Here is a 53,815-nt window from a genome sequence, read left to right on the forward strand (position 1 = left end):
CCGAGTTTCCTTGCCGCCCTCTTCACTTGGGTCCGCCCCGGTTCCGGATGAATGTACGGTCACTCTCAAGGAAGGTGCTCAGCATCGATGGTATGAGGTCCACGACTGCCTCTTCGGCGCCGTAGGTCTCTTTATATAGAGCCGCGTACCGCGAGAGATCCGCATGCAATTGTGGCGTGATCTGAACTGTCAGTTTGACTGGGACACGGTTCGGCAGCCGAGGTAATTTGAGTTCAGTCATCGCGACGCACCCATGGCTTGAGAATCAGATCGTGGTGGACAAGAAGTCGGATCGGCGCGCCGGGTCGAATCGTGATCGTTGGCTGCACCTGCAGATTTCGTGATGTGATTTGATCGCCGGCACGCGAAACATTCTGCTGCGTCGATTGCCGTACGGCCTGGACGAGGTCGCTCTCCCCGCTGAATTGTAGCTCGCTGCCGACGCCAAGGAGCGTCGAGAGCACGACGCCTTTCAGCAGCGACCATGTATGGAAATCCACTTTGTCTGCGACGCCGGCATAGCCGGATGGATCGCTCGCCGGCGCGTTGTCGAGCCGCAGCGAGCTGCCATCGGGAAAAATGATCCGCTGCCAGACGAGCAGGGCTCGACTCTGGCCGAACGCGACGACGCTGTCGTAAATGCCGACCAGTTTCGCACCTTGCGGGATGAGCAGGATTTGGCCGGTCGCGCTGTCGAAAATGCGCTCGGTGACCTGGGCCACGACGAGACCTGGCAGATCCGAACGGAGCCCAGTGATCAGGCTTGCGGCGATCACGCTGCCTGCTGACAGCGTATTCGGGGAGGGTATAGTGACCACCGCATATGGGTTGGTGTCGCTGGCCTTGTCGGTCGTTCGCAAGAAATCGGCCTTGCGCTGTTGACCGTTCGGATCGCGCTCGGGATCGAGCGCGACCTTGCCCACCTGATTGGCTTCATCGGCAGCCGAAGGCACTATTGACGCGGATGCTGCAGCGGGTTGCCCGCCACCGTTACTGTTCTGGACGAGAAGACCGGATTGCCGCGCCGCTTTTAGCTCGGTCAGTGCGCGCTGCCGTTCCTCGGCAGCGTTCTGGACGGCAACATTCTGTCCGTTAGAGGGCACCGTGTTGGGAGCCATTTCCGTCGCGAGCTGGTGTTGCCGGTCGAGGATCGGACGACCGAGATCGCCGGGAAGTGGTGGCCCGAGCTTCGGGACCGCACCGTAGCCAGTAGGCAGTGCGCTGAGCGTGTCGCTCGGCGGTTTCGCCGCGATGCTCTTGTCGTCGCTCTCAGTGACGAGATGCAGAGCGTGAGGCTCGAGCGCAAACCATGCCGTGGCGACGATCGCCACTGCAGCGGTACCGCCCAGCGCCGCGATTACGCCACGCTTGAAGCGGATCGCGCGGGTCGGCCGCGCGCGCAGGACCAGCGTTTCTGGATCGACCTTCGGCGGCGCAATAGGAGCCGCCTCCCTTGCTACGTCGGGCATGGTCTCGCTCATGACGCCCTCCGTTTTCCATGCCCGCGCGTGTCGTCGATCCGGGTCAGCCGGACGACGTCCTGATGCTTGGTGCCGATCCGTAGTTCGGCGACGTCAAAGATGCGATCGACGACATAGTAGCGACCGCGCAGTCGGTAATTGACCAGCTGCGCCTCACCCTTGCGACCGACCAGGAACAGCGGCGGTGCTTCGCCGACGGCCAAGGCCGCCGGAAACTCGATATAGGTCTGCCGCCCGTCATCAAACGCCCGCAGCGGCCGCCACGCCGGTTGATCGCCGCTCACGGCATAGTTGAAATGGAGCTGATCAACATCGAGACCGGCCGCGACCGGCGCTGTCGCAGCCGCCGCGTCCTGCGCGCGCTTGTAGGCGATCAGCATATCCTGCGGGTAGGTCCACGCCAGCGACGACATCGCCGCACCGGGGCCGCTGGTCAGCGACAGATGATAGGTCCGCCTGTCGGTCGTGATGACCAGATTGGTCGCGAGCCGGACGGCGAACGGCTTCACCAAAACATGGACGCGCTTGTCCGCCCCCGTGCCGCTCGTCGTGTCGCCGATCACCCAGCGCGCGGTATCGCCGCTCGCGACCGCCCCGAGTGTCTCGCCCGGTTGCAACATGATGTCGGTGACACGCTCCGGCGCGGCGTAGACGTGATAGATCGCGCCATCGATATACGGCAGGATCGCCGCTGCATTGACGAAGGCGGGCGCGACCGGTTCGATCGTCCCCGCGCGATTGGCCGCCGCCACGGTCGAGGGGATGGTCCTGACAATGGGCGGCGGCGCGCTTTGCGCGAGCGCGAAAGCTGGGATAGCGACGATCGCGATGGGGACCGAGATCGCCGACAGGGTGCATCGGAACCGATTCATTTCTGCTTCTCCTCGTTGGCAAGATCGGGCGACGGGATGGCGGCACCTGCCGGGATCGGTGTCGGGTTAGGTGGCAAGACCGCAGGCTGCGTCAGCGGCGCCGGCGTGGGCGGCGCGGATGCCGGTTCGAGCTCCCGGCTCCAGTCGATGGCGTCGACGTAGAGACCGAGCGGATTCTTGCGCAGGACATCGGCCGAGGTCGGCGGCCTGAGCTTGACAGTGAGAATGCCCGTCCAGTGTGAGACACCGGTCTGCGCGCCGCGATCGAAGGCCGTCTCGGTCCATTTGACCTGGAATGACTGGTCCGACGCGCGCACCACGCTGGTGACCTGCACCGACAGGGTCTTGTCGCCGACACTCCCGAACGGGTTCGCCGCGCGGGCGTATTCTCCGAGCGCGAGCGCGCCGCGCTGCGTCACGAATTCATATGCCGAGAGCCATTCGGCCCGCATCAGCACGGGATCGAGCGAGACCGAGCGGACATGCTCAATGAAGCGCGCGAGATGCCAAGCGATCTGCGGATCGGTCGGCCGGAAGGCTGCTTCGGCCGGCGTGACCGCCCGCGCCTCGCCCAACCGGTCGACCTCCACGACATAGGGTGTCACCCGGCTCTGCAGCGACTGCCACACCAGCGCTCCCGACATCGCGGTCGAAAGCCCGAGACCACCGAATGCCATCAGCCGCCAATTGCGCGCCTGCACGCGCGCCGATCCGATCCGCTCATCCCAGACCTGGCCGGCGCGTTGGTACGGCGTCTCAGGCAGCGGCGACTTTCCATAGCGCTGCGCGCCGCGTTTGAAGATCATATCCTCAGTCCTCCTTCTCGGAAATGTCGGGGTGGGCGCCCGCGCCGCCGGAACCGCCCTCGCGGATCGCGTGCGCAACGGCCTGGCGATGATGGCGGGCATCCTGTTGGCGGCGGAGCGCCTGAGCCCATGCCGGTGCTTGCTCGGCGCCCTCGGCTGCGGCCTGCGGGGTCGACGCGCCTCGATTGACGGTGGCTTTGAATGCAGCCTCGCGACCCGAAGCCGCCGCCTCGCTCAATCCGAACATGCTGGCGGCGTGGGTGCGGAGCGCATTGCCGGCCGCGCTCGCCACACCGCTCAGGCCGGCGCCGACGCTGGTCGAACCGGCGGCTTCCTGACCGAGTTTGTAGGCGGTCGATGCAGCCGATCCCATCGATGTGCCGGCACGGACCGCGCCGAGCGCCGCGCCGCCGCCGGCCCCAGCCCCCGCCGCTGCGGCTCCGGCGCCGACCGCGACGACACCGGCCGCCCCGAGCGCCGTGCCGACCGCGGCACCGGCCCCGAGCTGGGGGGCGCCGGACACGAGTCCGGTCGCAATGCCGGGACCAAAAATGCCGAGACCGAACATCGTCAGCGCGGCGAGCGTGAGGCTCAGCGCCTTGACGATGTCGGGCTCTGACCCCTGCAGGCTATCGACGAACTCGCTGAAGAAGCTCGAGCCAATACCGACGATCACAGCAAGCACCATGACCTTGATGCCGGCACTGACCACACCGCCCAGCACGCGCTCGGCGAGGAAAGCGGACCTGTTCCAGAACGCGAACGGCACCAGCACGAAGCCGGCGAGCGTCGTCAGCTTGAACTCGATGATCGTGACGAACAGCTGGATGGCGAGAATGAAGAACGCGAGGATCACCAGTATCCAGGCGAACAGCAGAACGGCGATCGTCAGGAAATTGTCGAAGAAGGTCGCGAAGGTGGTGAGCTGCGAGATCTGCTGGAGCAGCGGCCACGCCGCGGAGAAGCCGGTGCTCGCGAGCGTGCCGGGCTTGAGCAGGTCGTCGGCGGACATGGTGCCGCCGCCTGCGGTGAGCCCCGCCATCGCGAAGGATTTGAAGATGATGCCCGCGAGCGTCGAGAAGCTGTTCAGGATGAACGCGAACGCACCGACATAGAGCACTTTCTTGATAAGGCGGCCGAGCACGTCCTGCTCGCCGCCCAGCGCCCAGAACAGTCCGGCGAGCGTGATGTCGATGCCGATCAGTGTCACGGTCAGGAAATGAACATCGCCGCCGAGCAGCCCGAAGCCGCTGTCGATATAGGCGATGAACGCCGCCATGAATCTGTCGATGACGTTGAGATCGTTCACGGGTCCGGTCCTGGTTCTGGAGTGAAGTCCGCGGCGCGCGCGGTGGGGAGCTGGCGCGCGCGCCGCGGATGTGACGGACGGACAAGGGGGCGCTGCCCGTCCGCCACCCTCGGCGTGGTTCGGCCTATTTTGGGGTGTAAGCCGTGCCGTTGCCGAGAAACTTGGCGGTGGCCGCGCGAGCGTCGATGCCGGCCTGGACGCGGCGGGCCGCCTCCAGCGCGTCGGCACGGTATTGCGCGGCCATCATGTTCTGGATCTGGAACTGCTGCTTGGTGGCGAGCGCGAGCAACTGATTGGTCGCTTGGCTGACCTGCAGGCCGCCTTCGGCGCCCTGGCTCTTGGCGACGATCGAGGCGAGCGCGTCGCTGTCCTGGCTGACGTTACCGACGACCTGCGCCTGGACCTGCATGGTCTGGTTGAACGCCGCCATCGACGTGTCGAGCCGGGTCTTGGCATCGATCACGCGCGCGTTCGTCGTCAGCGCCTGGTTGAGGTCGTTCGGGAAAAGTTTCCCGAATTCCTTGTCGATATTCCCGATCTTGAAGCTGATGCCCTGCGCCTGCCCCATCAGTCTGTCGATTTGCTGGATCGTCTGCGTAAGCGCCTGCAGCTCGGGGAAATTGATCTTCGTGAGGTTCTTCGCCTGGTTGATCAGGCTCTGCGCCTCGTTCTGTAGCGACTGGATCTGGTTGTTGATCTGCGTGAGCGTGCGCGCGGCGGTGAGCAGGTTCTGGGTGTAGTTGGTCGGATCGAACACCGTGAATTGCGCGTGCGCGGGTGTCGTCGCCATGGACATGGCGAGCGAACCGACGGCGCCGCACGCCAACAGGCCGGCGATGAAGTGCTTGGCAAGTGATCGGCTGTGATGTCGCTGGGGCATTGGAAGTCTCCTTTCGGTTGGGGGTCAGCGAAGCGGGGGTGCGAACTCGCCAAGCAGCGCGGCTGCCCAATCGAGATCGCGGGAAACCAGGAAGCGGGCGGCGAAATCGACCGCGCCGTGTTCGGCGAGCAGTGCGTCGATCTGCGCTTGGTCAGCGGGATCGGACGCACCGCAAAGCGCGAGCGCGACGGGCCCAAGACCGAGCTCGAACAGCCGGTTGCCGCGGGTCGATTGCACATAATAATGCCGCTTCGGCGTCGCGCGCGCGATCAGCTCGATCTGGCGGTCATTGAGCCCGAACCGCTCATAAGCAGCCCGAGACTGCGGCTCTATCGCGCGATCGTTGGGCAGCAGTATCCGCTGCGGGCAACTCTCGATGATGGCAGGCGCGATGCTCGAGTCCGCGATGTCGGCCAAGCTCTGGGTCGCGAACAGCACCGCGACGTTCTTCTTGCGAAGCGTCTTCAGCCATTCGCGAATGCGGGCCGCGAAAAGCGGATGGTCGAGGAAGATCCAGGCTTCGTCGAGAATCAGCAGCGTCGGCCGACCGTCGAACCGCTCTTCCAATCGGTGGAATAGGTAGGTCAGGACGGGCGCGACGACGCCGGCCTGCGACATCAGCGCTTCGGTCTCGAAACACTGGACATCGCCGAGCGCGAGCGCCTGTTCGGCGGCGTCGAGCAGCCGGCCATATGGCCCCTCGAGCGTATAGGCGGTGAGCGCGGTGCGCAGCGCATTCGACTGGAGCAGCAGCGCGAGCCCCGTCATCGTGCGTTCTTCGGCGGGCGCGGATGCCAGTGAGCCGAGGGCCGACCAAACCGCGTCCTTGACCTCAGGCGTGACCGCGACTTTCTCGTGGGCGAGAAGCGCCGCGATCCATTCGGCGGCCCAGCTGCGCTCGCCGAGATCGTCGATGCCGCGCAGCGGCTGGAACGCGAGCCCTTCGCCAGCATCCGAGCCGAGGCCGAGCGCATGATGCGCGCCGCCCATCGCCAGCACGGCGGCGCGCGCCGAAAAGCCCTTGTCGAAGATGAAGAGCTGCGCACCGGGATAGCGCCGGAACTGCAGTGCGATCAAAGCAAGAAGGACGGATTTGCCCGCGCCGGTCGGGCCGACGACGAGCATGTGGCCGACGTCGCCAACGTGCGTCGACAGACGGAACGGCGTGACGCCCGCAGTCTGCGCATGCAGGAGTGGCGGGCCGCCCAGATGGCGATTGTCGAGCGGTCCGGCCCAGATCGCCGAGAGCGGCATCAGGTGTGCGAGGTTGAGCGTGTGGACGATCGGCTGGCGGACATTGGCGTAGACGTGGCCGGGCAGCGAGGACAGCCACGCCTCGACCGCATTGACGCCTTCGCGGACGCAGGTGAAGCCGAGCCCGTTGACGATGCGCTCGATCGCGCGGACCTTTTCGTCGGCGCGCGCGCGATCCACATCGGCGACGGTGATCGTGGTGGTGAGATAGCCGAACGCCACATAGTCGGCGCCGAGCGCCTGCAATGCCTGATCGGCGTCGGCGACCTTGTTGTCGGCATCGCTGTCGAGCAACTGGGTCGGCTGATTGTACATGACCTCGCGCAGCAGCGCCGCGATCGACTTTCGCTTGTTGAACCATTGCCGCCGGATCTTGGTCAGCGTCTTGGTGGCGTCGGTGCGGTCGAGCGCGATGAAGCGCGTGACCCAGCGGTAGTCGAAGTCGGTGCCGTTGAGTGCGTCGAGGATGCCGGGCCGGCTCACGTTCGGAAAGCCGAGAACGGTGACGGTGCGCAAATGCCGGTTGCCGAGGCGCGGCTCGAGCCCGCCGACCAACGGCGTATCGGCGAGCACCGCATCAAGATACATCGGCGTCGCGGGCACGGCGACCGGGTGGCGGTGTGTCGAGATCGTGCCGTGGAGGTAGGTCAGCGCGTCGGCCGAGCCGAGCACACGCATCTCGGGCATGAAGCTCGCGAACAAGTCGAGGACGCGGTCGGTCTCGGCGATGAACGCGGCGAGCGCAGCGCGCCAGTCGCGGCCCCCCTCCCCTTCGCGCTCGACTAGCGAGCGTCCGGCGGCATCGCTCGCGTCTGCGGGCGGCAGGAAGGTCAGCGTCAGATGATAGCGGCTCTCGAAATGCACGCCGTCGGCCTCGAAGCCGGCACGGCGTTCCTCGTCGACCAGCCAGGACGCCGCGTCGGGAAAATTGGCGGCGGGATAGCCGGGCGCGGCGGCGCGCTCGGCTTCGAAGAACAGCGCCCAGCCGGTGCCGAAGCGCTTGAGCACGTTGTTTGCGCGCGCGCAGATGCCGATCAGCTCGGCCTCGGTCGCGCTTTCGAGATCGGGACCGCGAAAGGCGAGCGTGCGTTGGAAGCTGCCGTCCTTGTTGAGTACCACGCCCGGCGCGACCAGCGCGACCCAGGGCAGATGATCGGCGAGCCGGTCGGCGGCGTGACGATATTCGCGCAGGTTCAGCATGCGAGGTAGCTCCGCTGACGCATGTGTCGGAGAAGGACGGGCGCGAAGTCGGGATCGCGCTTGGCGGCAAACACGGCGACGCTGTGGCCGATGGCCCAGAGCGCGATGCCGATCAGCCATTGCTGCAGGCCGAGCCCAACGGCGGCGGCAATCGTACCGTTGACGATCGCGATCATGCGCGGCGCGCCGCCAAGCAGGATCGGCGATCCGAGGGCGCCGTGGATCGGCGCCTCGAACCCGTCGAGGTGATGCGAGGCGCCGATCGCCATCAGACCAAAGCTCCGCCGCCGAAGCTGAAGAAGCTGAGGAAGAAGGAAGAGGCGGCAAACGCGATTGACAGCCCGAACACGATCTGAATGAGGCGCCGGAACCCGCCCGAGGTCTCGCCGAACGCTAGCGTCAGGCCGGTGGTAATGATGACCATCACCGCGATGATCTTGGCGACCGGCCCCTGCACCGATTCCAGCACCTGCTGGAGCGGCTGCTCCCAAGGCATGCCGGAGCCGCTGGCGAACGCAGGCCGGGTGACGACGATAGCCGCACCCATCGCAAGCAAGGCGAGGCGGGTGTGAATGGGACGGGCGGCAGGCAGGGTGCGCATGGTCAATCTCCTTGGGTTGCGCGGTGGAACTCGTGATTGAGGTCGACGAGGGCGTAGTTGCCGTCCGGATCGAGCCCGGCGACGCGCGCGAGCGTCTCGATCCTGCGTGCGCTGCCGCGGCCGGCGATGAACACGACCATGTCGATGGCATCGGCGATCAGCCGGCGCGGTACGGTGACGACCGCTTCCTGGATGAGCTGCTCGATGCGCAGCATCGCCGAGGCGGCACTATTGGCATGGACCGTGGCGATGCCGCCTGGATGGCCGGTGTTCCAGGCCTTGAGCATGTCGAGGGCTTCGCCGCCGCGAACCTCGCCGACGATGATGCGGTCAGGCCGCAGGCGCAACGTCGAGCGCACGAGATCAGCCATCGTCACGCTGCCGGTGCGCGTGCGCAGCGCCACGGTATCGGGTGCGGGCGACTGGAGTTCGCGCGTGTCCTCGATCAGGATGACGCGCTCGTCGAGATGCGCCATCTCGGCGAGCAGCGCGTTGGCCAGAGTCGTCTTGCCCGAACTGGTCCCGCCGGCAACGAGGATGTTGCGGCGCTCGACCACTGCAAGCGACAGCAGCCGCGCGAGATCCGCCGACATGATGCCGTCGTTGACGTAATCCATCAGCGTATAGACCCGCGCTGCGGGCTTGCGGATCGAGAAGCACGGCGCGAGGCTGACGGGCGGGAGCACGCCCTCGAACCGCTCCCCTGCCCCGACCCCATGCGGCGGCAGTTCGGCCGAAATGATCGGCGCGGAGGCATGTACCTCCGTACGCGCATGGCTGGCGACCAACCGGATGATGCGTTCGACCTGCGCGGGATCGAAGCGTACGCCGGTGTCGGTCCGGCCTTCGCCGAGCCGGTCAAGCCGCAGCGCGCCATCGGGATTGATCATCACCTCGAGCACGAGCGGGTCGGCCAGCGCGGCGGTGATCTCTGGTCCCATCGCCGAGCGCAGCATCGCGCGGCGCCGGCCTTCCGAGACCGTGTCGGCCGCCCCGCTCACGACGTCTTCCCCGGCTTTGCGGGACCGAGCGTGCGCCGGCCGGTCGCGAGCTGACGCCCGACCTGCCCGACGAACTTCTCGAACCGGTCGAGCCCAACCGCGAGCGCGACGCTGTCGGCCTCAGGCAATGGCGCGGTGACGAGCAGCTGATAGCGCACGAACAGCGCGAGGCTTTCGATGATCACGTCGGTGTCGCGACGGATATGATCGAGATCGCGCGACATACGATCGAGCCGCACCTTGAAGGTGTCGTCGAGTTCCCGCGTGCCACGGCGGGCGAGCCAAGCGGCGAGCGCATCGTTGACGAGTCGCGACTTGTTGCCGCCGGGTCCGGCCGCGATCGCTTCGAGAGCGTCGGCGATCTCGCGATCGATATAAAGGTTCTGGCGGACCTTCATGGTCACAGTCCCGGGATGAGGTCGCGGTCGGCGCCCTCTTCGATGCCGTAGGCGCGCACCGCGATGCTCTGACGGGCCTGATCCATCGCGCGGCTATCGGCGGCAATATTGTCGTCGTCTTCGAGCGCCTGCTGCGGCGTCGGGTCGACTTCGACCTTCGCGGCGCCCGCCTCTTCGGCGAGGCCGGGATGGCGTTGCTGCTGCATGCCGCCATCCTCATCGACACCGTCGTCGTCGCCCGCGTCGACGAGCCGGAGATCGGGCAGCAGTGCGGATTGTCCCCAATCGTCAGCGCGGGGATCGGGTCGGTCGGCATAGTTGCCGATCGAAAGCGCGGGCGCCGGCAACACGCGGGGCTGAAAATTTCGGTCCTCGAAATAGCGCAGCTTGGTCGCGCGGATCGGTGCGAGGCCGGAGATCAGCACCAGCTCGTCGGTCGCCGGGAGTTGCATGACCTCACCGGGCGTCAGCAGGGCGCGCGCGGTCTCTTGGCGGCTGACCATGACATGCGCGAGCCAAGGCGCGAGCCGGTGCCCGGCATAGTTGCGCATCGCGCGCTGTTCGGTCGCGGTGCCGAGCGCGTCGGAAATGCGCTTGGCGGTACGTTCGTCGTTTGTGGCGAACGCGACGCGAACGTGGCAATTGTCGAGGATGGCGTTGTGTTCGCCGTACGCCTTCTCGATCTGGTTGAGCGATTGGGCGATCAGGAAGGCGCGGATGCCGTAGCCGGCCATGAAGGCGAGGCTCGTTTCGAAAAAGTCGAGCCGCCCGAGCGCCGGAAACTCGTCAAGCATCATCAACAGCTGATGGCGACCCGAGCCGACACCGCTCTGGTCGAGCCGCTCGGTGAGCCGGCGGCCGATCTGGTTAAGCACGAGACGAACGAGCGGCTTGGTGCGGCTGATGTCCGAGGGCGGGATGACTAGATAGAGCGACAGCGGGCGCTTGCCCTCGATCAGGTCGGCGATGCGCCAGTCGCAACGCGATGTGACCTCGGCGACGGTCGGATCACGGTAAAGGCCGAGGAACGACATGGCGGTCGACAGCACGCCCGAGCGTTCGTTCTCGCTCTTGTTAAGCAGCTCGCGCGCGGCCGAGGCGATAACGGGATGGACGCGCGGCGCATCCGCCTTGCCGAGATGGTTAGTTTCCATCATCCGCTTAAGCGTCGAGACGAAGCTGCGCTGCGGGTCAGACAGGAAGGTCGCGACGCGCGCGAGCGTTTTCTCCTCCTCGGCATAAAGGACATGGAGGATCGCACCGACCAGCAGCGAATGGCTCGTCTTCTCCCAGTGATTGCGGCGTTCGAGCGCGCCCTCGGGATCGACGAGGATATCGGCAATGTTCTGGACATCCCGGACCTCGTCGGCGCCGCGGCGGACCTCGAGCAGCGGATTGTAGCGCGCCGAGCGCGCGTCGGTCGGGTTGAACAGCATGCAGTGCGAGAAGCGCGAGCGCCAGCCGGCGGTCAGCGTCCAGTTCTCGCCCTTGATGTCATGCACGACGGTCGAGCCGGTCCAGGACAGCAAGGTCGGAACGACGAGACCGACGCCTTTGCCTGAGCGGGTCGGCGCAAATGACATGACATGCTCGGGACCGTCATGGCGGAGATACTGTCCGCCGATCCGACCAAGCAGCACGCCGCGCTCACCGTGCAGGCCGGCACTTTCGATCTCGCGCGGCCTTGCCCAGCGCGCCGAGCCATAGGTCGTGACGTTGCTGCGCTGGCGCGCGCGCCACAGTGAACCCGCAATCGCAGCTCCAGCCCCGAAAAACCCGGACGCGCCGGCCAGCATGCCCGCCTTATCGAAGACGTGGGGCGCATAGGCATCGTAGTGATACCACCACCAGAATAACGCCCACGGCTGGTAGACCGGCGTGCGGCCGACGATCAGCCATGGCCGGCCGAGCTCCGGCTGATATGCGAGCATCGCAGCGGCCCACTGTGTCGCTGCCCAGACGCCCGCGAGCACGATCGCGAAAACGACGATGATTTGGCCGATCAGCAGCTTGGTTGGCGTCACGATTAGGCTCCCGTCGGGCACGATGCCGACGGGCAATGACTCTTCGATCGGGGCTGCGAATCACATGGTGTTGCGCGGCGCTGTGCGGCGCGCTGCGGCTATGCTGGCGGCTTTAGAGGCCTGCCGCCTCGCGCAATTGCTCGATCCGCTCGCGACCGATCGCCTCGACGAGATCGCGAAGGTGGCGGACCGAGGTTAGGATCGCCTCGAGTTCCTCCATCGTGATTTCGTAGGCGGTCGAGTACCGCGCCTCGACATAGGCTCGCTTGAGCAACTGGAACCGGCGGCGATCGACGCGAGTGTCGCGCGGCCATGCTTCGATCAGGCGCGGCTCGCTATCCTCGGCCAGCGATCGCAGGAATTTGATATTGTGCGAGCGTGGGAAATAGAGCGTTCGCACGAGCAGAAGGCATATGTACGCACGTTCGGCTGCTTGATGATACAGGAAGGCACCGTCCTTCAGTTCGTTCTCGGACACTGCGTAGCGAGCCAGCTTTATGGCGCTGTCGATTTTCTCGAGCCACTCAGCAAAATATCCGGCAGCCATTTGAAACGCATCGGCCGGCGTGAGCGGCATCGGCGTTGCCAACGGATGCAGAGGCAATTCGTACAGAACGATACCGTCGCGTGCGATATCGACCCAGAAATACTCGCCGCGCTTAAGGGCTTGGTTCACCTCATCGAGCGAATGCACGATGATGTTGACCGGGCGTGCGATCTCGGCGTCGCGCAGGATCCGATCCTCGGCGACATACCAATAGTTGGCGATATCGGTGAGATCGTCGTGGTTGACGATCACCAGCAGGTCGAAATCGGATTGATAGCCGTTCTCCGGTTCATCGACCCAGTCGTCACGGGCGTACGAACCGAAAAGGATGATCTTGAGGATTTTGCCATTGCGCCGACTTGGCGTCGTCGCCTTCGAAATCGCCTCAGAAAATTCGCTTGTCAGAACACGCTGAACCCGCTGCAGTTCATCCTGCTGAGCAGATGGCAGATGGTTCAGGTCCATTTTCATCCGCTGAATCTTTGTCGGTCGGACGCGATATGGCAAGCCAGATAGCGGCGCCCCCTCGATTATCAGCTAACGTGATATTCGCCCACGTCATGCCGATCTGACATTCCCACGATCGCGTGTATTCCCGATCCGTGCTTTGGCGGCGGCATCCGCTCACGACGCATTCGCCAAGCCCATGTGAAGCCCAACGCCCGTCCGGACACGAGAAGGCGCCCTGTCTTCCCAAATTGAATCTAGAATTGAAGGAAGCTGCCTTGACTTATACGACCGATCGCCACTCTCTGGCAGTGCAAACGGGGGTTCGTGCTTCACATGGCGTTTAAGATCACCGCGCGTACCTTGCTCGAGTTGGGCGCTGAATTGATCGGGTCTGACGCTGTAGCTCTGTACGAGTTGGCGAAGAACTCCGTAGACGCTCGCTCAGCGGTTGTTCGGATTAAGGTCCAGTCGGTCCTCCCGTATTCGCGGTATCGTCAGGCTCTCGACCTGATCGACGATGACGAACTGCCTCTCGCGGAGATTCGAAGTAACATAGAGCAGTGGATTTTTTCAGACGCCCCCGCGGGCGCGGCTCGTCCGATGTTGCTCGCGTTAGACGGTGCTCACGATGCACAGCAATTCCGTCAATTCCTCGTCGACGGATACCGCGAAATCAACTTTGTGGAAGTTTCCGACGATGGCGAAGGCATGTCCCTTGAGGATCTCGAAAATATCTTCCTCACGATCGGCACGCGGTCCCGGAGAGAGGAAAAGCGCGGCTGGGATGACCGCGGTGAAGACCCGTCCCGCCCGCTCCTAGGCGACAAGGGCGTCGGCCGCCTGTCGGTCATGCGGTTAGGCGAGCATCTCTCGGTAAGGACCAGTAAAGCCGGCGAGAAACGATGGAACGACTTGTCGATCGATTGGGCGAGATTCAGCCACGATTCCGACGCGCTTCTTGAAGATGTGGCGGTTGCTCCCGAACGAGGCCCACGCAAAGACGATGAAAGCACGCAGGGAACTACCATCCGCGTATCCCAGCTCAAAGGAGATTGGACACGCGCCAAGTTTGGCGAGATGCTTGACTCCGAATTCTCGCGGATGGTCGACCCATTCGATCGACGCCGAGGCAATCGACTATTCCGCATCGTTTACAACGACCAGCAGGTGACGCTTCCGCAAATCCCTCAACGGCTTTTTGATGTGGCGCATGCGACCGTCTCGGCGAGGTTCGAATATAAACCCGACGGACAATCGCAGCTGGTCCTCGACATGGATTACCGGCTTAATACGCATAAAAAGCAAGTTACGACGCTGCCCGAGGTTCGGCTTGTTTCCATCACTAAATCTCGATCGACGCGGGTATTGCGAAAGCTTGGGTCGTTTAAGGTCGAATTCCTTTGGTTTAATCGTCTTTTTCTAACGGCCGTGGAGGGGCTCGGCACAAAGTCCGACGTTCAAGCCATGGTGCGGCAATGGGCTGGTGGCCTGATGGTGTTTCGCGATGGCTTTCGTATCAATCCATATGGCGGCGGCGACGACGACTGGCTTCAGCTCGACAAGAAAGCATTTGGGCGGCGAGGTTATAAGCTCAACCGCCAGCAGGTCATCGGACGCGTGAATCTCAGCTGGCGCAATCGGCGCCTTGTCGAACAGACTAACCGGGAAGGCTTAGTCGACAACGAATATAAAGAGGCATTGGTCAGCATCCTTCAAAAGATACTTGAGGATTTTAAGACGTTTAGCCAAAACATCGAGGACGAACTCAGACAGGAGGACTTAACCTCAGTAGATGTTCTGAAAGCGCGCGTCTCGAAATCGAAGACGGAAATCCAAAAACAGATACGCCAAATTGCAGTCGACGCGCCAGAACAGGCGGGGCCTCTGAAAGAAGTGGAGCGCCTTGTCCAGGCTCTGGCGTCGCAGATCGACGACGTTGATGGAATCATTGACGACTACAAAGATGAACGTCGAAAGTTTGTGCATCTCGCAGGTCTAGGCTTGATGGTCGAACTTATCCTTCACGAGCTCGGGCGAAGCAGCAGTAGCACGCTGAGTACCCTCGAAGGAGTAGACAAATCGCAACTTGCAGGAAAACTGCCAGCTGTCTTCCAGACACTAGAAAGCCAATTGCGAACATTACAAAAGCGTATCGAAACTCTCGATCCGCTCAGCACGTCCCGTCGACAGACGAAAGAGGGTTTTACGATCGAGGATTTAGTTCAGCAGGTTGTAGATGCCCGTGATGCCCAGGCCGAGCGGCACAAGGTTAAAGTTACGATCAACAGTACCGTTAAGCAGCCTTGGCGAGTTAGAGCCGTGCGCGGAATGTTGATCCAGATCTTAGAGAACCTCCTATCGAATTCCTTCTACTGGCTAAAGCAACAAGCCGTTATTGATCCCAGTTTTCGCCCGAGAATCCATATCGATATCGATCAGGACGCCAGCTTAATCGAAGTATCCGACAACGGCCCCGGCATTGAGCAAACCGAAGCAGAAAGAATTTTCAAGCCTTTTGAATCGGCGAAGCCCCCCGGTGAAGGGAATGGTCTCGGACTTTATATCGCGCGGGAGCTCGCAGAGTATCACGGGTGGACACTGCAACTTGTCGGCGACCCGACTGCCGAAATCTGGCGCCGTTTCTCCCTCGACCTCAGCGGAAAATCGAAATGAGCGATAGCCTCGCAACTGCAGCACAAGTCGGGGGCGTCGAACTGCTCGCCATTGTCGACGACGCTTATGATCCGCCGCGCGGCGACGAGATTTCCGAGGACGCATTCAATCGCTTCGTTCAGTCGATGGAGGATAATCCCCAGAGAATTGCATCACTTGCCGCCTCGAGCATGTTTGTGGAAGCCGACCTGGATGACTGGGAGAATTTTGCAAACAGGGCAGACCTGATCGATCGGCTTTGGAACCTCAACGTCGGCGTGGTGACGGCCGCAGCGATGACGGAGGAGGTGATCCAGAGTTTGGAAATTTTGTTCTCAGACGTCAGTCAGGACAGGATTAGCAAGCTCCAGCAATTACGTCCGCTAGAGGCGTTGCTGGCGGCAACGAAGGTACGCGTCATGAAGCTCGGAGCAGACCCCGAGCCCGCCCTCGTCGCTCAAGCAAACGTTGTATTTCTCGATCTTTTTTTGTCGTCCGACATCCCACCAAACCCTGCTCCGGGTGTGACGCCCAGATCTGCGCTGGATCGCGCGCGCGAGCGAGCGACGCGCTACCTCGAAGACGTAAGGCAGCAAACGGCCGGGGATATCGGCTCGGTCGCGCCAGCATTCATCCTGATATCTTCGCTCGGTACGCAGCAAATTGCGCAAAATTTCCGTAAAAAAACCACCCAGACAGCCTCTCGCTTTCGCTTCGTGCAGAAGCAGGCGATTGAGCGCGCGGACCCACAGGATCTGTTAGCGATCGCAGAGATTTTCAGAACCTGCCGAGCGAGCGCCGTCCTCGAACCGCTCCGCAAGGCACTGCCGATCGTCATTGAAGAAGCCCGCAACTGGGTTGCAGATCGGCTCATCGGACTGGAAATCGCTGATTTTGCCCGACTCTATGAGCTAAGCCTTCAAGCGGAAGGGCAACCCGTGGAAGATTATATCAAAGAGGTCGTCGCTGGCGCAGTGGCGGAACGGGTGATGTGCGCTTTCTCAAAACATACACCGACGACCGATCGGCCCAACCCGTTTGCCGATGTTCCGAGCCATTTTATTGAAGCCCCATCTAACGCAATGGCAGAGCTTTATAACGCCACGCGCACTACCCAAGACCGAGGCTACCGTGGTCCCGACGATACGTTGCCGCTTTCAGGCGATCTCTTCTTAGAGGGCACTTTGCCAAAAAGTTCAGCAACTCCGCTCTATGGGCGCACTATTACCGCTGTAATGACCCCAATCTGCGATTTGATGAGCCGAAACGGCGGAGAGCCCGCAGCGACTGCCGTACTAATGCTGCAGGGTACTCTTCGGCCGACTTACCACAAACATCAACTTGATCCGCAGATGGTAATCTTGAATGGAAAATTTTACGAAGTGGATTGGGAACTCAAGCATCCTCAAGCCCTGCCCCTGAAAACGCTACGACAGGATATTAAGGCAAAAAAGCGGATTTGGCTTGGACGGCTTAAAGCTGAGCATTTCCTGTCACTGCAGTCACAATACCTTTCTTCGTTCGCGCGGGTTGGTCTGCTCAAGGCGCCCGCTATCTTTGAACCTCTTGCGGGAAAGATTTGCGTACGGGAAGCCGGAGCGCTGATTGAACTAGGTGAGCCTTTCGATGCTAAAAGTGCGTTTGCGTTTCAGTCTCCCCAGACTGGGAAGGAGCCGTCGAAGCAGCCAGTCTTCTTCACTGGTGCATTCCTAACTCATTTTAGATCGGTTCTGCAGCAAACTGTGACTTCGGCCGATCGCGCAGCCGCGACGCGGACCAAGGCCCAAGGCTTGCTGGATCGCATGAATCAGCTCGTCACGATGGTCTCACGAAGGCCACCTAATTCTCACGGCATCAACGATTACCTTCGTGTGGATCTGCTTAGCAGGCGCGACACGGCAGTTACGGCCTCAGCCGACGGCGTCATCATCATTGTTTTGAAATATTGATCGCAGCAGCAAGAGTGCAAGCGCTCTTACAAGCTGCAGATCAAGCACCCCTCAGGCTCTTCCACCTCAACATCCGCACCGCCGAGCACCGCTGAGAGCGGCAGATTTTCACGTCGTGCCGCGCGCCGCGCGAGCGATGCCTCATGGTTCCGCTCGATCTGCGCCATACGCTCGGGCTGCTCTAGCTCGGCAAGCGATTCCCCGCCGCACCAAGTGAACTGTTTACTCACTGCGGCACTGCGAACTTCGTAGAGCTTCGCGCGCTCGAAATATTCGGGGTGCTTCCGCTTCATGCGGACCCATTCGATCTTCTGCTGGTAAAAGCAGAAGTAGCAGCCCGAACGCGACCGCCCCCAGTCCATGTATTTCGGCAAGCCGAGCCCACTTTCTTCCAGGATCCGGAAGATATCGGCGCGAACAAGCCCGTCTTCCTGAAACGGATATACCGCCGTGATATTGGGCTTGGTGCTGATATAGCCGACGCGGTTCTCATCGGCGCGCAGCCCTACATAATTGATGCAGGGATCCTCGCCGATATAGGCTTCGAACGGCTTCAGCTTGAGCATCTTGGTGCACCAGCGCCGGTGGTTAGACGGCAGCATGTCGCCATAGACCGCAAGCCAGTGTTCGAACGTGTCTTCAGGCGTCGTGCGCACGACGGGCCGGCCAAGCAGGCTTTCGAGCCGCGCCATGTAATCGTACGTCTCGGGAAGTTCGTGGCCGGTATCGTGGAAGATATACTCCATGTCGGGCACGCGGTCGCGCAGGTAGACGGCGAGCGCCGCGCTGTCCTTGCCCCCCGACAGACTGAGAATATGGCGTGTCATGCGCGGTCCTGTCGCTCCACGGGCGCGTCTGCCCCCTGCCCTGCCTGTTCGTGCATCACCTCAAGCGACAACAAGGCAGCGACCTTGTCCAGGCTGATATCAGCCTCCTTGGCCATCCGGGACAGGGAATGGAACACCGTCAGCTGCGCGCTGGTGAGATCATCGACATCGACGATCACCGACCGCTCGTGCCCATCGACCTTGGTCAGCGAAACGCGCACCGCGCTGCGCGCAGACTCCCCGTTTCCGAACGCAGCCGCCTCGACGCGGTTGAACTGGCCGGCGAGCTCGGCAAGCCGCGAGCGCCATAGGTCGACATCGTGCGCGAGCCACCGGCTCGGCGGCTTGCCGACCACTGCGCCCGCGAGTGCCTCCGTCCATGGGTCCTCCCCGAGCGCGCCGTCGGCGACGCGCAGGATGAAGGTTTTCAAGGCCGCTTCGCGCACGCGGAACCCGAGTGGCGCCGCGCGTTCGATCAGGTCCGCCCGGTCGCGCGCGTCGAGCGCGAAGAGCAGCTCCGAGCGCATCCGCTCCAGGAGCTTGGGGTAGCACGCGCGCAGCTCGGCGACCGCCGCATCAAGTGTCTCGACAAAAGCGCCAGCGCGGGCCGCGTCGGCACGCGTGTCCGCGCCAAACGGTTCCGCGCCGCACGCCGCCGGGAGTTCGCTGAATACGAGATCGATGGGGCTGCGCGTGTCCTTGAGCACCTTAAGAACGGCGCGCGCGGTATCGCCCAGCACCGGCGAATGCTGCACGTGGAACGGCAGATCGACCCCGAAGCGGATCAACGGATCGACCACGACGCGAATGCCGCTCGCGACGGGGGGCTGGTCAAGCAGAACCGCAAGTCGGCGGAAGACATCGGCGCGCACGCCTTCCAGCGATACCCATTGCAGCGCGAAGTGCTCCGGCCCCTTGAGGATGCGCATGAACGCTGCGCCATCCAGGCGCGTGCAATAGGTGCCACGCTCGAACAGTGCGACGCGGTGGCCGGCTGCAACCAAGGTCGTCGCGAGCAAGAGCGGGGCAAGGCCGCGGCGGACACCATAAGGCTTTGCCCGAACCAAAGCATACAGATCGCCCAGCGGAACTCGGCCATCAGCCGCGCTGAGCCGGGCCTCGATCGCATCCAGCGCGGGTCGCAAGCGCAGTGGGTCATCCTCGCTGCGCGGCGGCGCAATCGTCCAGGTGCCGTCGATCTCGCGGTGGATACGCCCGCGTCGAAGCAGCGACAGATACAGGGCGCGCTCGGGAGGATTCTTCTTCGGCGCGAACCCCAGTTCGGGATCGTGCGCATGAGCAAACATGCTCTCGATGAGACGCTGCCGGGCTCCCGCGCCGGCACTGGTGAGGGCGTGCCGGTTGACGAGCTCGTTCTCGACGAGCGGCGCTCGGTTGAAGACGGTATCGCACAGGGTTGAGATCGTGACGTGAATCGGCACCGTGAGCGCCTGCTCGCCACCGCTGCGAAACAGGAGAACAGGACGCGACGGCGCGTGCGCGCTCAAACCGACCGCCGCTTCGACCGCCGCGACGAGCCGTATCTCAAGATCGGCAATACCGCGATCGATCTCCGCTGCGGCAAAGGCGTCTTCCTGAAGGGCGCCGGCATTCGCGACCACCCAACGATGTCGCAGCAAATCGAGCATCATCGGCCCCAGCTCCGGCATGGCCGGCACCGGCACGACCAGCATGGTGCTCTGCTCGCCGGTTACCTCCGCGGCCCAGGCGCGCGCGATCCGCTGATCCTCGTCGTTGCCACAGATCACGGCGACAACGCCGCCATCGGCTTCACCGTGGTCCTCGAAGCCCGTCAGCGCGGACGCGTGCGTACACCGGACAGCGAAACGTCGACTGGTGCCCTTCGTGACGGAATGCCGGCGTGCGAGCACATGGCTGCGGATCGGCAGACCGCTCAGGTGGCGCGGCAGATCGCGCAGGACGTGCTGCGCATCGACCTCGCGGGCAGCATCCGCCCAGATTGCAGTCAGATCGACACGTCGACTGGTCCAGAGCCGGAGTTCGGTGCGGCCGGGCCGCCGGAACAGCAAGCCTCCCGTGACCAGCCGCGCAACCGCATCATCGATCGCCTCCGGGGTGAAAGCCGGCACGAGGGCCGCCCGCACGCTATCCGTGGTCGCGGAGAGGTCGAGAGCATCGACAAGATTGAGCATACCGATCGTCTTGAGCACGGCGGTCTCGACAGCGTCGGCCTCGCTCGCGCGGTCGAGCACGGCCGCGATCCGGTCCCACTCGCCGGAACTGGCACGCGAGGTCAGTCGGTGACCGAACGATGATGCCACGTAATCGAAGAAGTGCTGCACGCCGTAGAGGTCCGTCCCGACCGGCGTCGTGGCGGCAAAGGCACGCAGGCCGTTCGGCTCCTCGCTGGCGGCAAAGCCGAACAGCGACCGCTCGTTCTGGCCGTGACGCGCGAAGAAACGCGCCATGACCGGGAGCGCCGCCGGATGAACGGGCCAACACCCCACAGGCGTGGGTCCGGTGCGCGGGCCAAGCCATCCGAGAGCTCGTACCCGCTTGATCGCGTCGTCATGGGCCTTTCGGACTTTGCTACCGCTCGCGATTGGCGCGATCGCGAGTGCGGCCGAGAGCAAGGCGGCAGTGTGCGACAAGGGATGATCGAACACGAGCTCCTCGAAGCGCTCCGCGACCTTTTCCCATTCCCCGCGGCGTGCGGCGCGCCAATCCTCGGCATAGGACTGAAAGCCCTTGTGGAGGATTAGCACGACGCCGAGCGGTGCGTCACCCGAACGCGCAGCAGCTTCGGCCAGTGCCTGCAGGCGGAAGACGTCGAACCCGTGGGCATCGCTAGCGGCTTCGAGGAACTTGCCCATCTCGTCGATCACGAGCAGCAGCCCGTCAAAGGCGCCCGACGCCCGCAGCGCGTCGCGCAGCGCAATAATCGCGTCGAAAGGTTCCGCGCAGGCAAGGATTGCCTTCGCGGTCTTCGGCGCAAGCAAACCGGGGGTCACCGCGACATGTGCAAGCGCGGCCCGTACACCCTCGGTCAGGCCAACGCGCGATCCCGTGACGATCAGCGGGAACATGCGCGGCGCGCCACCGCCTATCTCGACCAGTCGCCGCATCGGCATCGCGGGGTCGCTGACCCGCGGGTCGAGCGCCTGGACCAAAGCCAGCGCGAGCGCGGACTTGCCGACACCGAAGTCTCCGATGATCCGCCATGCGCGTCGTGTTCCCTTGTCGCGCAGGCCCGCCAGGATTTCCGCCGCACCGCGCTCAAGCCAGGGCGTCAGCACCAGCGAGCGCGAGGCGCCGGGGTCCGCAGCATCGCGTTCCAAAGCAACAGAGCGATAGAACATGCCCGCGTTACCCAGCAGATCGGCGATCATACCTGTGGTCATGCGTAAATCTCCCGCAAGCGCGCGTCTGGATCGAGCGGTACCACAGCCGTGACGTTGCCAGCCTCACCGGAGGGGCGGTAGGACCACAGCTCGGTAGTGTGCTCGAGATGATCGCGCAGGTCCTCAGGATCGAGGCGCAGAGTGGCGCCGGGCGAACCCTCGCCATGGGCAAGATCGCGAAACGTCAACACGGATTCGCCAAGCCGGCGCGCTTTCCAGTAGCTGGCGACAGCAAAATCGACTACCGGCGCACCAACGTCGACGATCGGAACGCGCGCAAGTGTGAACACCGGCTCGATCCGCTCGACACCACCGCGCCGGCGTCCGGCACGCTGCACGAGTCCGAGATCCACCAGCGGCCCATCCAGCGCGTCCTCGGGTGAGGCGGCGCTGAGCGAACCCAAATAGCTGTGCAGGAAAACATCGGCGTGCTGCAGCAGGGTTACGTCCGAATGCTCATAGCCGAGCCGCTCGCCTTCAAGCCGCATTTCAGACAGCAACTCGGAGCGCGTGAAGTCGGCACGCATGCGCTTGAACAGGATGTGGCGCCACGCGAATAGCGGGGCTTCAACAGCGGTGCTCAACTGCCAGTGAAGCAACCATTGGGTTTCCACGCGTTCGATGAAGGGATCGAGGCCGTTCTCGCCAAACACCGTGTCGCCAAACGGAAGCAAGGCCCAGCGACCGCTCCGCGCCGACGCCACACCGAACGCCTCGAGCCAGAACCGGAGCGACCGCACCATATTCTTGCCTAGACCGAGCTCCAGGATGGCGCGCTCGTCATCCACGAGCGCTGCCGGATCGCGGGCGATCAGACGAACCGCCTTGGGCAACCAGGCAAAGCGACAAGCGAAGGTCTCGTGCCCCGAAAAACGCGGGCGGGCGGCAACGGCGTTCATGCATATCTCCGAGCAGGCAAGGTCAGAGTAAGCGCCGATGCGATCAGCGCACCTGCCTCCGCGACCTCTTCTGCAGAATTGAAACGGCCAAGGCCAATGCGGACGGCGCCGTCTCGCGCCCAATCGGGCATATCCATCGCTGAGAGCACGTGGGACGGCCCGGGCGCACCTGACTGACAGGCAGCGCCGGTCGAGACGGCAACCTTGCCCCAAAGGCGTGCCACGACCGCTTCACCGGGCAGATGCGGGGTGGAAATATGGAGGCTGCCGGCGAGACGCGCAGTGGGATCACCATTGATACGCAGATCCGGTACGGCGGCCGTCAGGTCTGCCTGCAGACGGTCGCGCAGGTATGCCAAGCGGGTTTCGTCCGCGTCTCGTTCGGCAACACGCAGATCGAGTGCATAGGCGAGCGCTACCGCCGCCGGCACGTCCGGGCTGCCGAACACATCGTGCGCAAGAGTTTCTGCATGCCCGCAAAGTGCACCGATAAGCGCGCCGCTACGCCGCGGGCCGTACAGCTTGGCACCGCTGACCACAATCAGATCGGCCTTCGCCAGGGCCGGCATTGCGAGACGCCCCGCAGCCTGGCTGGCGTCGACCAGATGCCGGGCACCGGCAGCTCTTACCACTGCACAGATGTGGGCGAGATCGGTGATCGTGCCGACCTCGTTATTGGCGGCCATCGTGCAGACGAGATCCACGCTATCCCGAAGCGCAGTCGCGAGCGCCTCGACCACCGGCGCGCCCTGGGCATCGACCGGAAGAATCGTCAGCTGCAGGCGGCCGCCGCGCTCAGCGTGGCGTAGCGCCGACAGCAGGGCCGGATGCTCGACAGCGGTCGCAGCGACGCGCGCGACGCGGCCGACGGTCCGCGCAATCGCGTCCTCGACCGCAAGCCAGAGTGCGGCAGACGCCCCGGGTGTGAACGTCACGACGTCCTCACGGCTCTCGATGGCTCGAAGGACAGCCTCTCCCGCTGCATCCAGTGCCTGCCGGGCCGCGACGCCCACTGCGTGCTCGGCACTATGAGCATTGCCGGGATTGTCGAGCATGGCGGCGCGGTGACGATCGGCAACACGTGGATCAACTGGCGTCGCAGCCAAATTATCGAGATAAATAGTCAAAATACGCCGGCCCCGAGATCGTGGGGACCACGCTACACGACGCAGATTCAGAGGTCATCAGTGGAATGTCCCGGTGCGGCGTATAATCGCGAGCATGTTGCAGAAACGCCCATTCCGCGCTGTATCCACCGGATGACGATGAACGCTCCCCGCAGTGAAGCGCCTTCTTCAGAGCCGCGGCGCCGCAATCCCGACTGGACACGCGACGAGACGATTCTGCTCATGGATCTTTATTTGAGCGCGCCGCGCGCCAGCAAGGCGCACCCTGAGGTTGCAGCGCTTTCGGCTTTGCTTCGGGCGGCCGCCCGACGGACAGGTCTGGTCGTATTGGCGTCGTTCCGTAATCCCGCGGGTATTGCCATGCGGCTTCGCAATTTCGGGCGGCACGATCCGCATGCGCCGCCTTCGCGCGATTCCGGTCTGCGTCCTGGCGGAGCTATTGACGCTGAAATCTGGGCGGCGTTCGGCGGAAATAACGCAGCGCTTGCCGCAGAGGTCAATCGGATTAGGCGAGGACTGAGGGCGGAAGATTGGCTGCCGCACCAGCGAAGTTCGCGCGGTCCTGCCCCGGTGATCGGAACCCGTAGGACAGTCTTCGCGGACGGACCTACAAGCGTCTATCTGTTACTCATTGACGGGCCGATTTCGGTTCTGGCGCCGAACATGTTGCCAGTGGACGGGGCATCGCTCGTCAAGATCGGCAGAACCAACGATCTCGATCGCCGCCTGTCGGAGCTGGCAAGTGGTCTGCCAAGACGCGCGGCCATTCACTACATTCCAATTGGCGTCAGAAATTTCAAATCTGGCGCGGACGCGCATTCCTTCGAGCGAACCTTACTCGACCAGTGTGATCAACGCGGCTGGTCGCTCGGCGGCGAGTTCGCATACGCGCCTCTAAAGATCGTGAAAAAGATGCTGCTCGGTAAGAGCTGAGCCGTCAAGCGTTACTCAATGCGCCATACCGGTGCCGCCCCAAGGCATTTGGTCGAGCCGTCGGCTCTCGCCCAATAGTCCCTGCTTCGCGTCGCGTTCGGCATCCACAAAATGCGCCAGCAGACCCTTGCGCATCGTTTCAACGAATTGACGCTGGTCGCGTTTGGTCGGGAATGCGTCGACCATCATCGCGAGAGTCGCAATCACCTGCAGCAGGCCGTCGATCGTCGGGAAAAAATCGATCGCGCCGGCACCCGGCCCCTCCTCCGGCATCGCATGGAGGCTGGTCAGCGCTCCCATGACGGCGGTGTAAGCGAGCGCCTGGCTCATCTTCATCTGCTCAAGCTGATCCTCGTTATAGCCCATCGTTTCATCTCCATGGCGTCGCCAAGCGACTCGCGGAAACGAAACATATCAGGAACACTTCGCTTGCGCGATGTTCTAATTTCGTTCTAGCCAGTGTGCCGCCGCCAATCGGGCGATTCGACAGTCATGGAGCTTAGGAATGCAGCACGATCTGCAACTGCGTGCGGCTGCGCGCGTGATTTACGACGCCTGCTACCCGAGCGAGGACTGGGCGCCAGTCGGGTTCGACGACGCCGAACGCTATGGGACGGTCCATTATCGCCAGGCGGTCGGCGCCGCGCAGCAGGCGCGTGCCGTACTGGTCGACCGGACCATCCAGCCCTCGCTGTTCGCGACGGACCCGGCGCTCGCCTGAAGCGCATGGATGCGATCGAACGGATCAATTGGTTGGCGCATCGATGGCCGATCAAGAAGCGGACCTTCCCCTACGGCCGGTGGACGTTCCACATCGGCGAGATCGATGGGGACCGCGTCTTTCAGACGGACAGCGCGGAGGAATACGACCGGTTGATGCAACAGCAACGGCCGATCTGCCTCGCCCGCTTCATCGCCGGGCAGAAGAGGCTGCATCCGGCTGTCGTGCTCGTGGTCGCCGATACGTACCGCCTTGGCCGCATCCCGCCGGAACTCTGGTGCGGATATGACGCGGTCCATCTCATCGACCTGCCACCTGTAACGCTGATATCGGCAAAGGCCCGCGCCATTTTTCCCGATTGGCCGCAGGCGATGATCCGCGTGGTGCGCCAGGACGGACTTGGCGCGCTCAACCTGAGCGCCGCGCCAGATGCCCGCGGTCCGCGCCTGCGCGCCGTCGCATAACGTGGGCCGATACGACCAGCATGGCGGCCAGGTGCCGACGACATTGTTCGAGGCCGCGGCCTTTCATCACACCATCAAGGCGCGGTGCCCGTCCTGCGAGCATGTGGCGATCTTTCATGCAGCCGCGCTCTGGTGGCTGTTCCAGCGCAAACATTGGTCGGATCATTTCGATTATGCGGGCGAGCGCATGAAATGCACAGGGTGCGGTCGACGCGGCATCCGGATCGTGGCGGTGCGCGAGTCTCCGACCGTTACACATCTCCCTCTGCCTGGCGATCACGAATGGAAACGCGCGGTGAGCCGGTTCCGCAGCTAGACGCTAGCCCTTCCATTTGCGGATGGCGGCCGCGTATTTGGCTTCGGCGCGGTCGAGCGCGGCCTGAGCTTTTTCACGCTCAGCTGCCTGCGCCTTTTCCAGCTCTGCGCGACGCCGGTCGAGCGCTGCCTGTTCCGCCTTCAGCGCGCGATCAGCTTCGGCATGCCGGTCCGCCAGTTCTGCGAAATCCGCTTCAGCAGCATCGACAGCGTCGTGCGATGGCCGCGGTTTGGGCTTTGCCGCGCGCCGCGATCGCGACTCAGGTTTGGCGACATCGGGCGCGTCGTCCGACCCCTTCTCAGATGCCGACTGCTTCGCAGGCAGCAGCGCCGCGATCTGCTCTGCAGTCGTTCCGCGCGACCGCTTGATGACCCTGCCGGGATTGTCGAGCGGTTCCTTGGTCAGCGCGGGATCTTCGACGATCTCGGCGATGCCGCGCGCGAACAGATTGTGCGACGAGCCCCAGGCTTCGAGCGCTGCCTTCTGGCTTGGCGCGGCGACATAGGCATCGTGGAAGCCGATCGGCGTCCGGTAGACCTTGAGTTTCTTGCTTGCTGCCATCGCCCTCAAACGATCGGCGCGGTCTTCCGCTTCACCCAGAGTTCGTCGGTGCGCTCCATCGCAATCAGCGCGTCGGGAAAGCAGCGCGCCTGAAAGGCCAAGGCATCGTCGTAGGAACCGTGCAGCCACTGATCCCATTCATCGGCGTGCAGCAGCACAGGCATTCGGTCATGCACCGGCCGGATCGCCTCGTTGCAATCGGTCATCACCCCCGAATAGACCGGTCCCCATTCCGCGCTCTCGCGCCACAATCCAGCCCAAGCGAAGATCGGCTGATCGGTAACCGAGAACCATGTGCGGGTCTTGGCGCCCTTCGGGCCTTCAGCTTCCGCGAACGCGGTGAGCGGGATCAGGCACCGCCATTGCGGCCTCGCCGCGAGCCCCTTCCACATTGGCTTGGCGAGATCGGCGATGTTGTTCACGGGCTTGGGCTTGGCGGTCGGCGCCATCGTCTTCAACCGCAAGGGAAAGCCCCAGGTCATCGACTGCAGGATGCGTTCGCCATCCGCCTCGCGCACGACGAGTCCGGGTGTTCCGGGATAGACCTCCTCGCCGGCGTTCGACGCGACCGGATTGCGCACGCGGAAATGCGCTGCAACTTCGGCTGCCGATTTGCGGACCGTGTAGAGATTGCACATCGCCGGTCAGCCTATCAGGCGACCTGCGCGAGTCCAGTCGGGTCGGGCGCCTCCGACTAGATCAGATCTATCTGTGTCGCCGCCGGCGGCGGATCGCCGCCGCGCCAGGGACTGTCGGTGTGGATCACCTCGATACGCGCCGCCGCGACGGGCCGCCGAAACTGGAACGCGATCACATCGTCGATCGCGCCGCGCAGCCAGCGCTCGATCTCGCCCTGTTCGAGCAGGACCGGCATGCGGTCGTTGTAGGGCATGACCGCGCTGTTCGCCTCCATCGTCATGCCGGCATAACACGGCCCGACATCGGGGATGTTCCGGCAAAATCCCGCCCACGCCATGACGGCCGTGTCGTTCAAGGAAAACCAGGTCCGCGTCTTCTTGCCGGCATCACCGTCGGGATTGGCGAAATGGGTGATCGGGATGATGCAGCGATAGCGCGGATCGACCACCATCTGCTCCCACATCGGATTGGTGAGATCGGCGACTAATCCGATGATGCCGGGATCCTCACCACGGACGCGCATTTCGCGCGTCAGCCGCGGGAACCCCCAGCGCATCGATCGCAGCCGCTTTCGGCCGCCAGCTTCGAACATGACAACGCCCTGATCGCCTTCGACGACACAGGACGGCGCGGCGACCGGCGCGGCGACCTCGGCACCAAGATAGGCCGCGGCGGCGTCGATCGACGTTCGAAGGCAGCGGAGCCGTGACACCTTACGGGACCACGCCGTGCGGACCGGGATCGACCATCAGGCGATCGAGCCGGGCGGCGATCTGCCGCCAGCGGTCGATGCCGCTTTGATCGTCCGCCCAAACGAGCGCGCCGATGCGCGCGGCTACGAACACCGGCGCGTCGGCGCCGTACATCGCGAGGACTTTCCTGGCCTCGGCCTGCCGTTCCGTCTCCGCGTCCACCGAACGACGCGATCAGTGCGGCCAGCGCACAGCGAAGCCGCGCGCGATCATGTAATCGCCGATATCGGTGCCGTTGACCGAGCAGCGCGCAACGGTGCGGCCATAGCGGTCGAGCGACGACCCGCCGCGCGGGCTCGCCGAAACGGCCTCGCAGCGTAGCGCGCGGCGATCGATCAGCGTGACGAGCGCGGCTTTCGAGGCGAACGGATCTCCCGGCGCGCAATCCCGCCCCGGCCGGCAATGGCCCGGCATTTCCGGCGCGTCGATCCGCGCCAGCCGCACGCGGGGACCATGGCTGCACTGGAGCGTGTCGCCATCGATCACATAAGGGCTATCGCAAACGAACATCCGTGCTCCGAATTCGGACCTGCTCTATCCGCCAAACCGATGCCCCCGAACAGCGCGATGTTGCGGCCAGGTCCACCACGGCATAGCATCGCTCCCGCCGAATGGCTCGGCCCCAAGGAAATGCCATGATCCGTATCGTCATGCTCGCCGTCGCAACGCTCGCTCTCTCCTCCACGCCCGCGCTTGCGGCCAAGCCGTGCAAGGATGCCAAGGGCAAGTTCATGAAATGCCCGGAGGCGGCCAAGCCCGTCGCCGGCGTCACCAAGGGCAAGGATGGCCGGTGCCGGACCGCCAAAGGCAAGTTCGCCAAATGCCCCTGATCCGCGGCTGACGGCGCGCGCACGGGCGTTCGCGACGCCCGGCGCGTAGCGAGGTCATCGTCGCGCGCGCGGTCATTCGATCACCGGCCCGCCACGCGTCCGCCCGAGCGTCCAGTTGACGCCGTCGCCGCGCAGGATGCCGGAGACAGGCTTGCCGATCTGCCGCTCGAGCACCGGCCGCCACGGCACGAGCGTGAAATCGCGCGACTGCTCGACCAATGCGAACCGGCCGCTGACGAGATCGACGCGGCGGCGCAATGCGCCCTCGATCCGGCTGCCCGGCATCGCCTCGGTGAAGGTCAATCCGGTTTCGTCCGCGAGCGCGCCTGCGACGCGCAACAGTTCCCGCCGCTGAAGCGTGGCGAGCAGGCCCGCTCGGTAGCGCGTCACGCCCTCGTCGACTTCGGCCAGATCCTGCGCGATCAGCCATTGCCGTCGGCGCTCCTGCGCGTCGCGCAGCGCGCTCCCGAAGCCGGCATCGCGCGCCGTCTCCGGCCAGTCTGCCACGAGACCGCGATCGAGCCAGGTCGCGGCATCGGCTTCGACGAGCGCGGCGAGCGGCCGGGTCGACAGGATTTCAACCGCCACAGGGCGGTCCTGCGCAAGCCGGGCCTCATAAGCCGCGACCCGGTCGAGATGGTCTTCGCCGATCGTCCAGAGACCCGCCGCATCGCGCGCCGCGCCACCGGTCAGGCGCCGTATCGCTTCGAGACGGCGGACATGGGTGCCCGCGAACGCCTCGGTCGCGCCCGGATCGACCTTTAAGTGCGCCTCAACATCGTAGCGTCCGCCATTGGCGGCGGCGACCGCCACGATCGTACGATCGACCTCGCGGATTTCAGCACGCACCGGAGTTATATGTACGATCGCACCCTGCGGAACCGCCTCGAGTTCGGCCCCCTTGCCGATCACGACATAATGCGTGCGGCCATCGGTCGCATCGACGAGCAGATAGTGACGGTCGGCATGTTCGTCGGCGAGGCCGCGCGCGACGATCTGGCCGAGAAGCGGAGCGGCGTTCGCGGCGGCGGGCCGGTAGATCGCCTGATCCGCCGGCGCACGGCTTAGCCCGGCGCGGCCGATCTCGCGCTGCATCGTGCGAATGATGTCGCCGCGCTCGCCAAGCCCCCGCAGCGTGTCCTCCATTCCTTCGCCGAGCTGCCACCGTGCGCCACCGACCGGCTCGGCAAGACCGAGCTGGCGGAGCTTGGCGAGACGCCCGGCGCGCAAGGCCTGAGCGAACGCATCGCCACCGGCCGCCGTGACGATCCGGTCTTCGCCCGCCTCGCGGAGCATCGCGCGGTCGAGCGAGGTCAGCCGTTCCTGCTCGACTTCGGTGCGCAGGCCGGCCTCGATATCGTGCGTCGTGCGCGGTCCGAGATCGAGCTCGACCAGTTCGCTCGCGCGCTCGCGCATGCCGGTGGTCAGATAGTCGCGCGCGATGATGAGATCGGCACCGAGATGGTCCTTGCCACGTACGACGATATGCGTGTGGGGATGGCCGGTATTGAAGTGATCGACCGCGACCCAGTCGAGCTTGGTGCCGAGATCCTCCTCGACCCGCGTCATCAGCCGGCGCGTGAGGGGTTTGAGATCGTCATATTCCGCGCCGTCTTCGGCCGAGACGATGAACCGGAACTGGTGGCGATCATCGGCACATCGCACGTGGAACGCCTTGCCGTCGGCGACATCGGTTTCGGCGCCGTAGAGCGCGCCGGGTGCGCCCTCGCGCGTCGCGCCGTCGCGTTGCAAATAGCGAAGGTGCGCGACTGCGCCCGACGCGCCCTTGCCTGCCAGCCTGACGAGGCTCGCCTTCACGACGACGCGCCGCGCCGAATACGCGCTGCGAGAACCACGCGCGGCGAGCACGCGACCGACGCCCGCGCCGCGACCGATCCGGCTGCCGGTGAAGCCGCTCTTTCGGCTTCCAAAACCGAGCGCGCCGCCGCCCGCGAGATTGGCAGCCGCGAGCACGCGGCCGAGATATTTGCGCGCCCGCTTGCCGCCGCCGCTGCGCATGCGTCCGAGACGCGGTTCGAACTCGTTTTCTTCGGCCATCGCCAGCACGTTCCCGTGAATTGCTGCGCAGCATTGCGCGCCAGAGGTGCAGTGAAAACCGGTGCCAAAAAACCCACGCAGGATCGGCCACTTAGCGCCCGCACGGCACCGGTCGGCAAGGACCAGTGCCGCCCTATTTTCGAGAAAATGATGTGCAGACAAGGACATGCGAGACCGGGGGTGTCGCAGCTTTATCTTGCCTTACGCGCCTTACCCTTCGCTGACCGCCTGCCGATCCTTGCCGTTGTCTCTCCATCCCCCTGCCCCGCAACCATCGAGGTCAAAAGAAGCCGGGACACGGGTGCCGTCATCCGACACCGTGCCCCGGCCCTGTGCGACCTTCGATCAGTGCAATGTCGCGTACGCCTTCCGAGCCGCAGTTGCTTTCGCGAACCCGCGCCGCCCGATCATGCCGTGTGCGTTGCCATCGCCATCGACGATGCACACCGCGACGAACCACCGCCCATCGAGCCGCCCGATCACCGCGACCCGATCGAGCTCGAAATCCTCCTCTTCGAGCGCTTCGTAGCTGCCGAGCCAGCGCTCCTGAACCCGTGCATCCCAGACGAAATCGCTCTCTTCCGCCGCCAGAAACCGTTCCGCCAACGCCCGCCCCGCGCCCTGCCCGAACTCCAGTTCGAGACCCGCCACGAGCGTCGCCATCACGCGATCCGCACCATCGGAAACCGGTTGAAACATGTCCATGAGAACCTCCTGTCGATTGACGCCTTCCTCATCGAAGACATGCTCTCGACGGCGGTTGCCGGCGTGCCTGTCAGGGCTGCCGGAGCGAAGCGCAGGCACCGCGAAGCGGCGGCGGAGGAACCGATTTTGTCACGGGAAAACAAACAAAGCGCGTGCGCAGCACGCACACTATCCGTGGCAAAATTGGAGGGGCCGCCGGCCTTGCACAGGCGCGCCGGCAGCCGCCATGCTCGGAAGATCCGAGACGAGCCCTCCCCCACCCGCGTGTCGCGATGCCCTCGCCCGCGCCCTGATGACTCTGTCCGGCTAGGTGTCAGGGCAGATGGCGGACCGCGAACAATCCGTCCGCTGCAGCCGGTTTCGTCTCTTGCGGAGCGGGCGGCGCGAGCGTGGCCAAAGCGACGAACAGGCCTGGTTTCGGCACGTCTGGCGCAGGCGGTCGATCCGTTCGCGACCTGCCGGTGACGCTTTGGAGATACGCGATCGTCTCGTTCGGGAGGCGCGCGCGACCTGCCAGATAGTCCTGATAGCGCCCCGGGCCGGCATTATAGGCCGCGAACAGGCCCGGATAGCCGAACCGGTCATACATCAGCCGCAGATAGCAGGTGCCAGCGAGGATATTGTCGCGCGGGTCGAACGGATTGGCGCCGAGCCCCAGCTGACGGCGCATGTCGGTCCAGGTGGCGGGCATCAGCTGCATCAGTCCCATCGCGCCCGCCCGACTGATGATCGCCCGCCCGTTCAGCGTCGATCGACCCGCGCTTTCGGCCTGCATGACCTGCTCGATCCAGGCGACCGGCACGCCGAACCGCTGCGCGGCTTCGGTCACGAACGGCCGCCAGTCGGCAACCGTTTCCGCCTGCGCAGGCGCCGCCACCAGAACGATCGACAACGCCGCACACCGCGTCACCGCACCCATAAGGGCGTCGCCTTGCCGAGCACATCCTGAGGCGCGGTCGGCCCGAAATACCGTCCGTCGAACGAGTCGGCGCGGGTGGTCATCAGCAACAGGACGGTATCGCCGCGCAAGGTCTGGCAGCCGCGCCACCACGGCAACGCCCGCCCTGAACGATCGTGCGTCAGTCTCGTCGCGACCACCGCTTGATTGACCCGAATCTCCGGCCCGGTCGCGCAAACCACGTCGCCCGATACCGCCGCGACACGCTTCACGAGCGGGACGTTTGCGGGGATATAATGCCGGCGCGCGGCGAGATCGCGAACGTCCTTCGGCACCCGCGCGATGACCATCTCGCCGCGCATGATCGGGGCGCCGGGCGCGACCGCATAGAGGCCGAGCGGAGCGCTGGCACTCGCATTCCAGACGAGGCGCGGCAACGGCGGTGCCGCGATGGTGGCGCCGACACACGCACAGCCAAAGGCAATGAAGAGGCTTCGCCGCATCAGCATCGCGCGGCGACGGCGGGCGGCTCGCAAAGCGGCGCCCCAGGCGAACAGCGGCAGGTCGCGGCGCTCAACCATGGTCGCGCTCCTTCTTGTGGGCGTTCGACCAGGCCTCGATGTCGTCGATATGATAATACCAGGCTCGCCCGTGCAGGCGACAGTCGGGGCCACGGCCTTCGAGCCGCATGCTCTTGAGGCTGCTGGCGGCGAGGCCGAGATGGAAAGCGGCCTGTTTGGTGGTGAGGAACGGGCTGGTCTGGCGCGCCTTTTCAGCGCGCGCGCCGGCATCGCTGCCGGGCGCTCCGGCAGGGTCGAGAGGATCGTCCATGGTGTCGTGTCCGTTTCGCATGCGCGGACGCCGGATTGCGCCGCAGCGGACACGCAAATGAACGCAGTGGACCGCGCCCGGCAGGGTCGAAAACGCATCTATGCGGATTCGACCCGGTGCTGCGGCTTCACGCCGGAACCGCGCCCCGGCGAACCGGGACGCGGCGCCGCCCGGCCCGGTCAGTCGGCCGGGTTCCAAATGATGGCGAAGGCGTCGTCATCGTCCTGGCCGGCGGCACGGCCGAGATTGGCGTAGAGGCGTCGGGGTCCGAACTCGGGCGCTGCCAGCGAGAGCGAGACATAGTCCTTGCCGGACATCTCGCCGCGCCGGATCCAGCCGGCGCCGACCTCGGCACCGCCGGCCACGACGCGGTAATCGGGCTGGCTGTCATTGGCCTTGTGGCCGTTGGGCAGGATCGCGACTTCGGTGCGGATCGAGAGCGTCTTGAGCTCGCCCTTGAAGCCTTGACCTTCGCGGGTGACGTATCCGATTGCGGGCATTGCAGGTCTCCTTTTGATGTTCGTCCGAAGGGTTTTCCGGGCGATGGGCAGACCAGAGGAACGGTCGTGCGGGCGACCGAACCGCCAGGCCGCAGCAACGCGGAGGACCGGAGCAGCGAGCTGATTTGAAAGCGCAAGCGGCCGCGAGGAGCCCGTGGCACACGGGCGGGGAAATCAGTGCAGCGGCGATGGTTTCGGTCAAGCCTGCCACCGTTCCAGGTCATAGCCCAAGGAGCTGGAACACCCCGGCTCGGACGATCCGCAGGATACCGTTCCCGCAGTGGATCGTCTTTCGCGAAAGCGAGCCAGCGCGAGCGCGGACGCGCTCGCGACCGCACCTTTCGCGCCCCTTGCCCGGTCCGGGAAGGTCCAAGGAAGTCGCGCGCGCCGGAAAGGGTCGTTACGCAGGACGAACCGCTGGCACGGGTCCGAGCATATGCGGCTGGGAAAGCCCGGAATCGCTTCCGCGCGCGACGCCGGGAGACGCACGGTGCCCGACTATCGCTTACGCAGACTCAGAGGAGACGGCGTGCCTTTCGACGGCATCGCCTTCACCAGCGCGAGCGATAAGGCCACCATCGCCGAGGCCATTCGGATCGATCATGCCGACTATGTCGAGGTCTGGCGCGATGACAGGATCGTGTCGCGCGTCGCGCCCGCGAAAATACGAAACCGGCCTTCCGCGTCCTGAAAACCGCCCGACTTCACGGCCGGCCCGGGCGACGATGCGCGCGATCTTGCGATGCATCCGACGCCTTCAGGGCATCCGCGACCGCGCCGGACCGGTCCGGCGGCCCAGCGTTTCCGGTCAGGACATTGGCGCTGGTGCAGGTTCGCTTGGCTTTGGTATGAGAGCGTCGAATGGCGGTTCGTGATGAAGTCCTAGCGCTGATCGAGCGCCTCTCGCCATCGCCGATCTGTGACGATTGCGTTGCCGAAAAGCTCAATCTGCCGACGCGGCAGCAGGCCAGCTATCGCACACGCTTGCTTGCGGGGTCCAAGGGCATCGAGCGACGCCGCGATATCTGCTCGATCTGTTACGGCGAGAAACTGGTCTCTCGGCAGGTCTGACCCGAGAGCGGGTCAGACCTCGGCGATCATCGCGATCGAGACCTTGAGCCCGGGGGCACGAACCGGCAGCTTGGCGCCCTGCCGGGCGGGTGGATCGACCGGAAACCATTTCACCCATTCGGCATTCATGCCGGCGAAATCGTCCTCGTCGGCAAGGATGACCGTCGCGCTGACCGCTTTGTCGAGGCTGGATCCGGCGGCCTTCAGAATGGCCGCGATATTGGTCAGGGCCTGCGCCGTCTGCGCCTGGATGGTATCGCCGGTGATCGCTCCGGTCGTCGGATCATAGCCCGCGGTTCCGGACACGAAGATCAGCCCGGCACAGGAAACGGCATGGCTGTAATACGGCGACGGTGCGGGAAGATCGTCGCTGGCGATGATCGTGCGCGGCATGAAAAACCTCCTGACCTCGGACCTTTTCGCGCATGCACCATCCCGGCGCCGACGTGCCGCGTCAATACCATGTCGAAGGGCCCGGCCGCGCCCCGAGCAGCAATCCGGCGCGCGAAAAAGGTGGCCGAACTAGCGAACGTTGAGCCCGAGCTCGCCAAGCAGCTGACCGGCCTGGTCGCGCGAAATCGTGGCACCGCGAAACTGCGCAGCATCGACGAGCCGCAGGCCGCCAAGATCGGCGCCGCGCAGGTCGGCTCCGTCGAACCGGCACCCTGTCATATTGGCATCGCGCAGGCTGCAGGTCTCGAAATCGACACCGCGAAAATCGCATTTGCGCAGATCGGCCGAGCTGAGATCGACCTTGACGAGTGTTTGTTTGAGGAAGGAGAAACCCGGCAGCTTGGCGTTGATCAGCAGGGTTTCCGCAAAGCGGATATCCATGGCGCGTGCGTCGCTGAAATCGGCACCGGTAAGCTTGCTGGCGCTGAACGCAGCGGACGACAGGATCGTGCGGCGGAACACGGCGTTGTTGAAATCGCTCGCAGCGATCACCGCATCTGTGAGGTCGGCGCCGGTGAAATTCACGAACGCCCCCCGGCACGCTCGCCACGTCGAACGGTCGAGCCGAGCGCCGGAGAAGTCGGCGCGCCGCACATTGCAGCCCTCGAAGATCCAGCCCGAGAGGTGGAGCGCTGCGAGCTCTGCCCCCTCCAGGTCACAGCCGATCAGGTGGCCTGGCGGCCCCTGCGCGAGGCTTTCCAAATCGGCGCGGCAAAGTGTCGCGTCGCGATACTCTGGTGCTGCGTCCGCGCTCATGCTGGCCCGCTACCGGCGGCGCGGCAGCGATCCGAGCAATATTTGACCTGATCCCAGTCGCGCTGCCATTTCTTGCGCCACGCGAACGGGCGACGGCAGCTCGCGCAGATCTTCTCGGGAAGATGGGGTTTGTGATGAGCCATGGACCTGGGGCCGCTATTTCGCCGGGGTCACCCAGACCGATACCGGTGCCAGGAATTTACCCTGCGCGGGTTTGCCAACTTCGACGCGGTCGGCCTTCACCAACTCACCGGTTTCGAGGTTGAACGAGGCCCATGGCTTGGGCATGCGGCCGAAGGTGAACTTCTGAATCGGCTGGCCGGTCGAACTGTTCATGATCGTTGCGATGATGCTCATGGCCGCTGGCGATAGCGACGACGGGCGCGCTGTCCAGCCTCACCCGGCGGCAAAGCGACACGCGGATCGCGCGCAAATGACTGCGCCGTCCACGCACCTTCAAGCGCGCTGCGGCTCCTGCGCACACGGTTCGATGTCGGCGGAAATGGCGGCCTGACCGGCAAGCGCGGTGCGGGCACGCTCGCCGTAGCGCAGCGCCATTTCGAAATGCGCGGCTTCGGCATCGGGATGTCCGGTTTGGATCGCGAGCACGGCTTCCTGTTCGGCGCGGCGCAGCAGGAAGTCGGAGGTTTCAGTCCGCGTAATGCTCATCTCAGGCTCCAGCCAAGGTTTCGATGCTGATGCAGGATCCGCTGCGCGCGCGAAGATGAACAGCAGCCGACCGTGCGATGCCCGAGGTGCGCCATTGCGACCATCGGTGCACGTGTTCCGCCCGGATGCCCGTCGCACATGCGAGGAAAAGGTGCGAGAACATTTTGGGAACATGCTAAGGCGGGGCGCTCAACGAAAGATTGGAACAGGCAGTGATTGACGAAGCGGATCGCGATCCGGTCGCGAGCGTGGCATTCGGGCGCTGGCTGCTCCAGCAGCGCGAGCGCGGCGATTGGGTGGACGATCTGGCGCAAGCCGCGCGCGCCGATCGCGGTTTCCCGAAGGACGGCGATCCCGAGGCCGTGCGTCAGCATTTGCGCAAGCAACAGGCCGACGGCGATATCTTTCAGGCCGTCGATGATGCCGAGACTGACTGGCGAAACACCTGACAAGCACCGCCTAGTATCCGCGCGCCCGAGCATCCGCAGGATGCGAGGGCGCGCGGCCGGATTTTGAGGGTCCGGGGTTCGGTGCGCGCCTGCGCGCGCAGCCGGCGCGACAAGACGCGCCGGGTTCACCCCGGCGCGTCCATTCGGGTCAGGCAGCCTCGTCCTCGGCGAAGTCGCCATCGTCATTGTCGGCCGGGATGCCGCTCGCGCGGTCCATGCCATCAGGGTCCGGCAGCAGTGCCAGCGCGTCGGGTGCGGTCGGATCGGGATCGAAATCGCCATCGCTCTCCGTGGCCGGATCGGCCTTCGCAGCGGCGACCAGCGCGTTGGCCGCGACGGTGCCGACCCCGCCGCGTGCGGTATAATCGTCCGCCGGGAAGCGCATCCATTTCGGCACCCAGCGCTCCACTTTGGTGCGCCCGTCCGCGCCGTCCAGATGATCGGTGACGATGCGTTTGAGGGTCTTGCCCTTCTCGCTCGCATTGGCGTGCGCGATGGTGTCGCCCGCCACTTCGGCGACCATCGCGCCGAGCACTTCCTTGTCGCGGACGAGATCGAAGAAGGCAGTGTCGGCCTCCCACCAATCGGCCATATCCACGCCCAGCGTGAGGCCCAGCGCCGCAACGGCGGCACTACCCGACGACAGGGTTTCGCCGATGGCGATGGTGATGACGTCGCCGAGGGCGGCGTCGGGCACGTCGAGCAGGCGCAGGAATAGCCGCACCAGATCGTAATCGCTGCCGTTGCCGCCCGTCACGGTTTCCGCGCCCGGGTTCATGCCGAGCAACACCAGCACTGCGCGGCGGCGCTCGTCGAACAAGGCTTCGCCCCGGCAATTCTCCACGCTCTCGCGCGTGGCGTCGTCGCGGCTGGCCTGCCGCTCGCGCTTGACGCTCCACAGAGGCGACCCGACGATCAGATGCGCGACCATGAGCCGGGTTGCAATGCCGGGATGGCCGATGAGCGCGGCGCGCGTCGCGGCGTGACGGTGCAGATCGAGATAGGTCTGCAAGGTCGTCGTGACCTCGGGCCGCTTGGGTTTTTCGGTCGGCTGGATGCGCGCCCGCGAAGCCCGCTCGACTTCCTTGCGGCTCATATAGCCCTCGTGAAAGACGACTTCGCCGGTCGGACGCACGTCGATATAGACCCGCCCGCCCTTGCGCTTGGGCATCTTCTCATGCTCCCAGCTATAGAAATGCTCGGCGGTGGGGATGATGACCACGCCCCAGCCCTCGTCGGCATATTTGTCACGTCGCGCGGCGATAGCGGCGTCCTGCGCGGTCCAGAATGCACCCGCGTCGGCGAAATAGCGGTCCTCGCCGAACAGGTCGGCGACGGTCGCAAGGCCGCTCGCCTTGACGTCGAACAAGGCGAGCTTGGCGGGGATGGTCTGCCCGCCGAGCAGCCACGCCTTGAGCGCGGAACCGGTCGGCGCGCGCGCGTCGGGATCGTGCACGAGGCGAAGCCAGTCCTGCTGCTGGCGTTTGCTGGCGAGCGTCAGATGGCGGACGCTGGCGGCGTCGATAGCCTCATTCGCATAGAGGCTGCGGATGCGCGGCAGCAAATTGCCGAGCGCGAGGATGCGCCGCACGGCGACCGGCTCAAGCCCGAAGGTCGCGGCGATATCGTCGGGGCTGCGGCCCTGCTTTACCAGCCGGGTGAACGTCACCCACTGCGTCACCTCATCGGCGTCCGCGCGCGCGAGATTCTCGATCAGCGAGGCTTCGATGGCGTCGGCATCGTCGCCTGTTTCGAGAATCGCGCAGGGCATCGCCTCACTATCTTCACCGACCGCGCGGCGCTCGTCGGCGACGATCTGCGCGGCGGTGAAGCGGCGGAAGCCCGCGACGATTTCATAGCCGTCAGGGGCGCAGTTCGGGCGTACGATGATGGGCTGGAGGATGCCGCGCGCCCGCACGCTCGGCAGGATATCGCTGACATCGGGCGGGCGCTTGGCGAAGCGCATGTTGGTCTTGCTGACAACGAGCTTGTCGAGCGGGATGAAGTCGAGTTTCATGGTTAGGCTCCTTCGTGAGTACCGGCCCCGTCGAAGCGTCCAAGCGAGGCGGGGCCGGTTTCCAAATGCGGGCGAAACGCGCCCGCTGCGTCAGCCGTCCTCGGGGTCCGAAGGCGGAAGCGGGTCGGGGTCCGGCGCATCGGCGCCGCCCTGCGATTGCGTGGCGGGTGTCGCGGCGGCGGGGTGCGCGCGCAGATGGGCGTCGAGCCGGTCGATGACGTGCGCCGCCGCCATGATCGAGCCGCTGCGCTGCGCCGCCTCGGTCCAAACCGAGAGCGGGAAGCGCGTCGCGAAACCGATATCGCGTTCGATGGCGAGTCCGAGCGGAAGCCGTACCGAAGCGATCTCGGCGAGGCTGAACGACCCGAGTTCGGGGCAGCCGAACCCCAGATCGGCGAGGCCGAACAGGGTGTCGCCGTCCGCGTCCAATTCGGTCGCCAGCCATGTCGCGGCGCTGACCGGCGAGAAGAATTTGACGACCGGAACGGGGTCCGGTTCGGGCGTGGCATCGCGTTGCGCTGCGCGCAGGGCGATGTGGTTCGCGCGCAGTGCGAAGCGCAGGACGGGGGTCAGTAGCTCCATGATAGCGGTCCTTTCGAACAGGGCCGCGCCCGCCTTTACCCCGCGCCAGCGCGGGCGGCGGGCGCGGAAATCAGGCGGCGATCTCGCCGGGATCGGCGGCGGCGGCGTCGATGGCGTCGGCACTGTTGGGGGCGGCGCGAAGGCGGGACAGCAGCCAGTCGGCAGCTTTCGAGGCGGCGGAAGCCGCGCGGAAAATGGCGCGGCTGTCCTCCTTGAGCACCGCCAGCCATGAGCCGAGATAATCGGCATGGCGCACGGTCGGCACGATGCCGAGGGCTGCACAGACGAACGCCGCGCCCATTTCTGCGACGAGTTCTTCGCGGGCGTAATCCTTGGTGCCGAATTTGGCCGTAAGGTTGCGGTCGAGGCGCATCTTGTGGCCGGTCGCGTGGCACAGCTCATGGCACGCGGTGCGGTAGTAATTGATCTGGTCGAAGAAGGCGGGTTGCGGTGGCACCTGCACAAGGTCCGGGCCGGGCGCGTAATAGGCGTCCCCGCCACCGATGCGGAAATCGATGCCGCTCGCCGCGATCAGGGCTTCGCCCACGGGAACGATCTCGCGTTCGGGAAGCGGCGGCGCATCCGTGCCCAAAGCTTCGGGCAGGCCATCGATCTGCGCGACGTTGAAGACGGTAAAGCGTTTGAGGAAAGCGATGCTCCTGGCGTCGTCGCCGCGTTCGCGCGCGCGCGCCTTCTCGGTCTCGGGGGTAAAACGGTCGGCATAGACGACGGTGGTGCCGTGCTCGCCCTTGCGCACCGCACCGCCCGCCGCCAGCGCCTGCCGGAAGGTGAGCCAGCCTTGGCTCGGGTAGCCATGCTCGATGACCGCGCCCCACAAGAGCAGGATATTGATCCCGGAATAGGGCCGGTCGGTCGCGGCGTTGCGCGGCAGGCCTGCTGCGGCACCGCCGACGCGGCCCCAAGGCTGCACCCAAGGAACGCGGCCTGCTTCGAGGTCAGCGACGACACGCCGCGTCACCGTGTCGTAGAGGTCGCCGCGCGTATCCGCGCCGACCGCGTCGCCCCCATTCCGGTCCCCGACATCCCCCCGAGCGCGCGCCTTCCGGGTGGGGCACTGTATCCGGTCCTTGGGCGTCTGGCCCTCGCGGGTCGGGTGGTGCCCGCTCGATGCTGCGGCGTGGTCTGATCGCCGGGAGCCGCGCGCGCGGCGGGTGGTGGTGGAACCCATGACAAGCCTCCTGCCCCGCCCCAAAAACCCCATGGCCTCCCCCGGAAGCGGGGGTGGGCGGCAAGAGCGAACGAAGAGGCCCGCGCTCAAGCGGGACCTGCACCCAAGTCCGGGGTCCCCGCCGCGTCAGCGGCGGGGTGGCGCAGGGCCGGAACGGGAGTGGAGGAGCCGGGCATCAGCCCGGCTTGCCGGACCCGCGAGCGGGCCTAGCAGGGAGCGCCGCCCACTCCCGCGCCACCGGGAGAGGCCCACAGAGAGCGCCGCCGCGAAAGCGGCGAGCCGCTTCGGCCGGCGGCATGCCGGCCGGCGCCAGCGATCGTCACCGAAGGCCGAAACCGCTTGCGGGTTCGGGGGCGAGGCACGCCGGAGCCCTAGAGCGCGTCCGGCGCCCTGGACTCGACACTCCACACTCCCGACGGACCTGGCAGTTCAGGACGGGCGCATCAGCCGTCGATATCCGCCACCCGCCAGTCTTCGCGCCTCCGCGGCAAGGCGTCGTACGCGCGAGCGCAGGGAATCCGAACGCCGCGCAGCGCCATCGTCATGCGCGTCGTCACCCAGCACGACGCGCGCGATCTCACGCTGGCTTGCTCCCGACTGCAGGGCATCATGGACGCGCAACGCCAGCAGCCAGCGCGTCACGCGGCGGTCGGGCGGATACAAAGAGACCGAAAACGTGCCCGTCCGGGCCAGGTCGAGCAACCGCCTGAGCGGCAGGATTTGCGGACCTGCCGATGCCACGCCCGCAAGCCGATAGTGCAGGATCACCGGTTCGCCGGACGCAAGGCTCCCCTCCTCGACGTCGAAGCGAATATGCCGCCATCCGTCCGAAAGCAGGCAATGCTCGCCGCTCGTGCCAAGCGTGATCGACAGCCACGGCGCAAGGCGGGCAGCCTGAATCGCATCGGGATGACGATGATCGGCCGGCACCGCCGCGACGCGGATCACGCCGGGATCGATATCGGCATGCCAGACGATCCGGGCATCCGGGGCCGCAAGCTCCGGATCCTCGGCGAAAGTGCAACCCCCAATAGGACGCCCCGTCGGTCGTCCCCTCGGCTCCAAGCGTCGCCGTGCTCGCCTTCGTGTGCCAGACGACATAGTCCGCATCGCGCCGCAGCCATTCCCACATCAGGCCCGCACGATCGATGCCGCTCAAACGGGCATATGAGCGACCATCCCGCCAACCGCCGGAGCCGAGCACCGGCGTTCTCCTCACCGGGCAGACGGCCCGCCGGATACCGGGTACGATTCACTTCGGATCGGTGACGAATATCCTTTCCAAGGGACTGCAATATATTCGTAATATAAACTTGAACGAATGAACGCGATGGTCATTCTGAGAGGAGAGCAAGCCTGAGAGCATTTGGCGAAGACTGCCCGTTGCCGGACTGAGACACCGGTGCCTGGCAGACAGGGGAATGAAAGGCCGATCGCGGGGTCTTCGGCAGCCTGAGGAGCTGCCCGCGGTCGGGTGAATGCCGCATGGGCATGCACGTTGTCGGACAATTTCTGACCATGATCGAAGCCGTCGGAAGCGTCGACGAATTGATGCTGGTGATGACCGAGTTTTGCCGCACGTTCGGTTTCGATCACTTTGCATTGACGCAGCACATCGACATCGTGCGCGGCCCGGGCAGCGCGTTCAGCCTGCACAATTATCCGGAAAGCTGGGCCGAGTTCTACGAGACCAATGCGCTGGGCGTCTCCGATCCGGTCCACCGCGCGAGCAACGTCAGAAACGACGGATTCCGCTGGTCGCGTATGACCGAGTTCATCCCGCTCACCGCCGGCGACCACCAGATGCTCGAGCTGGGGCGCGAGCAGGGGATCGGCGAAGGTTATACCGTGCCGGGCAACGTGCCCGGTGAAGTGCTCGGGTCGTGCTCGTTCGCCAATCGGGCGGGCCATCCGCTCGAACCGGAAATGGTGATGGCGGCGCAGCTCGCGGGGTCGTGCGCGTTCGAGCGGGCACGGCGGTTGTGGCGCGTGCGCCAGGTGGATTGGCGGGAGGAGAAAATGCCGGTGCTGACCGATCGACAACGCGATTGCGTGCTGTGGGCCGCGCGCGGCAAGGGCAATTGGGAGATCGCCAAGATCCTCGATGTCAGCCAGGAGACGGTCCGCAGCCATATCAGGCAGGCCTGCGAGCGCTACGGGGTTCACAAACGGTCATTGCTCGAGATCCGCACGCTGGCTGATGGGACGCTCAGCTTCATCGATGTCCTGAGACGCTGACCATCCCCCTTTTGTGGGATACCGGCGCGGCGCGAATGCCGCGACCCTTGATGCTCCAAGCGAAGGGAGCATCCGGTCATGTTACAGGCTTTGCAATTCGATACCGATCCCATTCCCGACAGCGTGCTGCGCAGCATGTTCGCGGCGCGCAAATCGGTGTTTGTCGATCTGCTAAAGTGGGACGTGGCCGTGATCGACGGCGCGTACGAGGTGGACCAGTTCGACGATCCGCACGCCCGCTATCTCGTCCTCGGCGACACCGACGGCCGGCATCTCGGCTCGGCCCGGCTGCTGCCGACACTACGGCCGCACATCCTCGGAGATCTCTATCCGCAGCTTTGCGAGGCCTCGCCGCCGACCGGTGCCGACATCTACGAAATCACGCGTTTCTGTCTGGACCGGCGACTGCGCGCGGCGGAGCGGCGACTGGTGCGCGACACGCTGGTGACCGCGCTGGCGCACTTCGCGTTGACCCACGGCATTCGCAGCTACAGCGCGATCGCCGACATCGCCTGGCTCCAGCAGATCCTCGCCTTCGGTTGGCGTTGCCGGCCGCTCGGTCTGCCGGTGATGCAGGACGGCAAGATGCTTGGCGCACTGCGGATCGAGATCGACGCTCAGACGCCGCAGCTGCTCGCCGAAGCCGGCATTGCCGCCATTCCTGCGCTGCGCGGCGAAGCCGCGCGCATCGCGGCCTGAGGGGGGGCACGCGCCATGACGAAGCATGACCTCTTCCACGACAGCATCGACACCCTATGCGGCACCCTTGCCCGCGACGGCTGGTGCATCGTTGCGGGTGCCCTGCCCGCATCGTCCATCGCCGCGCTCGACGAGGACCTGTCGGCGGACTTTGCGGCCACACCTTTCTGCCAGGGTGGATTCTATGGCGAGACGACGAAGCGGTTCGGGCGCGTCCTGACGCGTTCGGACCACGCCGCCGCGCTGGTCCAGCACGACGTCATCAAGGCGGTCGCCGAAAAGCTGCTGTTGCCCTGGTGCGACCGTATCCAGCTCAACGTCGGCCAGGCGATCGCGGTCCATCCGGGCGCGCCCGCGCAGCTGCCGCACCGCGATCAGGATATGTGGCGCGCCCCCGTCGGCGAGGTCGAATATCTGCTCAACGTGCTTTGGCCGCTGACGCCGTTTCGTGCCGACAACGGCGCCACGCGGGTCTGGACCAACAGTCACGGCACTCGCGTCGACGCACCGCAGGACGAGGCGGATGGTATCGCGGCGGAGATGATGCCGGGCGATGCGTTACTGGTGCTGGGCTCGACGCTGCACGGTGCCGGCGCCAATCGTTCGTCCGATGTCCGCCGCGCGATCGTCGTCGGCTATTCGCTCGGCTGGCTGAAGGCGTACGAGAACATGTCGCTGGCCTATCCGCCGGCGGTGGCGCGACATTTCCCGGCCGAGCTTGCCGCCCTCGTCGGCTACCAGCAGCATCGCCCCAATCTCGGAAATTTCGAAGGACAATGCCCGTCCGTGCTGCTGCAGGTCGATGTGCCCGACCATTTCGCGGCGATCGACGCACTTCGCCCCGACCAGCAAGAGCTGATGGGAGCCTATATCGAGCAGCAGCGACAGAGCGCATGAACGCTGCCGGGGCCACGTCGGAACGCGTCTACGACGCGCTCAAACAACGTATCCTGTCGGGTGAGATCTTGCCGGGTGAGCGGCTCGAGCCCGCCGCTTTCGCCGAACAGCTCAACAGTAGCGTCACGCCGGTGCGTGACGCCCTGCACCGCCTCGAAGGCGAGCGGCTGGTCGATACGCGCGCCAGCGAAGGATTTCATTTGCGGATGGTAAGCGAGCCCGCGTTGCGTGACCTCTATGCCTGGAATGCTCAGCTGCTGCGGCTGACCGCACGTGCGTGGCCGGACCGACCGGCAGCACACAAAGCCGACACCCTGCCGATCGACCTGCAGCGCGCGATACGGGCGTTCTTCGACCTGTTCGCGGCGCGTTCCGACAATAGCGAACACGGCGAACAGCTCGATAATATCAACGATCGACTGGCGTCTGCCCGCGTTGCCGAGGCCCGCGTGTTCGACGGACTCGAAGCCGAGCTGCGCGGGCTCGCACTGCTGTTCGACCATGAGGGTACGACCGCTTTGCTCAAGGGGGTCGATCGCTATCATCGCCGCCGGCTCGCCGCGACCCCAGCAATCGTTCGCGCGCTGTACCGGGCATGACAGGCAACATTCGCGATATATTCGCAGTATAAAATTCGGATAGCCGTCGCCCGCTCCTAGCCTGTGCGATGCCGCTATCCCGGCGGCAGTGAGGAGAAGTGACATGGAACGCGAAATCGACACGACCGTCGACACGATCGACCTCGGCACCGCCAGCATCGAGACCAAGGGTCCGGGCGGCAAGTTCCCCGATCCGGATCTCGGCATCGCGCCGTCGGGACTGAGCGACGACTGAAACACTCGGGCGCACGACCGTTCGCGGTCGTGCGCCATTCGGGAGTTCCTCCCGACGATGGTCCACGCTCAAGGTGGAGGAAGGCGCCTAGCCTCCGCGGCCTGTCAACGCGACGCGATTACGCGATGTGATCGGGTCACGACCTTGGGTGCACGTCCTAAGAGATCCCGTAACCCGGCAATCATTCCCCACGACTCGCCCGGCGAGCGATCGCTGCCGGAGTATTCGGCCGCGATGTCGTGGCCCACACGCCCGCAAACATTCGGCATATATTTCCGGTATAAAGTTCGAATAGCTTCAGCCGCCGCGTAGCCTCCCAATCGCTGCCCTTCATGCGCAGCGTCAAAGGAGAAGCACTATGGAACGCGACGACATTCTCGACGTGATCGAGCTCGGTACTGCCAGTGAAGCGACCAAGGGCGTCGGCGGTCCGGTCGGCGATGGCGACCTCGGCCAGATGCACGCCGGCCTCGCTGACGACTGACCGACAGCGCGCGCGGCCGCTTGCGGCCGCGCGCCAGTCGCGACGATGCGCTACTTCCTCAAACCCGGTCTGAGCTTCTGCCATGTCGCCGACAGGATACTTTTCCTCGATCTCGGCAAGGACCGCTATTTCTGTCTTTCGGCCGACGCCGAACGCAGTTTTGCCCGTCTCAGCAGCGGTCAGTCGCTCGTGCATGAGGATCACATGATCCTCCGCGCGTTAGCCGATCACGGCCCGGTCAGCATCGGCATGGGGGCACCGCTGGCCCCCTGTCCACACATCAGCGTCCCGGCAAGGAGCCTGCTCGACGCGCACGCAAGCGGCACCGCGCTCTCGACGCATCTGCGCGTTGGTCTCCGTCTTGCGTCCGCGCCGGCGCAGTTGCGACTTCTCGGCATACTGCGCACCCTCCGTGCGCTCGAGCGACGCAAGCGTCGGCTGGCGTCCCGCCTGGCGATCACCTCTCGGCTCGGCACTGTCGCCACCGCCGCCGCAGACCTTCGGGCGCTTTTCACCACCACCGACGCCTGCCTGCCGCGTTCGATCGGTGTGATGCACGCTCTGCTCGACGCGCGACAAACCTGCACGTTGGTCATTGGCGTGAAGCTCTTGCCTTTCGCCGCGCACGCCTGGGTTTCGAGCGGAGATGTGCTGGTCAATGACCGCTTCGATGTCGTCCGCAACTACACACCCATCCTGGTGATATGATGGCGAACCGCTTCTTCGCGCTCGTCCACGCGACTGCAAATGCCCGGGCAGAGGTTGCCACGCGCATTCAGGGACGATCTGACCTGGCGGTCGCACTGGACCGGCCCGAATGCGTGGTCATCCACGAGGCTACGGCTTGCGCGATCCCGGTGCTGGACCGCGGCACGATCCTTGGCCCGCTCTTCATGACCGGGCGCCGGCAGCGCCAGACCGCCCTCGCTCCGGAAGACGCGATTCTGGTACACAACACCGTCGGCGAGTTTCTGCCGCGGGCGTTCTGGGGCGGGTACGTCGCGCTGCTCGTAGGAGAGACTTCAGTGGCGGTCCTGCGCGCGCCCTTCGGCGAATTGCCATGCCTCGCTGTGCGAACGCCGACGGCGACATTGCTCGCCTCCGATGTCGCCATGCTCACGACCCTGGGCAATATCTCTCCGCGCGTGGACCGCGACGCCACGGCGCGCTTCCTGGCCGCGCCGGACACGCGCAGCGGCGAGACCTGCCTGGCGGGGGTCGAGGAACTACGCGGGGGCGAACGCCTCATCCTGCGGCCCGGCGGCGCGACAACGGAAAATATGTGGTCGCCTTGGGATCATGCTGCGGGCGCACGTCGCATCCTCGATCCGGTCGAGGCAACGGCACGTCTGCGGGATACGATTCTCTCCTCCGTCGCGACGCGCTGTTCGGAAGCCGGACGGATCGCGGTGATGCTCTCCGGCGGACTGGACTCGTCGGTTCTCGCGGCGGCCGCCACCGCAGGCGGTCTCGAGGTCATCGGCGTCAATGTCACGACATCCGATGCTGCGGGCGACGAGCGGCGTTACGCCCGAATGACAGCGGCAGAAACCGGGCTGGCGCTGGTAGAGCGGTCCCTCGACGTCCACGACGTCGACCTGGCACGATCGAGTGCCGCCACGCTGCCGCGACCGAGCACGCGCGCCTTCTGGTCGAGCGCGCGGCACCAGGCTCGACGCGTCGCCGCTGAGAACCACGCACCCTTCGTCGCAACCGGCGGCGGCGGCGACAATATCTTCTGCTCGCTGCAATCGGTTTCGCCGCTACTCGATTGCCGCCTCGACATCGAAGGTCGCACGGAGTTTTGGCGCGTCGCTCGCACCATCGCCGAATTGACCGGCAGCGACATGCTGACAGTGCTCCGCCGTGCGTGGCTGCGTTCCTGGCAACCGCACAGGCAAGTGACGGACGAGATCGACCCGAGCTTCCTTTCCGCGATCGCGCTGACCGCTGTGCACGCCGCCTCCCGCCACCCCTGGCGTCGGCGTCCCCGACACATCCCGCCGGGCAAGGGCGCGCATGTCGCACTTCTCGTCGGCACGCAGGGTCTTGCAGAGGACGGCGATCCGCTGGCGGAGACGCCCATCCTCTATCCGCTGCTGTCGCAGCCGATCGTCGAGACGTGTTTGCGAATCCCGAGCTGGCGCTGGTTCGATCGCGGCTGCAACCGCGCCGCCGCGCGCCATGCCTTCTCGCCGCTCCTGCCGGCCGAGGTCGCATGGCGCAGGTCGAAAGGCTCCCCGGACGGATTCGTCGTACAGCTCTACGAAACGAATCGCCGCCTGATCCGCGCGATGCTGCTCGACGGCAAGCTTGCCGGTTTCGGTCTGCTCGACGTCGACGCGATCGCCCGTGCGCTTGATGGCCTGGGTCCCGCCTCGGGCACGGATCATGGCCGCATCATGCGCCTCGTCGACGTAGAAACCTGGTCACGGTGCTGGCCCGGCTAGGGAGCGTGACCCGGCGCCGAGGACAGGCTGCGCAGCGCCGTCCAGCGTCGATATTGTTCGGCTTTAGCGGGGTCGGCGTCGGTGGCCCCCTTCAACCAAAAACCGAACCAGTCGATGTCGCGGATATAGTCGGCCAGCCGATGCCGGGGATGGACCCGGATGTGATATTCATCGGGTTGCACCGAGAGTTCGACCGTCTTGCCGTTTTCGCGCAGTGCGGTGAAGGCTTCGAGTCCGAGCAGATACTCCCGATCCGCAAGTTGCATCAGAATCGGTGTGTCGATCGCGGCGGCGGAGAGCGAAAGACTCATCGGCTTCCAGAACGACACGTCATCCGCGCTCGCCCGCGGATAGCGCCGGACCTGATGGTTCCAGTCCGCCCAGCCGATACCACCATAGGTCATCACCGTCTTGGGCTCCTCGCAGCACGTGCTGAGCGAGGCAGCGGCAAAGCGACGCGTGTTGACGAGCGCGAAGGCGGCTGACGAGGCGCCGTCGCTGAGCCCGGTGATACCGATCCGCTTCGGGTCGGCGATCCCGCGCGCGACGCTCTGATCCAGGCCGGTGAGCAACGAAGATAAGAGGCTCCTGCGCTCTGACCAGTTCGCCCCCATCGCGCCGATCGCCTGGTCGATGGTCGTGATGTGTGGGTCGTTGGTGCCGAAGAACGCCGGATTGTTGATGCTGAGGACGGCGAAACCGGCCGCCGCGAGTGGAAAGATCGGATGATCGTCGCCGGTCCCGCCACGCAGGAAACCATTGGTCTGATATTGTACGATAACGAGCGGCAGCTTGGTGCCATGCACGTATCCCGGCGGCAGCACCAGGTCGCCCCGTGCCGGTAATCCGATGTCGTTGGACCAGGTCAGACGCTCGACCGTGCCGAGATCGAGCCGCGCGAACACGGGGTTCGGATCGAACAGCGTCGTGGAGCGGCGTGTCGCGAGCGCGACCGACACGACATGCGCGGGTGTCGTTGCGGTCTGCGCGAGGCAGAACAGATGTTCGGCGCGGTACAGACAGCCCGTCAGCCAATCATCACCCGCGAGAATCCGCTCCGGGTCGCCGTGACCGGGCCGCCACCGATAGAACGCCATTTTGCCGCGTGCCCAGCCCTCACGGCGCTGGAAGATCAGCATATCCTCGTCGGCCCACCAATAGGTGACCAGGCCATCACTGCACGCGGCCTGCAGGCACGATTGTCGCTTGCCGGTCGCGTCATCGACCCACAACCGCAGACCGCTGTTGGGGTTAAGGCTTACCGGTTCGAGGCCGGCTTTGCGCCCATCGAAGCCGTATCCGGAGCGGTCGTCGTCCGGGGCGCGGTCCCTGGCGGAGACGGCGACCGTCGTGCCGGACGCGAGATCGTGACGGAAGGTCTCGAGCGGCACCTCCGCCTCACGGAGATGCGGAAACGGGCCGGCATTCGGACGGATGCGGTCATCGTATAGGTAGCCGCTGTCGGCCTCGGTCCGCATTTTCGCGCGAATTGCAACGACGGCGGGGCGCGTCTCGTACAGGATCGCGCCACCGTCTCCCGACCAACGCCAAGATTCGACATCGGTGGGCGACTTGGTCACCGCGACGGCACCGCCGCCATCGGCGCCGACGCGCCAGACCTGCGTGACGTCGCCATCACGCCTGAGATAGCCGATCGACCGTCCATCCGGCGACCAGCGCGGCGTGATCAATTGCGGAAAGCCGCTTGCGATGAGGAGGCCGCGATAGACACCCTTACCGAGGATCAGATCCCCGCCACGATCCAGCACGCGCGGCGCGCCCTCGCCATCGGCACTGACGACGATGAGCGCGCGACAGTAGCCGTCGCTCTCAAGATCCGCGCGGTTGAGGACAAACGCGATCCATTTGCCGTCAGGCGACAGCGCCAATGGGCTTGCGCCGATATTGGTGGAGCCATCGGGCAGGCCGACGTCGCGCATCTCGACGAGATCGCGCGGCGCGATATGGCGGCGCGCGATGGCCGCCTCGTCGGCGCTCGGCAGAAGCCGGCTGCAGTCGGCCCAGGCCGGAACGGCATTCGCGGTGACAAGCGCCGCGAAGAGAATTGCCGCCCTTACCATTTCTTGATCACCGACAGACTGAGGAAGCGCCCGACCGCAGAGTAATTGGTGGAATCGTAGGGGGTGTCCGTGGGGAACGAGGTCGTGATCGGGCTCGGCTGTGCGTTGAACAGATTCTGCACGCTGGCGGTGATGTCCACGCCCCGCGCAGGTCCCTCGGTCACCTTGTACCGGACGGTCAGATCGACCGGCGTCATGCCCGGCACCCGCGCCGTGGTCGCGATGCGATTGTCGAGCACCGGGCCGATCCGGGTTACCGCGCCCGAGATCGTCAGCCCGCCCGCGTTCCAGCCCAACTCGCCACGCAGCCGCAGATGCGGCGGGTTGAAAATGATCCCGGCTTTCTGCGTGACGGGCAGCGTCGGCGAGATCTGCTGGTCGCTTTCGAGATAGGCCGCGTCCGCCATGACCGAAAGCGTGCCGCCGGCGAGCGGTGCCTTGTAGCGGCCCAGCGCGTCGATGCCCTGGATGACCTGGCGGCCAGCGTTGATATTGTTGTTATAGACGATCGCGATCACCTTGGTCGGGTCGTAGGTGCCGCTGGTGAGGTTGGTGATCGTGGCAGCACCCCCGAGCGCCGCCGCCAGTTCGGCCGAACCAGGGTTGAGGCTGACGAAATTGGCATAGCCGGGATTGGCGAGTGAGACGCTGTAGTCGGGGATCGGCGTGATGATCCGGTCACGATAATGGACCGAGAAATAGCTGATCTCGAGCGACAGGCCGTCCAGCGCCCGCGGGTGAAGATCGAGCGTCGCCGACCAGTTGGTCGATCGCTCGGGCTTGAGATTGGGGTTGCCGCCCAAAAGCAGGATCGAGGTCGATCCCGCCGGATAGCCGGTGCCGCCGACGAGGCTCGCCGTGCCGAGATACGCCTGCACCGGCTGATAGCCCTGATAAAGCGTCGGCGCGCGGAAGCTCTGCCCCCAGCTGCCCTTGATCGAGACATCCGGCCCGAGTGCTGCGATGATGCCGAACTTGGGCGTCAGCACGTCGCCGACATGATTGTAATGCTCGTAGCGCGCGGCGGCGCTGAGCACGAGACTGTCGAGCAGCGGAAGGTGCTGGTCCTTGGCTAGCAGCGGCAGGCTCAGTTCACCGAAGGCGTAATAGTCGGCCTGATCGTGACTGGTGTTCTGACTGTTGCCGGCGCCGTTGAAGCGTTCGAAATCGATATGCCGATAGCCGGTGCCGACGGCGAGCTTGGCGGGTCCGCCGGGCAGCGCGAACAACGCGCCATTTCCGGAAAGCTCCACCGCGCGGGCGCTGTTGCGATAGAATCCGCGGCCGATCGAGCGACCGACCGTTCCGGTGAACGTGTCGCCGGCATAGTCGACGCGGTCCTGACCGAGATTGCCGGAAAGGGTCGCCACCCAGTTGCCAAGCGACCAGTCGAGCGAACCGGCTAGGCCATAGGATTGCGCGACGCCGTAATTGTGTGTGCGGCTGATCGACAGGTTCCCGCTCGGATCCTGCGAATACCACAAGCCGCTCCAGCGCTTGTTGAAGGTGGCATCGACCGCGACCGTCAGCGTATCGCCGAGCTGTTGCTGAACGCGGCCGAGCACGCTGTGCCGGCGCTGCGCGGGAAACAGATCCAGGTTTGGCCTGCGCGTCGCCGCATAAGCGCGTTGGTTCGCGTTGATTTCGCTGGTGTCGCCATATTCATAGGCGATGAAGGCACTGCCCGTGCGCCAGATCTTACCGGCGGTCAGCGAATAGATCTGCGTAAGGTCGCCGCCATCTGTCGCACCGCCGATCGTGAAGCCGGTCTCGATGCCATTGAGGTCGCGACGCAGCACGATGTTGACCACGCCGGCCACCGCGTCCGAACCGTAAAGCGCCGACGCACCGTCTGGTACGATGTCGATGCGGCCGATCGCGCCGAGCGGAATGCTGGAGATGTCGACCGACTGTTTCGATACGCTGTAGGAAACCCGGTGGCCGTCGAGCAGCGTCAGCGTCGCGTCGCTGCCGAGCCCGCGCAGGTTGATCGACGCGCCGCCGCCGGTCTGTTGGCCGCTACCTTCGGGCACGTTGAACCCGATCCCCGGATTCTGCCCGCCCCCGAAATTCTGCGGCAGGCTGCGCAGGGCATCGACGATCGTCGCCTTGCCGCTATCCCGGATCGCGTCGCGGTCGAGCGTGATGACCGGCGAGGCGACTTTTGCGCCGCGGATACGCGATCCGGTTACGAGGACGTCCGTAGCATGGTCGTCATCATGCGTATCGGCAGCCTGGGAAACGGCTTCGATAAACAACCCCGCGCCGCTGGCCCGAGCGCGAAGGCCCGAACCCTCCAAGAGCGTCGCGATCGCCTCCTCGACGCTGAGCTTGCCCTTTAACGCCGGCGCGGGAAGGACGTCGACCAATTCCGACGGCGCGACGATGCTTCTGCCCGACGCAATCGATATCGCACGAAGGGACGCTCCCAGAGGTTGCGCGGGCAATTCATAGTCCTGCCGGGCATTCGACTTCGCAGATGCGGGCGGTACGGAAACAAACACGGTCGCGGCAGTGCCGAACAACAGCACACGCAAAATCGATGTACGGATCATCATGGTCCCCCTGGACGACCCGCCGATTGCGGTGTCGTTCAGTCGGGGAACGATGGTGCCTGTCTACAACCCTACGGTTTTTTGACGATGCGAAGTGTGCCGTCGGCTACCCGCACGACGCGTGCGTGAAACATCGTCGTGACCGTCTTGGTGAAACCCGCGCAGTCGCGAGCGCGGAAGCCACCGGTCAGTCGAAGATCGGCCAGATCGTCCGCGACTTCGATCCGCGGCCTGCAATAGCGATCGATGATATCCACTGCATCGGCGAGCCGCGTTGCCTCGAAGCTCAGCATGCCCTGCGTCCAGTCGCGCAGGGCTCTGGGCGCTGCTTCTTCCCGAGCTTCGCCGCTCGCCACGAACGAGACACGCCGCCCCGCCCGTAGCGGCCAGGACCTGGCTGGCTTGATGGCTGCCGGTCCGTCCGATGCGTCGAGCGACCCGCGCCACAGAACGGCGCTCACCAAATGGGGTCCGACATCGATGTCGAATTCGCCGCTCGGCGAGGTGAACGCGCGATCGTCAA

At 65.0% G+C, this 53,815-nt stretch carries 59 protein-coding genes and 1 pseudogene (1 of these 60 running past the window's edge); 18 read left to right on the plus strand and 42 right to left on the minus strand.

The annotated features are described in order from the left end of the window. Positions 1 to 22 precede the first annotated feature (22 nt). From Q5H94_RS14470 to Q5H94_RS14530, 13 genes are all read right to left on the minus strand, one after another. A complete protein-coding gene (locus Q5H94_RS14470) occupies positions 23 to 241 on the minus strand; it encodes a DUF2274 domain-containing protein (RefSeq protein WP_304561995.1) in 219 nt (72 codons plus the stop codon). Then, positions 234 to 1,481 (minus strand): TraB/TrbI/VirB10 family type IV secretion system protein, encoded by a 1,248-nt coding sequence (locus tag Q5H94_RS14475; protein WP_304561996.1) that lies wholly within the window; start codon positions 1,479 to 1,481, stop codon positions 234 to 236. Before Q5H94_RS14475 ends, Q5H94_RS14470 begins: the two co-directional genes overlap by 8 nt. Further along, the gene (trbG, locus tag Q5H94_RS14480) at positions 1,478 to 2,353 is read right to left on the minus strand and encodes a P-type conjugative transfer protein TrbG (protein ID WP_304561997.1); all 876 of its coding nucleotides are present in this window, start codon (positions 2,351 to 2,353) and stop codon (positions 1,478 to 1,480) included. The genes Q5H94_RS14475 and trbG overlap by 4 nt, the downstream gene beginning before the upstream one ends. Then, positions 2,350 to 3,159, minus strand: a complete 810-nt coding sequence (gene trbF, locus Q5H94_RS14485; protein WP_304561998.1) for a conjugal transfer protein TrbF — start codon at positions 3,157 to 3,159, stop codon at positions 2,350 to 2,352. Before trbF ends, trbG begins: the two co-directional genes overlap by 4 nt. A gap of 4 nt (positions 3,160 to 3,163) precedes the next feature. Beyond that, complete coding sequence (gene trbL, locus Q5H94_RS14490) at positions 3,164 to 4,468, minus strand: P-type conjugative transfer protein TrbL (RefSeq protein WP_304561999.1); 1,305 nt, start codon at positions 4,466 to 4,468, stop codon at positions 3,164 to 3,166. Positions 4,469 to 4,592: 124 nt separating this feature from the next. Beyond that, positions 4,593 to 5,348, minus strand: coding sequence for a P-type conjugative transfer protein TrbJ (gene trbJ, locus Q5H94_RS14495; protein WP_304562000.1), 756 nt, complete (start codon positions 5,346 to 5,348; stop codon positions 4,593 to 4,595). Positions 5,349 to 5,372: 24 nt separating this feature from the next. Further along, entirely contained in the window at positions 5,373 to 7,802 is a 2,430-nt protein-coding gene (gene trbE / locus Q5H94_RS14500; protein WP_304562001.1) for a conjugal transfer protein TrbE, read from the minus strand. After that, the gene (locus Q5H94_RS14505) at positions 7,796 to 8,071 is read right to left on the minus strand and encodes a VirB3 family type IV secretion system protein (RefSeq protein ID WP_304562002.1); all 276 of its coding nucleotides are present in this window, start codon (positions 8,069 to 8,071) and stop codon (positions 7,796 to 7,798) included. The genes trbE and Q5H94_RS14505 overlap by 7 nt, the downstream gene beginning before the upstream one ends. Beyond that, positions 8,071 to 8,403, minus strand: a complete 333-nt coding sequence (locus Q5H94_RS14510; protein ID WP_304562003.1) for a TrbC/VirB2 family type IV secretion system protein — start codon at positions 8,401 to 8,403, stop codon at positions 8,071 to 8,073. The genes Q5H94_RS14505 and Q5H94_RS14510 overlap by 1 nt, the downstream gene beginning before the upstream one ends. A gap of 2 nt (positions 8,404 to 8,405) precedes the next feature. After that, a complete protein-coding gene (gene trbB, locus Q5H94_RS14515) occupies positions 8,406 to 9,359 on the minus strand; it encodes a P-type conjugative transfer ATPase TrbB (RefSeq protein WP_304562121.1) in 954 nt (317 codons plus the stop codon). Between the two features lie 41 nt (positions 9,360 to 9,400). Further along, the gene (locus tag Q5H94_RS14520) at positions 9,401 to 9,802 is read right to left on the minus strand and encodes a CopG family transcriptional regulator (RefSeq protein ID WP_304562004.1); all 402 of its coding nucleotides are present in this window, start codon (positions 9,800 to 9,802) and stop codon (positions 9,401 to 9,403) included. 2 nt (positions 9,803 to 9,804) lie between these two features. Beyond that, entirely contained in the window at positions 9,805 to 11,826 is a 2,022-nt protein-coding gene (locus Q5H94_RS14525) for a conjugal transfer protein TraG (RefSeq protein WP_304562005.1), read from the minus strand. A gap of 112 nt (positions 11,827 to 11,938) precedes the next feature. Continuing rightward, positions 11,939 to 12,844: a nucleotidyltransferase and HEPN domain-containing protein gene (locus tag Q5H94_RS14530; protein ID WP_304562006.1), complete on the minus strand. Its 906-nt coding sequence runs from the start codon at positions 12,842 to 12,844 to the stop codon at positions 11,939 to 11,941. Positions 12,845 to 13,156: 312 nt separating this feature from the next. Here Q5H94_RS14530 and Q5H94_RS14535 point away from each other — a divergent pair, with 312 nt between their 5' ends. Then, positions 13,157 to 15,496 carry a sensor histidine kinase gene (locus tag Q5H94_RS14535; RefSeq protein ID WP_304562007.1) on the plus strand — a complete coding sequence of 780 codons (2,340 nt, stop codon included), beginning with the start codon at positions 13,157 to 13,159 and terminating at the stop codon, positions 15,494 to 15,496. Then, on the plus strand, positions 15,493 to 17,424 hold the full coding sequence (locus Q5H94_RS14540) for a hypothetical protein (RefSeq protein ID WP_304562008.1): 1,932 nt from the start codon (positions 15,493 to 15,495) through the stop codon (positions 17,422 to 17,424). Before Q5H94_RS14535 ends, Q5H94_RS14540 begins: the two co-directional genes overlap by 4 nt. Positions 17,425 to 17,450: 26 nt before the next feature. Here Q5H94_RS14540 and Q5H94_RS14545 read toward each other — a convergent pair whose 3' ends face one another. From Q5H94_RS14545 to Q5H94_RS14560, 4 genes are read right to left on the minus strand one after another with little or no spacing between them, the layout of a single operon-like run. Next, positions 17,451 to 18,251 carry a phosphoadenosine phosphosulfate reductase family protein gene (locus Q5H94_RS14545; RefSeq protein ID WP_304562009.1) on the minus strand — a complete coding sequence of 267 codons (801 nt, stop codon included), beginning with the start codon at positions 18,249 to 18,251 and terminating at the stop codon, positions 17,451 to 17,453. After that, positions 18,248 to 21,634, minus strand: a complete 3,387-nt coding sequence (locus tag Q5H94_RS14550) for a hypothetical protein (RefSeq protein ID WP_304562010.1) — start codon at positions 21,632 to 21,634, stop codon at positions 18,248 to 18,250. Before Q5H94_RS14550 ends, Q5H94_RS14545 begins: the two co-directional genes overlap by 4 nt. Then, positions 21,631 to 22,533 (minus strand): DUF4007 family protein, encoded by a 903-nt coding sequence (locus tag Q5H94_RS14555; RefSeq protein WP_304562011.1) that lies wholly within the window; start codon positions 22,531 to 22,533, stop codon positions 21,631 to 21,633. The genes Q5H94_RS14550 and Q5H94_RS14555 overlap by 4 nt, the downstream gene beginning before the upstream one ends. Further along, a complete protein-coding gene (locus Q5H94_RS14560) occupies positions 22,530 to 23,660 on the minus strand; it encodes a cysteine desulfurase family protein (protein ID WP_341850112.1) in 1,131 nt (376 codons plus the stop codon). Before Q5H94_RS14560 ends, Q5H94_RS14555 begins: the two co-directional genes overlap by 4 nt. Between Q5H94_RS14560 and Q5H94_RS14565 the strand changes: the two genes are divergently transcribed. Beyond that, positions 23,562 to 24,593, plus strand: a complete 1,032-nt coding sequence (locus tag Q5H94_RS14565) for a GIY-YIG nuclease family protein (protein ID WP_304562124.1) — start codon at positions 23,562 to 23,564, stop codon at positions 24,591 to 24,593. The two genes, Q5H94_RS14560 and Q5H94_RS14565, sit on opposite strands and share 99 nt — an antisense overlap. 15 nt (positions 24,594 to 24,608) lie before the next feature. Here the strand turns inward: Q5H94_RS14565 and Q5H94_RS14570 are convergent, their stop codons facing one another. Next, positions 24,609 to 24,959, minus strand: coding sequence for a hypothetical protein (locus Q5H94_RS14570; RefSeq protein ID WP_304562012.1), 351 nt, complete (start codon positions 24,957 to 24,959; stop codon positions 24,609 to 24,611). Positions 24,960 to 25,098: 139 nt separating this feature from the next. Here Q5H94_RS14570 and Q5H94_RS14575 point away from each other — a divergent pair, with 139 nt between their 5' ends. From Q5H94_RS14575 to Q5H94_RS14585, 3 genes are read left to right on the plus strand one after another with little or no spacing between them, the layout of a single operon-like run. Next, positions 25,099 to 25,314 carry a hypothetical protein gene (locus Q5H94_RS14575; RefSeq protein WP_304562013.1) on the plus strand — a complete coding sequence of 72 codons (216 nt, stop codon included), beginning with the start codon at positions 25,099 to 25,101 and terminating at the stop codon, positions 25,312 to 25,314. 5 nt (positions 25,315 to 25,319) lie between these two features. Next, complete coding sequence (locus tag Q5H94_RS14580) at positions 25,320 to 25,778, plus strand: hypothetical protein (RefSeq protein WP_304562014.1); 459 nt, start codon at positions 25,320 to 25,322, stop codon at positions 25,776 to 25,778. Continuing rightward, positions 25,744 to 26,094, plus strand: a complete 351-nt coding sequence (locus Q5H94_RS14585) for a hypothetical protein (RefSeq protein WP_304562015.1) — start codon at positions 25,744 to 25,746, stop codon at positions 26,092 to 26,094. Before Q5H94_RS14580 ends, Q5H94_RS14585 begins: the two co-directional genes overlap by 35 nt. 3 nt (positions 26,095 to 26,097) lie before the next feature. On the opposite strand, the gene Q5H94_RS14590 is transcribed toward Q5H94_RS14585, so the two are convergent. From Q5H94_RS14590 to Q5H94_RS14610, 5 genes are read right to left on the minus strand one after another with little or no spacing between them, the layout of a single operon-like run. Next, positions 26,098 to 26,655 (minus strand): HlyD family secretion protein, encoded by a 558-nt coding sequence (locus Q5H94_RS14590; protein ID WP_304562123.1) that lies wholly within the window; start codon positions 26,653 to 26,655, stop codon positions 26,098 to 26,100. Positions 26,656 to 26,660: 5 nt separating this feature from the next. After that, on the minus strand, positions 26,661 to 27,293 hold the full coding sequence (locus Q5H94_RS14595) for an SOS response-associated peptidase (RefSeq protein ID WP_304562016.1): 633 nt from the start codon (positions 27,291 to 27,293) through the stop codon (positions 26,661 to 26,663). Between the two features lie 56 nt (positions 27,294 to 27,349). Further along, positions 27,350 to 28,006, minus strand: coding sequence for an SOS response-associated peptidase family protein (locus Q5H94_RS14600; RefSeq protein WP_304562017.1), 657 nt, complete (start codon positions 28,004 to 28,006; stop codon positions 27,350 to 27,352). Position 28,007: 1 nt separating this feature from the next. After that, positions 28,008 to 28,208: a hypothetical protein gene (locus Q5H94_RS14605; RefSeq protein WP_304562018.1), complete on the minus strand. Its 201-nt coding sequence runs from the start codon at positions 28,206 to 28,208 to the stop codon at positions 28,008 to 28,010. Between the two features lie 12 nt (positions 28,209 to 28,220). Further along, positions 28,221 to 28,556: a thermonuclease family protein gene (locus Q5H94_RS14610; RefSeq protein WP_304562019.1), complete on the minus strand. Its 336-nt coding sequence runs from the start codon at positions 28,554 to 28,556 to the stop codon at positions 28,221 to 28,223. A 125-nt stretch (positions 28,557 to 28,681) separates the two neighbouring features. Between Q5H94_RS14610 and Q5H94_RS14615 the strand changes: the two genes are divergently transcribed. Beyond that, a complete protein-coding gene (locus tag Q5H94_RS14615) occupies positions 28,682 to 28,876 on the plus strand; it encodes a hypothetical protein (RefSeq protein ID WP_304562020.1) in 195 nt (64 codons plus the stop codon). A 72-nt stretch (positions 28,877 to 28,948) separates the two neighbouring features. Here Q5H94_RS14615 and rlxS read toward each other — a convergent pair whose 3' ends face one another. From rlxS to Q5H94_RS14645, 6 genes are all read right to left on the minus strand, one after another. After that, positions 28,949 to 30,934: a relaxase/mobilization nuclease RlxS gene (gene rlxS / locus Q5H94_RS14620; protein ID WP_304562021.1), complete on the minus strand. Its 1,986-nt coding sequence runs from the start codon at positions 30,932 to 30,934 to the stop codon at positions 28,949 to 28,951. A gap of 345 nt (positions 30,935 to 31,279) precedes the next feature. Further along, on the minus strand, positions 31,280 to 31,639 hold the full coding sequence (locus tag Q5H94_RS14625) for a hypothetical protein (protein ID WP_304562022.1): 360 nt from the start codon (positions 31,637 to 31,639) through the stop codon (positions 31,280 to 31,282). 313 nt (positions 31,640 to 31,952) lie between these two features. Further along, positions 31,953 to 32,558: a lytic transglycosylase domain-containing protein gene (locus Q5H94_RS14630; protein ID WP_304562023.1), complete on the minus strand. Its 606-nt coding sequence runs from the start codon at positions 32,556 to 32,558 to the stop codon at positions 31,953 to 31,955. After that, positions 32,546 to 33,118, minus strand: coding sequence for a S26 family signal peptidase (locus tag Q5H94_RS14635; protein ID WP_304562024.1), 573 nt, complete (start codon positions 33,116 to 33,118; stop codon positions 32,546 to 32,548). Before Q5H94_RS14635 ends, Q5H94_RS14630 begins: the two co-directional genes overlap by 13 nt. Then, positions 33,111 to 33,368, minus strand: a complete 258-nt coding sequence (locus Q5H94_RS14640; RefSeq protein ID WP_304562025.1) for a helix-turn-helix transcriptional regulator — start codon at positions 33,366 to 33,368, stop codon at positions 33,111 to 33,113. Before Q5H94_RS14640 ends, Q5H94_RS14635 begins: the two co-directional genes overlap by 8 nt. Positions 33,369 to 33,547: 179 nt before the next feature. Beyond that, positions 33,548 to 33,868: a DUF736 domain-containing protein gene (locus Q5H94_RS14645; protein WP_304562026.1), complete on the minus strand. Its 321-nt coding sequence runs from the start codon at positions 33,866 to 33,868 to the stop codon at positions 33,548 to 33,550. 490 nt (positions 33,869 to 34,358) lie between these two features. Between Q5H94_RS14645 and Q5H94_RS14650 the strand changes: the two genes are divergently transcribed. Beyond that, on the plus strand, positions 34,359 to 34,559 hold the full coding sequence (locus Q5H94_RS14650) for a hypothetical protein (RefSeq protein WP_304562027.1): 201 nt from the start codon (positions 34,359 to 34,361) through the stop codon (positions 34,557 to 34,559). Between the two features lie 170 nt (positions 34,560 to 34,729). Then, positions 34,730 to 34,939: a hypothetical protein gene (locus Q5H94_RS14655; protein ID WP_304562028.1), complete on the plus strand. Its 210-nt coding sequence runs from the start codon at positions 34,730 to 34,732 to the stop codon at positions 34,937 to 34,939. 12 nt (positions 34,940 to 34,951) lie between these two features. On the opposite strand, the gene Q5H94_RS14660 is transcribed toward Q5H94_RS14655, so the two are convergent. From Q5H94_RS14660 to Q5H94_RS14680, 5 genes are all read right to left on the minus strand, one after another. Then, positions 34,952 to 35,332 carry a RidA family protein gene (locus tag Q5H94_RS14660; protein ID WP_304562029.1) on the minus strand — a complete coding sequence of 127 codons (381 nt, stop codon included), beginning with the start codon at positions 35,330 to 35,332 and terminating at the stop codon, positions 34,952 to 34,954. A 129-nt stretch (positions 35,333 to 35,461) separates the two neighbouring features. Continuing rightward, positions 35,462 to 36,148, minus strand: a complete 687-nt coding sequence (locus Q5H94_RS14665) for a pentapeptide repeat-containing protein (protein WP_304562030.1) — start codon at positions 36,146 to 36,148, stop codon at positions 35,462 to 35,464. Then, positions 36,145 to 36,291 (minus strand): DUF2256 domain-containing protein, encoded by a 147-nt coding sequence (locus Q5H94_RS14670; RefSeq protein WP_304562031.1) that lies wholly within the window; start codon positions 36,289 to 36,291, stop codon positions 36,145 to 36,147. Before Q5H94_RS14670 ends, Q5H94_RS14665 begins: the two co-directional genes overlap by 4 nt. Before the next feature lie 13 nt (positions 36,292 to 36,304). Then, complete coding sequence (locus tag Q5H94_RS14675) at positions 36,305 to 36,505, minus strand: hypothetical protein (protein WP_304562032.1); 201 nt, start codon at positions 36,503 to 36,505, stop codon at positions 36,305 to 36,307. Positions 36,506 to 36,604: 99 nt separating this feature from the next. Further along, on the minus strand, positions 36,605 to 36,817 hold the full coding sequence (locus Q5H94_RS14680; protein ID WP_304562033.1) for a hypothetical protein: 213 nt from the start codon (positions 36,815 to 36,817) through the stop codon (positions 36,605 to 36,607). A 212-nt stretch (positions 36,818 to 37,029) separates the two neighbouring features. Between Q5H94_RS14680 and Q5H94_RS14685 the strand changes: the two genes are divergently transcribed. Further along, complete coding sequence (locus Q5H94_RS14685) at positions 37,030 to 37,266, plus strand: YozE family protein (protein WP_304562034.1); 237 nt, start codon at positions 37,030 to 37,032, stop codon at positions 37,264 to 37,266. A 148-nt stretch (positions 37,267 to 37,414) separates the two neighbouring features. Here Q5H94_RS14685 and Q5H94_RS14690 read toward each other — a convergent pair whose 3' ends face one another. The 5 genes and pseudogenes from Q5H94_RS14690 to Q5H94_RS20530 form a co-directional block, all read right to left on the minus strand. Continuing rightward, positions 37,415 to 39,283 carry a ParB/RepB/Spo0J family partition protein gene (locus Q5H94_RS14690; protein WP_304562035.1) on the minus strand — a complete coding sequence of 623 codons (1,869 nt, stop codon included), beginning with the start codon at positions 39,281 to 39,283 and terminating at the stop codon, positions 37,415 to 37,417. A gap of 90 nt (positions 39,284 to 39,373) precedes the next feature. Then, on the minus strand, positions 39,374 to 39,865 hold the full coding sequence (locus tag Q5H94_RS14695; RefSeq protein ID WP_304562036.1) for a DUF2958 domain-containing protein: 492 nt from the start codon (positions 39,863 to 39,865) through the stop codon (positions 39,374 to 39,376). Between the two features lie 70 nt (positions 39,866 to 39,935). Next, positions 39,936 to 41,054, minus strand: a complete 1,119-nt coding sequence (locus Q5H94_RS14700; RefSeq protein WP_304562037.1) for an ArdC family protein — start codon at positions 41,052 to 41,054, stop codon at positions 39,936 to 39,938. A gap of 429 nt (positions 41,055 to 41,483) precedes the next feature. Continuing rightward, on the minus strand, positions 41,484 to 42,002 hold the full coding sequence (locus Q5H94_RS14705) for a DUF2285 domain-containing protein (RefSeq protein ID WP_304562038.1): 519 nt from the start codon (positions 42,000 to 42,002) through the stop codon (positions 41,484 to 41,486). A 76-nt stretch (positions 42,003 to 42,078) separates the two neighbouring features. Next, positions 42,079 to 42,273 (minus strand): annotated as a pseudogene (locus Q5H94_RS20530) (transcriptional regulator domain-containing protein); the annotation flags it as partial. Between the two features lie 299 nt (positions 42,274 to 42,572). Here Q5H94_RS20530 and Q5H94_RS14710 point away from each other — a divergent pair. The 8 genes from Q5H94_RS14710 (at position 42,573) to Q5H94_RS14745 (ending at position 48,656) form a co-directional block, all read left to right on the plus strand. After that, on the plus strand, positions 42,573 to 43,292 hold the full coding sequence (locus Q5H94_RS14710; RefSeq protein ID WP_304562039.1) for a LuxR family transcriptional regulator: 720 nt from the start codon (positions 42,573 to 42,575) through the stop codon (positions 43,290 to 43,292). A 78-nt stretch (positions 43,293 to 43,370) separates the two neighbouring features. Further along, positions 43,371 to 43,991, plus strand: a complete 621-nt coding sequence (locus tag Q5H94_RS14715) for an acyl-homoserine-lactone synthase (protein ID WP_304562040.1) — start codon at positions 43,371 to 43,373, stop codon at positions 43,989 to 43,991. A gap of 15 nt (positions 43,992 to 44,006) precedes the next feature. Beyond that, the gene (locus Q5H94_RS14720; RefSeq protein ID WP_304562041.1) at positions 44,007 to 44,888 is read left to right on the plus strand and encodes a phytanoyl-CoA dioxygenase family protein; all 882 of its coding nucleotides are present in this window, start codon (positions 44,007 to 44,009) and stop codon (positions 44,886 to 44,888) included. Next, complete coding sequence (locus Q5H94_RS14725; protein ID WP_304562042.1) at positions 44,885 to 45,487, plus strand: GntR family transcriptional regulator; 603 nt, start codon at positions 44,885 to 44,887, stop codon at positions 45,485 to 45,487. Before Q5H94_RS14720 ends, Q5H94_RS14725 begins: the two co-directional genes overlap by 4 nt. Positions 45,488 to 45,590: 103 nt before the next feature. After that, positions 45,591 to 45,722, plus strand: coding sequence for a benenodin family lasso peptide (locus Q5H94_RS14730; RefSeq protein WP_304562043.1), 132 nt, complete (start codon positions 45,591 to 45,593; stop codon positions 45,720 to 45,722). Between the two features lie 358 nt (positions 45,723 to 46,080). Beyond that, positions 46,081 to 46,206, plus strand: coding sequence for a benenodin family lasso peptide (locus Q5H94_RS14735; RefSeq protein ID WP_304562044.1), 126 nt, complete (start codon positions 46,081 to 46,083; stop codon positions 46,204 to 46,206). 45 nt (positions 46,207 to 46,251) lie between these two features. Further along, the gene (locus Q5H94_RS14740; RefSeq protein ID WP_304562045.1) at positions 46,252 to 46,914 is read left to right on the plus strand and encodes a lasso peptide biosynthesis B2 protein; all 663 of its coding nucleotides are present in this window, start codon (positions 46,252 to 46,254) and stop codon (positions 46,912 to 46,914) included. Next, positions 46,914 to 48,656 (plus strand): asparagine synthase-related protein, encoded by a 1,743-nt coding sequence (locus tag Q5H94_RS14745; protein ID WP_304562047.1) that lies wholly within the window; start codon positions 46,914 to 46,916, stop codon positions 48,654 to 48,656. The genes Q5H94_RS14740 and Q5H94_RS14745 overlap by 1 nt, the downstream gene beginning before the upstream one ends. Here Q5H94_RS14745 and Q5H94_RS14750 read toward each other — a convergent pair. The 3 genes from Q5H94_RS14750 to Q5H94_RS14760 form a co-directional block, all read right to left on the minus strand. Next, positions 48,653 to 50,737, minus strand: a complete 2,085-nt coding sequence (locus tag Q5H94_RS14750; protein ID WP_304562048.1) for an Atxe2 family lasso peptide isopeptidase — start codon at positions 50,735 to 50,737, stop codon at positions 48,653 to 48,655. The two genes, Q5H94_RS14745 and Q5H94_RS14750, sit on opposite strands and share 4 nt — an antisense overlap. Then, positions 50,731 to 53,295, minus strand: coding sequence for a TonB-dependent receptor (locus Q5H94_RS14755; protein WP_341850114.1), 2,565 nt, complete (start codon positions 53,293 to 53,295; stop codon positions 50,731 to 50,733). The genes Q5H94_RS14750 and Q5H94_RS14755 overlap by 7 nt, the downstream gene beginning before the upstream one ends. A gap of 68 nt (positions 53,296 to 53,363) precedes the next feature. Then, a protein-coding gene (locus Q5H94_RS14760; protein WP_304562050.1) for a DUF4880 domain-containing protein crosses the window boundary here: on the minus strand, positions 53,364 to 53,815 show its end. Its footprint extends 529 nt past the window's final position; 452 of the gene's 981 nt are visible here — the last part of the coding sequence; its start codon lies beyond the right edge, outside the window — the gene reads right to left on this strand; its stop codon occupies positions 53,364 to 53,366.

The organism is Sphingomonas immobilis (assembly GCF_030580995.1).
GTDB classification, from domain to species: Bacteria; Pseudomonadota; Alphaproteobacteria; order Sphingomonadales; family Sphingomonadaceae; genus Sphingomonas; species Sphingomonas immobilis.

What these genes read in the sequence shown, in the direction of transcription:
- trbB (WP_304562121.1), bottom strand. Translation starts at nt 9,359, where the DNA reads ATGCTGCGCTCGGCGATGGGACCAGAGATCACCGCCGCGCTGGCCGAC.
- Q5H94_RS14690 (WP_304562035.1), bottom strand. Translation starts at nt 39,283, where the DNA reads ATGAAACTCGACTTCATCCCGCTCGACAAGCTCGTTGTCAGCAAGACC.
- Q5H94_RS14545 (WP_304562009.1), bottom strand. Translation starts at nt 18,251, where the DNA reads ATGACACGCCATATTCTCAGTCTGTCGGGGGGCAAGGACAGCGCGGCG.
- Q5H94_RS14570 (WP_304562012.1), bottom strand. Translation starts at nt 24,959, where the DNA reads ATGGGCTATAACGAGGATCAGCTTGAGCAGATGAAGATGAGCCAGGCG.
- Q5H94_RS14585 (WP_304562015.1), top strand. Translation starts at nt 25,744, where the DNA reads ATGCCCGCGGTCCGCGCCTGCGCGCCGTCGCATAACGTGGGCCGATAC.
- Q5H94_RS14630 (WP_304562023.1), bottom strand. Translation starts at nt 32,558, where the DNA reads ATGGGTGCGGTGACGCGGTGTGCGGCGTTGTCGATCGTTCTGGTGGCG.
- Q5H94_RS14710 (WP_304562039.1), top strand. Translation starts at nt 42,573, where the DNA reads ATGATCGAAGCCGTCGGAAGCGTCGACGAATTGATGCTGGTGATGACC.
- Q5H94_RS14640 (WP_304562025.1), bottom strand. Translation starts at nt 33,368, where the DNA reads ATGGACGATCCTCTCGACCCTGCCGGAGCGCCCGGCAGCGATGCCGGC.
- Q5H94_RS14530 (WP_304562006.1), bottom strand. Translation starts at nt 12,844, where the DNA reads ATGAAAATGGACCTGAACCATCTGCCATCTGCTCAGCAGGATGAACTG.
- Q5H94_RS14595 (WP_304562016.1), bottom strand. Translation starts at nt 27,293, where the DNA reads ATGTGCAATCTCTACACGGTCCGCAAATCGGCAGCCGAAGTTGCAGCG.
- Q5H94_RS14700 (WP_304562037.1), bottom strand. Translation starts at nt 41,054, where the DNA reads ATGGGTTCCACCACCACCCGCCGCGCGCGCGGCTCCCGGCGATCAGAC.
- rlxS (WP_304562021.1), bottom strand. Translation starts at nt 30,934, where the DNA reads ATGGCCGAAGAAAACGAGTTCGAACCGCGTCTCGGACGCATGCGCAGC.
- Q5H94_RS14715 (WP_304562040.1), top strand. Translation starts at nt 43,371, where the DNA reads ATGTTACAGGCTTTGCAATTCGATACCGATCCCATTCCCGACAGCGTG.
- Q5H94_RS14670 (WP_304562031.1), bottom strand. Translation starts at nt 36,291, where the DNA reads ATGGCTCATCACAAACCCCATCTTCCCGAGAAGATCTGCGCGAGCTGC.
- Q5H94_RS14625 (WP_304562022.1), bottom strand. Translation starts at nt 31,639, where the DNA reads ATGGACATGTTTCAACCGGTTTCCGATGGTGCGGATCGCGTGATGGCG.
- Q5H94_RS14695 (WP_304562036.1), bottom strand. Translation starts at nt 39,865, where the DNA reads ATGGAGCTACTGACCCCCGTCCTGCGCTTCGCACTGCGCGCGAACCAC.
- trbE (WP_304562001.1), bottom strand. Translation starts at nt 7,802, where the DNA reads ATGCTGAACCTGCGCGAATATCGTCACGCCGCCGACCGGCTCGCCGAT.
- Q5H94_RS14540 (WP_304562008.1), top strand. Translation starts at nt 15,493, where the DNA reads ATGAGCGATAGCCTCGCAACTGCAGCACAAGTCGGGGGCGTCGAACTG.
- trbJ (WP_304562000.1), bottom strand. Translation starts at nt 5,348, where the DNA reads ATGCCCCAGCGACATCACAGCCGATCACTTGCCAAGCACTTCATCGCC.
- Q5H94_RS14535 (WP_304562007.1), top strand. Translation starts at nt 13,157, where the DNA reads ATGGCGTTTAAGATCACCGCGCGTACCTTGCTCGAGTTGGGCGCTGAA.
- Q5H94_RS14520 (WP_304562004.1), bottom strand. Translation starts at nt 9,802, where the DNA reads ATGAAGGTCCGCCAGAACCTTTATATCGATCGCGAGATCGCCGACGCT.
- Q5H94_RS14555 (WP_304562011.1), bottom strand. Translation starts at nt 22,533, where the DNA reads ATGAACGCCGTTGCCGCCCGCCCGCGTTTTTCGGGGCACGAGACCTTC.
- Q5H94_RS14580 (WP_304562014.1), top strand. Translation starts at nt 25,320, where the DNA reads ATGGATGCGATCGAACGGATCAATTGGTTGGCGCATCGATGGCCGATC.
- Q5H94_RS14680 (WP_304562033.1), bottom strand. Translation starts at nt 36,817, where the DNA reads ATGAGCATTACGCGGACTGAAACCTCCGACTTCCTGCTGCGCCGCGCC.
- Q5H94_RS14505 (WP_304562002.1), bottom strand. Translation starts at nt 8,071, where the DNA reads ATGGCGATCGGCGCCTCGCATCACCTCGACGGGTTCGAGGCGCCGATC.
- Q5H94_RS14635 (WP_304562024.1), bottom strand. Translation starts at nt 33,118, where the DNA reads ATGGTTGAGCGCCGCGACCTGCCGCTGTTCGCCTGGGGCGCCGCTTTG.
- Q5H94_RS14615 (WP_304562020.1), top strand. Translation starts at nt 28,682, where the DNA reads ATGATCCGTATCGTCATGCTCGCCGTCGCAACGCTCGCTCTCTCCTCC.
- Q5H94_RS14550 (WP_304562010.1), bottom strand. Translation starts at nt 21,634, where the DNA reads ATGACCACAGGTATGATCGCCGATCTGCTGGGTAACGCGGGCATGTTC.
- Q5H94_RS14470 (WP_304561995.1), bottom strand. Translation starts at nt 241, where the DNA reads ATGACTGAACTCAAATTACCTCGGCTGCCGAACCGTGTCCCAGTCAAA.
- Q5H94_RS14735 (WP_304562044.1), top strand. Translation starts at nt 46,081, where the DNA reads ATGGAACGCGACGACATTCTCGACGTGATCGAGCTCGGTACTGCCAGT.
- Q5H94_RS14575 (WP_304562013.1), top strand. Translation starts at nt 25,099, where the DNA reads ATGCAGCACGATCTGCAACTGCGTGCGGCTGCGCGCGTGATTTACGAC.
- Q5H94_RS14665 (WP_304562030.1), bottom strand. Translation starts at nt 36,148, where the DNA reads ATGAGCGCGGACGCAGCACCAGAGTATCGCGACGCGACACTTTGCCGC.
- Q5H94_RS14645 (WP_304562026.1), bottom strand. Translation starts at nt 33,868, where the DNA reads ATGCCCGCAATCGGATACGTCACCCGCGAAGGTCAAGGCTTCAAGGGC.
- Q5H94_RS14730 (WP_304562043.1), top strand. Translation starts at nt 45,591, where the DNA reads ATGGAACGCGAAATCGACACGACCGTCGACACGATCGACCTCGGCACC.
- Q5H94_RS14610 (WP_304562019.1), bottom strand. Translation starts at nt 28,556, where the DNA reads ATGTTCGTTTGCGATAGCCCTTATGTGATCGATGGCGACACGCTCCAG.
- Q5H94_RS14740 (WP_304562045.1), top strand. Translation starts at nt 46,252, where the DNA reads ATGCGCTACTTCCTCAAACCCGGTCTGAGCTTCTGCCATGTCGCCGAC.
- trbF (WP_304561998.1), bottom strand. Translation starts at nt 3,159, where the DNA reads ATGATCTTCAAACGCGGCGCGCAGCGCTATGGAAAGTCGCCGCTGCCT.
- Q5H94_RS14755 (WP_341850114.1), bottom strand. Translation starts at nt 53,295, where the DNA reads ATGATGATCCGTACATCGATTTTGCGTGTGCTGTTGTTCGGCACTGCC.
- Q5H94_RS14660 (WP_304562029.1), bottom strand. Translation starts at nt 35,332, where the DNA reads ATGCCGCGCACGATCATCGCCAGCGACGATCTTCCCGCACCGTCGCCG.
- Q5H94_RS14725 (WP_304562042.1), top strand. Translation starts at nt 44,885, where the DNA reads ATGAACGCTGCCGGGGCCACGTCGGAACGCGTCTACGACGCGCTCAAA.
- Q5H94_RS14750 (WP_304562048.1), bottom strand. Translation starts at nt 50,737, where the DNA reads ATGGTAAGGGCGGCAATTCTCTTCGCGGCGCTTGTCACCGCGAATGCC.
- Q5H94_RS14475 (WP_304561996.1), bottom strand. Translation starts at nt 1,481, where the DNA reads ATGAGCGAGACCATGCCCGACGTAGCAAGGGAGGCGGCTCCTATTGCG.
- Q5H94_RS14675 (WP_304562032.1), bottom strand. Translation starts at nt 36,505, where the DNA reads ATGAGCATCATCGCAACGATCATGAACAGTTCGACCGGCCAGCCGATT.
- Q5H94_RS14565 (WP_304562124.1), top strand. Translation starts at nt 23,562, where the DNA reads ATGAGCATTGCCGGGATTGTCGAGCATGGCGGCGCGGTGACGATCGGC.
- Q5H94_RS14745 (WP_304562047.1), top strand. Translation starts at nt 46,914, where the DNA reads ATGGCGAACCGCTTCTTCGCGCTCGTCCACGCGACTGCAAATGCCCGG.
- Q5H94_RS14655 (WP_304562028.1), top strand. Translation starts at nt 34,730, where the DNA reads ATGGCGGTTCGTGATGAAGTCCTAGCGCTGATCGAGCGCCTCTCGCCA.
- Q5H94_RS14510 (WP_304562003.1), bottom strand. Translation starts at nt 8,403, where the DNA reads ATGCGCACCCTGCCTGCCGCCCGTCCCATTCACACCCGCCTCGCCTTG.
- Q5H94_RS14590 (WP_304562123.1), bottom strand. Translation starts at nt 26,655, where the DNA reads ATGGCAGCAAGCAAGAAACTCAAGGTCTACCGGACGCCGATCGGCTTC.
- Q5H94_RS14720 (WP_304562041.1), top strand. Translation starts at nt 44,007, where the DNA reads ATGACGAAGCATGACCTCTTCCACGACAGCATCGACACCCTATGCGGC.
- trbG (WP_304561997.1), bottom strand. Translation starts at nt 2,353, where the DNA reads ATGAATCGGTTCCGATGCACCCTGTCGGCGATCTCGGTCCCCATCGCG.